The 57373-nt window shown below is 63.0% G+C and carries 54 protein-coding genes and 1 tRNA gene (2 of these 55 only partly in view); 32 read left to right on the top strand and 23 right to left on the bottom strand.

The window, feature by feature from the left end:
- The 3 genes in view from ctaD to PCS43_RS15205 are tightly spaced (at most 55 nt apart) and all read left to right on the top strand, a layout consistent with a single transcriptional unit that may run on beyond the window.
- Positions 1–701, top strand: partial view of an aa3-type cytochrome oxidase subunit I gene (gene ctaD, locus PCS43_RS15215; RefSeq protein WP_046379038.1) — the 3' portion only. 1054 nt of this gene lie to the left of the window's left edge; the window shows 701 of its 1755 coding nt (coding positions 1055–1755); its start codon lies beyond the left edge, outside the window; the stop codon is at positions 699–701.
- 45 nt (positions 702–746) lie between these two features.
- Complete coding sequence (locus PCS43_RS15210) at positions 747–1220, top strand: MarR family winged helix-turn-helix transcriptional regulator (RefSeq protein WP_003939892.1); 474 nt, start codon at positions 747–749, stop codon at positions 1218–1220.
- A gap of 55 nt (positions 1221–1275) precedes the next feature.
- On the top strand, positions 1276–1695 hold the full coding sequence (locus PCS43_RS15205) for a DUF5313 family protein (RefSeq protein WP_042451127.1): 420 nt from the start codon (positions 1276–1278) through the stop codon (positions 1693–1695).
- Positions 1696–1704: 9 nt separating this feature from the next.
- Here PCS43_RS15205 and PCS43_RS15200 read toward each other — a convergent pair whose 3' ends face one another.
- Positions 1705–2733, bottom strand: a complete 1029-nt coding sequence (locus tag PCS43_RS15200; RefSeq protein WP_080961285.1) for an NAD(P)/FAD-dependent oxidoreductase — start codon at positions 2731–2733, stop codon at positions 1705–1707.
- A 33-nt stretch (positions 2734–2766) separates the two neighbouring features.
- On the opposite strand from PCS43_RS15200, the gene PCS43_RS15195 reads away from it, so the two are divergent.
- Together PCS43_RS15195 and PCS43_RS15190 are read left to right on the top strand one after the other, a co-directional pair.
- Positions 2767–3393 (top strand): helix-turn-helix domain-containing protein, encoded by a 627-nt coding sequence (locus tag PCS43_RS15195; protein WP_007727793.1) that lies wholly within the window; start codon positions 2767–2769, stop codon positions 3391–3393.
- A 56-nt stretch (positions 3394–3449) separates the two neighbouring features.
- On the top strand, positions 3450–3908 hold the full coding sequence (locus PCS43_RS15190; protein WP_042451126.1) for a GNAT family N-acetyltransferase: 459 nt from the start codon (positions 3450–3452) through the stop codon (positions 3906–3908).
- Between the two features lie 12 nt (positions 3909–3920).
- Here the strand turns inward: PCS43_RS15190 and PCS43_RS15185 are convergent, their stop codons facing one another.
- From PCS43_RS15185 to PCS43_RS15160, 6 genes are all read right to left on the bottom strand, one after another.
- Complete coding sequence (locus PCS43_RS15185) at positions 3921–4457, bottom strand: AAA family ATPase (RefSeq protein WP_042451125.1); 537 nt, start codon at positions 4455–4457, stop codon at positions 3921–3923.
- A gap of 63 nt (positions 4458–4520) precedes the next feature.
- Entirely contained in the window at positions 4521–5315 is a 795-nt protein-coding gene (locus tag PCS43_RS15180; protein ID WP_003939865.1) for an MHYT domain-containing protein, read from the bottom strand.
- Between the two features lie 40 nt (positions 5316–5355).
- Entirely contained in the window at positions 5356–5943 is a 588-nt protein-coding gene (locus PCS43_RS15175) for a GTP-binding protein (RefSeq protein WP_003940118.1), read from the bottom strand.
- Positions 5924–6298 (bottom strand): DUF742 domain-containing protein, encoded by a 375-nt coding sequence (locus PCS43_RS15170; protein ID WP_007727785.1) that lies wholly within the window; start codon positions 6296–6298, stop codon positions 5924–5926. Before PCS43_RS15170 ends, PCS43_RS15175 begins: the two co-directional genes overlap by 20 nt.
- A 5-nt stretch (positions 6299–6303) precedes the next feature.
- Positions 6304–6720: a roadblock/LC7 domain-containing protein gene (locus PCS43_RS15165; protein WP_003940329.1), complete on the bottom strand. Its 417-nt coding sequence runs from the start codon at positions 6718–6720 to the stop codon at positions 6304–6306.
- The gene (locus PCS43_RS15160) at positions 6717–9563 is read right to left on the bottom strand and encodes a sensor histidine kinase (protein WP_230793095.1); all 2847 of its coding nucleotides are present in this window, start codon (positions 9561–9563) and stop codon (positions 6717–6719) included. Before PCS43_RS15160 ends, PCS43_RS15165 begins: the two co-directional genes overlap by 4 nt.
- A gap of 378 nt (positions 9564–9941) precedes the next feature.
- Here PCS43_RS15160 and PCS43_RS15155 point away from each other — a divergent pair, with 378 nt between their 5' ends.
- The gene (locus PCS43_RS15155; RefSeq protein WP_042451123.1) at positions 9942–10451 is read left to right on the top strand and encodes a DUF6630 family protein; all 510 of its coding nucleotides are present in this window, start codon (positions 9942–9944) and stop codon (positions 10449–10451) included.
- A 4-nt stretch (positions 10452–10455) separates the two neighbouring features.
- Here PCS43_RS15155 and PCS43_RS15150 read toward each other — a convergent pair whose 3' ends face one another.
- Positions 10456–11898, bottom strand: a complete 1443-nt coding sequence (locus PCS43_RS15150) for a phospholipase D-like domain-containing protein (RefSeq protein ID WP_042451121.1) — start codon at positions 11896–11898, stop codon at positions 10456–10458.
- Positions 11895–12998, bottom strand: coding sequence for an NAD(P)-binding domain-containing protein (locus PCS43_RS15145; protein ID WP_042451119.1), 1104 nt, complete (start codon positions 12996–12998; stop codon positions 11895–11897). Before PCS43_RS15145 ends, PCS43_RS15150 begins: the two co-directional genes overlap by 4 nt.
- 112 nt (positions 12999–13110) lie before the next feature.
- Between PCS43_RS15145 and PCS43_RS15140 the strand changes: the two genes are divergently transcribed.
- From PCS43_RS15140 to PCS43_RS15130, 3 genes are all read left to right on the top strand, one after another.
- Positions 13111–13842, top strand: a complete 732-nt coding sequence (locus PCS43_RS15140; protein WP_003940192.1) for an enoyl-CoA hydratase — start codon at positions 13111–13113, stop codon at positions 13840–13842.
- Positions 13843–13904: 62 nt separating this feature from the next.
- Complete coding sequence (locus PCS43_RS15135; protein WP_007727770.1) at positions 13905–15020, top strand: MBL fold metallo-hydrolase; 1116 nt, start codon at positions 13905–13907, stop codon at positions 15018–15020.
- 76 nt (positions 15021–15096) lie between these two features.
- Positions 15097–17601: a cation-translocating P-type ATPase gene (locus PCS43_RS15130; RefSeq protein ID WP_003940410.1), complete on the top strand. Its 2505-nt coding sequence runs from the start codon at positions 15097–15099 to the stop codon at positions 17599–17601.
- A gap of 6 nt (positions 17602–17607) precedes the next feature.
- Here PCS43_RS15130 and PCS43_RS15125 read toward each other — a convergent pair whose 3' ends face one another.
- Positions 17608–18750 carry a GGDEF domain-containing protein gene (locus PCS43_RS15125; RefSeq protein WP_073512682.1) on the bottom strand — a complete coding sequence of 381 codons (1143 nt, stop codon included), beginning with the start codon at positions 18748–18750 and terminating at the stop codon, positions 17608–17610.
- 180 nt (positions 18751–18930) lie between these two features.
- Here PCS43_RS15125 and PCS43_RS15120 point away from each other — a divergent pair, with 180 nt between their 5' ends.
- From PCS43_RS15120 to PCS43_RS15065, 12 genes are all read left to right on the top strand, one after another.
- The gene (locus PCS43_RS15120) at positions 18931–19122 is read left to right on the top strand and encodes an antitoxin (protein ID WP_003940164.1); all 192 of its coding nucleotides are present in this window, start codon (positions 18931–18933) and stop codon (positions 19120–19122) included.
- A 121-nt stretch (positions 19123–19243) separates the two neighbouring features.
- A complete protein-coding gene (locus PCS43_RS15115; RefSeq protein ID WP_073512683.1) occupies positions 19244–20887 on the top strand; it encodes a Na+/H+ antiporter in 1644 nt (547 codons plus the stop codon).
- Between the two features lie 15 nt (positions 20888–20902).
- Complete coding sequence (locus PCS43_RS15110; protein ID WP_073512684.1) at positions 20903–22120, top strand: lipase family protein; 1218 nt, start codon at positions 20903–20905, stop codon at positions 22118–22120.
- Positions 22121–22124: 4 nt separating this feature from the next.
- The gene (locus PCS43_RS15105; RefSeq protein WP_007727762.1) at positions 22125–22511 is read left to right on the top strand and encodes an MmcQ/YjbR family DNA-binding protein; all 387 of its coding nucleotides are present in this window, start codon (positions 22125–22127) and stop codon (positions 22509–22511) included.
- Positions 22508–23725 carry a sensor histidine kinase gene (locus PCS43_RS15100; protein WP_030534943.1) on the top strand — a complete coding sequence of 406 codons (1218 nt, stop codon included), beginning with the start codon at positions 22508–22510 and terminating at the stop codon, positions 23723–23725. Before PCS43_RS15105 ends, PCS43_RS15100 begins: the two co-directional genes overlap by 4 nt.
- A gap of 51 nt (positions 23726–23776) precedes the next feature.
- On the top strand, positions 23777–24568 hold the full coding sequence (locus tag PCS43_RS15095) for a LytR/AlgR family response regulator transcription factor (protein WP_209909627.1): 792 nt from the start codon (positions 23777–23779) through the stop codon (positions 24566–24568).
- Positions 24565–24936, top strand: coding sequence for a membrane protein (locus PCS43_RS15090; protein WP_003939880.1), 372 nt, complete (start codon positions 24565–24567; stop codon positions 24934–24936). Before PCS43_RS15095 ends, PCS43_RS15090 begins: the two co-directional genes overlap by 4 nt.
- Positions 24937–24946: 10 nt before the next feature.
- The gene (locus tag PCS43_RS15085) at positions 24947–26698 is read left to right on the top strand and encodes a sodium/solute symporter (RefSeq protein WP_037128497.1); all 1752 of its coding nucleotides are present in this window, start codon (positions 24947–24949) and stop codon (positions 26696–26698) included.
- A gap of 162 nt (positions 26699–26860) precedes the next feature.
- A complete protein-coding gene (locus PCS43_RS15080) occupies positions 26861–27223 on the top strand; it encodes a DUF485 domain-containing protein (RefSeq protein WP_003939976.1) in 363 nt (120 codons plus the stop codon).
- Positions 27220–28857, top strand: a complete 1638-nt coding sequence (locus PCS43_RS15075) for a solute symporter family protein (protein ID WP_007727752.1) — start codon at positions 27220–27222, stop codon at positions 28855–28857. The genes PCS43_RS15080 and PCS43_RS15075 overlap by 4 nt, the downstream gene beginning before the upstream one ends.
- Positions 28858–28931: 74 nt before the next feature.
- Positions 28932–29363, top strand: coding sequence for a type II toxin-antitoxin system Rv0910 family toxin (locus tag PCS43_RS15070; RefSeq protein WP_003939735.1), 432 nt, complete (start codon positions 28932–28934; stop codon positions 29361–29363).
- Between the two features lie 120 nt (positions 29364–29483).
- Entirely contained in the window at positions 29484–31139 is a 1656-nt protein-coding gene (locus PCS43_RS15065) for a substrate-binding domain-containing protein (RefSeq protein WP_209909623.1), read from the top strand.
- Position 31140: 1 nt separating this feature from the next.
- Here the strand turns inward: PCS43_RS15065 and PCS43_RS15060 are convergent, their stop codons facing one another.
- Positions 31141–32046, bottom strand: a complete 906-nt coding sequence (locus tag PCS43_RS15060; RefSeq protein WP_065455328.1) for an ABC transporter substrate-binding protein — start codon at positions 32044–32046, stop codon at positions 31141–31143.
- A gap of 65 nt (positions 32047–32111) precedes the next feature.
- On the bottom strand, positions 32112–32384 hold the full coding sequence (locus PCS43_RS15055; RefSeq protein WP_037128762.1) for a WhiB family transcriptional regulator: 273 nt from the start codon (positions 32382–32384) through the stop codon (positions 32112–32114).
- 115 nt (positions 32385–32499) lie between these two features.
- Here PCS43_RS15055 and PCS43_RS15050 point away from each other — a divergent pair, with 115 nt between their 5' ends.
- A complete protein-coding gene (locus tag PCS43_RS15050; protein ID WP_065455329.1) occupies positions 32500–34782 on the top strand; it encodes an ATP-dependent DNA ligase in 2283 nt (760 codons plus the stop codon).
- Here the strand turns inward: PCS43_RS15050 and PCS43_RS15045 are convergent.
- Positions 34682–36223: an MFS transporter gene (locus PCS43_RS15045; protein WP_209909620.1), complete on the bottom strand. Its 1542-nt coding sequence runs from the start codon at positions 36221–36223 to the stop codon at positions 34682–34684. The genes PCS43_RS15050 and PCS43_RS15045 overlap by 101 nt on opposite strands.
- A 77-nt stretch (positions 36224–36300) precedes the next feature.
- Here PCS43_RS15045 and PCS43_RS15040 point away from each other — a divergent pair, with 77 nt between their 5' ends.
- Positions 36301–36948: a TetR/AcrR family transcriptional regulator gene (locus PCS43_RS15040; RefSeq protein WP_003940096.1), complete on the top strand. Its 648-nt coding sequence runs from the start codon at positions 36301–36303 to the stop codon at positions 36946–36948.
- Between the two features lie 4 nt (positions 36949–36952).
- Here the strand turns inward: PCS43_RS15040 and PCS43_RS15035 are convergent, their stop codons facing one another.
- Positions 36953–37675 carry a TioE family transcriptional regulator gene (locus tag PCS43_RS15035; protein ID WP_007727731.1) on the bottom strand — a complete coding sequence of 241 codons (723 nt, stop codon included), beginning with the start codon at positions 37673–37675 and terminating at the stop codon, positions 36953–36955.
- 108 nt (positions 37676–37783) lie between these two features.
- Between PCS43_RS15035 and PCS43_RS15030 the strand changes: the two genes are divergently transcribed.
- Entirely contained in the window at positions 37784–39007 is a 1224-nt protein-coding gene (locus PCS43_RS15030; RefSeq protein ID WP_007727728.1) for an erythromycin esterase family protein, read from the top strand.
- A gap of 5 nt (positions 39008–39012) precedes the next feature.
- Here PCS43_RS15030 and PCS43_RS15025 read toward each other — a convergent pair whose 3' ends face one another.
- Positions 39013–40122 (bottom strand): serine hydrolase domain-containing protein, encoded by a 1110-nt coding sequence (locus PCS43_RS15025; protein WP_007727723.1) that lies wholly within the window; start codon positions 40120–40122, stop codon positions 39013–39015.
- Between the two features lie 250 nt (positions 40123–40372).
- Between PCS43_RS15025 and PCS43_RS15020 the strand changes: the two genes are divergently transcribed.
- From PCS43_RS15020 to PCS43_RS15005, 4 genes are all read left to right on the top strand, one after another.
- A complete protein-coding gene (locus PCS43_RS15020; protein ID WP_007727720.1) occupies positions 40373–40906 on the top strand; it encodes an NlpC/P60 family protein in 534 nt (177 codons plus the stop codon).
- Positions 40907–40971: 65 nt separating this feature from the next.
- Positions 40972–41658 carry a response regulator transcription factor gene (locus PCS43_RS15015; RefSeq protein WP_209909617.1) on the top strand — a complete coding sequence of 229 codons (687 nt, stop codon included), beginning with the start codon at positions 40972–40974 and terminating at the stop codon, positions 41656–41658.
- Positions 41655–42650 (top strand): HAMP domain-containing sensor histidine kinase, encoded by a 996-nt coding sequence (locus tag PCS43_RS15010; RefSeq protein WP_007727705.1) that lies wholly within the window; start codon positions 41655–41657, stop codon positions 42648–42650. Before PCS43_RS15015 ends, PCS43_RS15010 begins: the two co-directional genes overlap by 4 nt.
- Positions 42651–42757: 107 nt before the next feature.
- Positions 42758–44260: a DUF4153 domain-containing protein gene (locus tag PCS43_RS15005; RefSeq protein ID WP_042451095.1), complete on the top strand. Its 1503-nt coding sequence runs from the start codon at positions 42758–42760 to the stop codon at positions 44258–44260.
- Positions 44261–44333: 73 nt separating this feature from the next.
- Here the strand turns inward: PCS43_RS15005 and PCS43_RS15000 are convergent, their stop codons facing one another.
- Complete coding sequence (locus tag PCS43_RS15000) at positions 44334–46670, bottom strand: arylsulfatase (protein ID WP_209909614.1); 2337 nt, start codon at positions 46668–46670, stop codon at positions 44334–44336.
- A 205-nt stretch (positions 46671–46875) separates the two neighbouring features.
- Between PCS43_RS15000 and PCS43_RS14995 the strand changes: the two genes are divergently transcribed.
- The gene (locus tag PCS43_RS14995; RefSeq protein WP_030534932.1) at positions 46876–47544 is read left to right on the top strand and encodes a TetR family transcriptional regulator; all 669 of its coding nucleotides are present in this window, start codon (positions 46876–46878) and stop codon (positions 47542–47544) included.
- 35 nt (positions 47545–47579) lie between these two features.
- Entirely contained in the window at positions 47580–48497 is a 918-nt protein-coding gene (locus PCS43_RS14990; protein WP_030534931.1) for a TauD/TfdA dioxygenase family protein, read from the top strand.
- Between the two features lies 1 nt (position 48498).
- On the opposite strand, the gene PCS43_RS14985 is transcribed toward PCS43_RS14990, so the two are convergent.
- Entirely contained in the window at positions 48499–49461 is a 963-nt protein-coding gene (locus tag PCS43_RS14985; RefSeq protein ID WP_042451091.1) for a formylglycine-generating enzyme family protein, read from the bottom strand.
- 49 nt (positions 49462–49510) lie between these two features.
- Positions 49511–49586, bottom strand: a tRNA-Arg gene (locus PCS43_RS14980).
- Positions 49587–49828: 242 nt separating this feature from the next.
- On the opposite strand from PCS43_RS14980, the gene PCS43_RS14975 reads away from it, so the two are divergent.
- Positions 49829–51208 carry an LLM class flavin-dependent oxidoreductase gene (locus PCS43_RS14975; protein WP_042451462.1) on the top strand — a complete coding sequence of 460 codons (1380 nt, stop codon included), beginning with the start codon at positions 49829–49831 and terminating at the stop codon, positions 51206–51208.
- Between the two features lie 7 nt (positions 51209–51215).
- On the opposite strand, the gene PCS43_RS14970 is transcribed toward PCS43_RS14975, so the two are convergent.
- The 5 genes from PCS43_RS14970 to PCS43_RS14950 all read right to left on the bottom strand — a co-directional run bounded on the left by PCS43_RS14970 (position 51216) and on the right by PCS43_RS14950 (position 56111).
- On the bottom strand, positions 51216–52214 hold the full coding sequence (locus tag PCS43_RS14970; RefSeq protein ID WP_003940366.1) for a winged helix-turn-helix transcriptional regulator: 999 nt from the start codon (positions 52212–52214) through the stop codon (positions 51216–51218).
- 81 nt (positions 52215–52295) lie between these two features.
- Entirely contained in the window at positions 52296–53162 is an 867-nt protein-coding gene (locus tag PCS43_RS14965; RefSeq protein ID WP_042451089.1) for an acyl-CoA thioesterase, read from the bottom strand.
- Complete coding sequence (locus PCS43_RS14960) at positions 53159–53983, bottom strand: DUF1295 domain-containing protein (protein ID WP_042451087.1); 825 nt, start codon at positions 53981–53983, stop codon at positions 53159–53161. The genes PCS43_RS14965 and PCS43_RS14960 overlap by 4 nt, the downstream gene beginning before the upstream one ends.
- Entirely contained in the window at positions 53980–54903 is a 924-nt protein-coding gene (locus PCS43_RS14955; protein ID WP_042451086.1) for an SDR family NAD(P)-dependent oxidoreductase, read from the bottom strand. Before PCS43_RS14955 ends, PCS43_RS14960 begins: the two co-directional genes overlap by 4 nt.
- Positions 54900–56111, bottom strand: coding sequence for an acetyl-CoA C-acyltransferase (locus PCS43_RS14950; protein WP_042451085.1), 1212 nt, complete (start codon positions 56109–56111; stop codon positions 54900–54902). The genes PCS43_RS14955 and PCS43_RS14950 overlap by 4 nt, the downstream gene beginning before the upstream one ends.
- Positions 56112–56234: 123 nt before the next feature.
- Between PCS43_RS14950 and PCS43_RS14945 the strand changes: the two genes are divergently transcribed.
- On the top strand, positions 56235–57373 hold the 5' portion of the coding sequence (locus tag PCS43_RS14945) for an acetyl-CoA acetyltransferase (protein ID WP_042451084.1). Its footprint extends 94 nt past the window's final position; only the first 1139 of its 1233 coding nucleotides appear in the window; its start codon is at positions 56235–56237; the stop codon falls past the right edge of the window.

Below are 57373 nucleotides of genomic sequence, written 5' to 3'. Positions count from 1 at the left end.
TGTGGAAGGGGCAGTTGACCTTCGAATCGCCGATGCTGTTCTCGGTCGGCTTCTTGATCACCTTCCTGTTCGGTGGTCTGTCGGGTGTCATTCTCGCGAGCCCGCCGATCGACTTCCATGTCACCGACACGTATTTTGTCGTCGCCCACTTCCATTACGTGGTCTTCGGTACGGTCGTGTTCGCCACGTACGCCGGTATCTACTTCTGGTTCCCGAAGATGACCGGTCGCATGATGGACGAGCGTCTCGGCAAGTGGCACTTCTGGACCACGTTCGTCGGTTTCCACGGCACGTTCCTCGTTCAGCACTGGCTCGGCGGCGAGGGGATGCCGCGTCGCTATGCCGACTACCTGCCCTCGGACGGGTTCACGGTTCTGAACTCGGTGTCCACGATCTTTGCCTTCGTGCTCGGTGCCTCGACGCTTCCGTTCATCTGGAACGTCTTCAAGAGCTACCGCTACGGCGAAGTTGTCACCGTCGACGATCCGTGGGGTTACGGAAACTCGCTGGAGTGGGCAACCACCTGCCCGCCGCCGCGTCACAACTTCACCGAGTTGCCGCGCATCCGCAGTGAGCGTCCGGCGTTCGAGCTGCACTACCCGCACATGGTGGAGCGAATGAGGGCGGAAGCGCACGTGGGTCTCACCGGGCAACCCACGTCGACGTTGGAGAAGAGTGACGATCGTCGCCAGATTGATTAGTGCAATAATAGTTGCTGCACTAATTAATCTGATAACATCGGAGTCATGACGACGAAGGCTCCGCAGACGCAGATGGATGATCCGCTGGCTCTCGACCGGCAGGTGTGCTTTGCACTTGCGGTCGCGAACCGGGCGGTGCTGTCCGTCTACCGGCCACTGCTCGAGCCGATGGGCCTCACGCATCCCCAGTACCTGGTGATGCTGGCACTGTGGGGAAAGTCGCCGATGGCGGTCAAGGAAATCGGGCAGGCACTGCAACTCGATTCGCCGACGCTGTCGCCGCTCCTCAAGCGACTCGAGGCGTCCGGGCTGATCACGCGAACCCGTAGCCGCGCCGACGAACGGCAACTGGACGTGGACCTCACCGAAGCCGGTGTGGCACTGCGCGCGGAGGCGGAGAAGATCCCGCCGGCGGTTGTCGCGAAGCTCGGCGTCAGCCTCGCCGAACTCGAAGAACTCCACAACGTTCTGACGCGGGTCAACGAGGCCGCGCTCCGCGCCGGAGCCTTGGACCAATGAGAGAAATGTGATGACTGCATCCGAAAAAAACGTGATGACTGCGTCAGTACCGTCGATGCGTACCGAACAGGTGACTTCCGTGACTTCCAAAAAGCAACGTACGAGCCCGAATCCTCTTCAGTGGTTGGGTTATTCAGTGGGGCGCAAGCTGCCCGATTCGATGCAGGACTGGGTACGAAACGACCTGATCGGTGACTGGGCCGTGCCGCGTCACCTGATCCGAAGCATGGTGCCGTTCATTCCAGTGTTCGCGGCCTTCATGCTCTTCCCTGGGCCGTGGGCCCTGCGGGCGTCGATGGTGCTGCTCGGAGTGCTTCTGGCGCTGTTCTATTCGGTCTCCTACATGGCTCAGAACAGGTCGCGTCGCCTCGAGCGTCACGGTTTGCCTTCCGACCTCGAGAACCCGAAGAAGATCTCGCGCCACGACGCCGAGAAGGCCGCCTACGAGAAGTTGCACGGCGGCCCCGCGACGTAGACACCTCGGTCACATGCCGTGGAGGGCGCTGCCGCCGTTCAACTCGCAGACGCGTTGCTCCACGGTCGCCGAGAAGCCCCCTTCCGGCTCGGTCGAACGAAGAGCCGATTCGACATCTTGCTCGACCAGATATCCGTTGATCGCGATTGCCGCGGTCGAACCTGCCGCCGCAGCATTGATTACCTGGGCGCGAGGGTCGACGACGTTGCCGGCGCCCCAGATACCAGGAACACTGGTGGCGCCGGAACGATCGACAGCCACGAATCCCGTGGGGCTGGTTTTGCAGCCGAGTCGCGTCAGATGTGCGTCGTTCGGAACGAAACGCGGCGCAACGAACAGTGCTGAGCGCGCAACAAGTTGGCCGTTGTCGAGTTCGACGGCTTTCAGTTTGCTTTTCTCGCAGACCAATCCAGATACCGATCCGTCGGCAACCGTCACTCCTCGGGCAGCCAGTCGCGCGCGTTCGTCGGGGGTGAGCGAGATCTTGTCGGGGAAGAACGTCACATCCGACGACCACTGTCGGAGTAGAAACGCCTGGTGAAGTGACATCTCGCGAGCGTCGCCGCCGAGAACGCCGATCGGTTGGTCGCTGATCTCGTACGCATGGCAGTACGGGCAATGGAGCACGCTTTGTCCCCAAAGCTCCTGGATGCCTGGTATTTCCGGGAGTGAATCCCGTAGACCGGTGGCAACCAGCACAGTACGAGTTTCGAGCGTCGTGCCTCCTGAAAGTTCGACGACAAAGCCGGGTTCGATACCGCGCCAGGAGATGTCGACTACGTCATCTTGTGTCAATTCCACTCCGTACGTCTGCAATTCGCTGCGTCCGACGGCGAGCAACTCACGTGGCGCCATGCCGTCGCGCGAGAGGAAGCCGTGCATGTGTGCTGCCGGTGCGTTGCGCGGTTTGCCGGAATCGATGACGGCGGCCGAGCGCCGAGCACGACCCAACACCAGGGCTGCGCTGAGTCCGGCGGCGCCACCGCCGACGATCACGGCGTCGAGGATCTCAGTTTCAGTGTGTGTTCGCATGAGCACAGATTGCTCGCGGAGGGGGTTCTTCAGCAACTAATGTTGCCATTTCTGGGAATCGTCGTCAGACTCGGCACCATGAATGTCAACGGTCCGCACATCGATGCCGCCATCTCGCAGATCGGCGCGCGCCTCAAACGCATTCGTACACAGAGGAACGTCACGCTCACAGCGCTGTCCGAGTCCACCGGTATTTCGAAGAGCACCCTGTCGAGGCTCGAAGCGGGGGAGCGTCGCCCGAGCTTGGAGTTGCTGCTTCCGATCGCGCTTGCCCACCAAGTGCCGTTGGACCAACTGGTGGCGGCACCGCAGGTCGCCGATCCACGCATCCAGAGTGCGCCTCGAAGCGTCAGTGGGCGAACGGTATTGCCGCTGACTCGGCAACCGGGTGGGTTGCAGGCATTCAAGATGACCATCCCGGCAAGCCAGACGGAACCGGATCCCCAAGTGCACGACGGCTACGAATGGCTGTACGTGCTGTCGGGGAGGTTGCGGTTGGTGTTGGCCGATCACGACATCGTGATGGGTACGGGTGAAGCTGCTGAATTCGACACCCGAAACCCGCATTGGTTCGGCAGTGACGGGCGCGGCCCGGTCGAGGTACTGAGTCTGTTCGGCCCCCAAGGAGAACGCATCCACGTTCGGGCCAGGCCTTCGGCGAAGTGAAGGACAGTCATACTTTCATTCGGTACTGCCGGAAGCGAAGAGGACAGTGAGGATCTGTGCGAATCGAAATTGACGACCTGAGTCGGGATGCGGTCCGTGCTCTACTCACCGAACATCTCGCCGACATGCACGCGACCTCGCCCGCGGACAGCGTTCACGCGCTGGACGTCACGGGGCTGATGGATAGCTCTGTGACCATGTGGACGCTGTGGAGCGAAGGTGACGAGTTACTCGGTTGCGTCGCACTCAAGGAACGGTCGTCGGCGGGCGGCGAGATCAAGTCGATGCGAACGTCATCGGCAGCAAGGGGGCGTGGCGTGGGAACGCGACTTCTTCAACACGTCGTGGACGAGTCGAGACAACGAGGTTACCGGCAACTCGAATTGGAGACCGGTACGCAAGAGTTCTTCGATCCAGCTCGCCGGTTGTACGCGAAATTCGGGTTCGTGCCTTGTCCACCGTTCGGGAACTACCGCGAAGACCCGAACAGCGCATTCTTCGTTCTCACCTTGTGAGCAGCTCGCACGCTACAGCATCTTGGCTGTGATGCGTCGTACTGCACTGTCGGGGTCCATGATTGCGGTGTCGAGCACCAGCCGTTCCGTAGTCCACGGCTCGTAGTCTCGATCCAGAATTTCCTGCCACGCCGGTAGTACGAGATCCGGGATGTCGACGACTCGCCGTTCAGCGCGTCTGCGATGCTCGTCGGGATCCGAACAGATGACCTCGACACCGAGCAGGCGCGCCGAATTATGTTGTGCGGTAGCGGACCAGGCGTTTCGTGTCGCCTCGACGGGGTTGACGCATTCGACCACGACCGAAAGTCCCAGTCGCAATTGTTCGGCGGCGAGCGCGTACCCGGTGATGTATCCGGCGGTCCCGGACGCGTCAGCGATACCGCTGCGTATCAGCGCCTGTTCGATGGTATCGATCCGCACGAAGGGGATTTGGTGACGCTGCGCAAGCGCCCGCGCGATCGTCGACTTGCCGGTGGCCGGCAAACCACCGATCACGACCAGCGTTGCGCGAGTCGATGGCTGGGGGTTGTGTCCGGCATCCACCATCCCCGAAATGTACGGGGCGTTGTCGATTTACGTGAACTCGCCCCGTACTCGCCCCGTACTCGCTCAGTTCGAGATCGCGAACTCTCGTGCTTCGAACGCCAGATCGTCGGCGGCGGATTCCATTCGTGCCGTCGCGCGGTTGGGTGCTGTCAGCACTGCGACAATCGGAACTGCCAACGCCAGCAGGCCGAGAACGAAGACAGGGAAGAGGAACGAGAACACTTCGAGTCCCTGTGGCGCCGGGGCTGCCGCGTCGTGAACAACCTCGACAGCGGCCATTCCGGTGTAGTGCATACCGACGACAGCGATGCCCATGATGATTCCGGCGACAAAACGCAGAATCGTGGACTCGAGCACCATGGTGAACCACAGTGCAGCGGTTCCGGCGACGACTGCGATGAGAACCGACAGTGCAACGAAGAGCAGGTCGTAGTGGATCTCGCCCTGAAAGCGCAAGGCGCGCATACCCGTGTAATGCATGATGTTCACGGCGAGACCGGTTACCACGCCCCCGATCAGAAGCCGCGTCCAGCGAAATTCGGTCCCGATGATCAGCAGGCCGACAAACACGGCCCCTACTGAGATGATCGCGGAGATCACGGTCCATCCGAGGTTGTATCGAATGGGACTGCCGGGGACCGCGAAGCCGAGCATGGCGATGAAATGCATGAGCCAGATGGCGACGCCACCGATCGACAAGGCAGCCATGGCGAGCCATCGCATGCGTGTGGCGGTTGTCGTCGCCGACGCTGAATGCCTGGTGCACGCCAGGCCGACTACCGACCCGACCACGGACACGACGTAGGCGAGTCCGAGCAGCCAGATTCCCATCGAGAAATGGTGCATTTCATCCGACATGCCAGTTCCTTTCGGCGACGATTCGCATCTGGTGATTCATCTAGACGACTGCTTCAGCTGCAAGTCGTTCGAGGGAGTATTCGGTGACGGCGATCAGCGCGCGTTTGGCTGATTCGCGGTTTCGGGCGTCGATCTCGATCATGGGAACCCGGTTGGGTAGAGCCAACGCCTGGCGGAGATCGCTCGCCGAATGGATTGGTGCGCCGTCGAAACGGTTGACCGCCACGATGAACGGGAGGCCTCGCGCCTCGAAGAAGTCGACTGCGGCGAAGCTGTCTTCCAGGCGACGCGTGTCGACCAGAATGACCGCACCGATCGCACCGGTGATCAGGTCGTCCCACATGAACCAGAAGCGGCGCTGTCCCGGGGTTCCGAACAGATAGAGGACCAGGTCGTCGGCGAGAGTGATGCGCCCGAAGTCCATCGCGACCGTCGTGGTGCTCTTGTCGGGAGTGGATCCGAGATTGTCGATACCGTCGCTGGCGTCGGTGACCATGGCCTCCGTGCGAAGGGGGACGATTTCGGAGACGGTCCCCACAAGTGTTGTCTTGCCAACACCGAAACCCCCGGCGATCACGATTTTTGTCGATTTCACGCGAGACGATGAGTCAGAGTGCCCGAAGTCCACTGAGGGTCCTTTCGATCAGTTCGCGTCGCTCGACTCGAGATGCGTCGCTTCGCAGAGTGGCATGTATTTCCAGTGATCCGGCTACTACGAGGTCGGCGACCAGTACCCGCACGACTCCGATCGGAACACCCAGGTGGGCAGCGATCTCGGCAACCGAGATCCGCTGCTCGCAGAGTGCGACGATCGATGCACGAATATCCTGCGGTGCAAGATTGTTCGAGACCGCGTCTTCGATCGTCGCGATGATCGCTTCGAGTGGGAGGTCGATGGACGGCAGGGTCCGACCTTCGGTGAGCGCGTACGGCCGGACCAAGCTCGGTTCGGCGTCGTCGTACTCGGATTGATGGTGAGGCATCGAACTCAAATGCCCTGCGATGTTCTCGGGGCAATGTCCATGGTGGTGCCGACGCGATCGACGAGAGTCGCCATTTCGTAACCGATCTGGCCGATGTCGCATCCGGCGACAGCGAGAGCGGCAAGGTAAGCGCCACTACCGACGCCCATGAGAAGCAGGTAGCCGTTCTCCATCTCGACGACGGACTGCATGACGGCTCCACCGTCGAAGAGGCGTGACGCCCCCGCGGACAGGCTGGCGAGTCCGGAAGTGACAGCGGCTAATTGATCGGCCCGATCGAGCGGAAGATGTGTGCTCGAGGCCGTCAACAACCCGTCGGCTGAGACGATGATCGCGTGACTCACACCCGGCACGTCTCGGGCAAAAGCCGATACCAGCCAGTCGAGTGCGCGGGGAGTCTCTTGGGCTCCGACAGTGTTCACTGTTCTCCTTCATCGTTGTGCAACATCGTGGACGATTCGAAAGACTGTCCGCCATCGGGCTGATGGTCGGCAGCGCGCCGACGCCCTCGTTGTACTCCGGATTGGTAACTGCTCCAACCACGTTGGACGTCCGCCGGATTGGATGCATGGCGCTGTGTCGTTCCACCTCTCCCGACTGCGCCGGGAACCAGGCGGGCTCCGCGGTCTCGAATGGGAAGTCCGGAATCGGCGATCTTGGTGACCGGCATCTCGAACGAGGTCCGAGCGGCCAGCCAGCCTTGATCCGCGTCGGTGGTCCACGCACTGCCGGTGGAAGCAGCTGACGTCTCCGCCGTCGGGTCCACGAGCCACTCGGACACCATCCGGGCGAAAATCGGCATCGTGGTCGGGGCAGCGAGTACGCCGTTCGAGTTGCCGTCTCCCGCGCCGTCAGCGCGCGTCGATGCGCGAGCAGAGAGCCCGTCACGGGTGCGCGAGGAGAAGAACGCCGCAGTGTTTGTCGGCGTCGGGGCTGAGAGCCGGTGCCGTGGCGGCGGGGTTGTCGACGGGTGTGGACCCACCGGGATCTCGGGACCCTGTGCCGGCGAGGTGAATTCCGGCGAAGGAGTACGCACGGGAAGGGACGTCGATGCGCTTGTGCCTTCGGGATCGGGCAGAGGAGCGAAGGACGACACGGAGGTGGCGGGTGCAGCAGTGGTCGGAGTCGAGGTACTGACCGCCGGTACTCCACTTGTGCCCGGAGTGCGACGTGGCAACCCCGAAGGCGCTGTTGTCGTGGGAATGGATTGCGGTGTGATCGGGGCGAACGTCTCAGTCCGGTCGGTGCTGTTGCTGGGCGTTCGACGCGGGAGATCTGCGAAACTTCTGGTCGCAGGCTGCGGGGGTGCCAATTCGGTCGGGACGGGCTGTGACCAGGACGGTTCAGACGGTGCGGGCGGCGGAGTCCGATCGAGCGTGGGCACGGGTCCGGTTCGCGGCGTGCGGATCTCGGGTCCCCGAGAAGAATCGAGTATCGACGTCGGTAGGAGCACCGTTGCGGTGATGCCGCTGTGCGTCGACGACGTTGCCGTCGGGCGCAGGCGCACAGAGATGTTGTAGCGACGACTGATTCGGCTCACGACGAACAAACCCATGCGACGCGCTGTATCCGCGCTCATCTCGCCGCCGGCGGCGAGGCGCTCGTTGGCATCGAGGATATCGGCAGGCGACATGCCGATACCGAGATCTGCGATCTCGACGATCATGGAGCCGTCGATGGTGCGGGCAGCGTTGATGGAGACGGTGGTCTCCGGCGGGGAGTACCGCAGAGAATTGTCGAGCAGTTCAGCGATGAGGTGAACGACGTCCGGGGCAGCATGACCGGTGACGACTCCGGGCGGTATCTGCCCGAGTTCGACGCGTCGATATTCCTCGACGCCTGATACCGCCGCACGAAGGATATCGCCGAGAGCGACGGGGGCGGTTCTGGCGCGGCGTACATCGGTTCCGGCGAGAACCAACAAGTTGTCGCCGTTTCTACGCATTCTCGCGGCGATGTGGTCGAGCCGGAACAGATTCTCGAGGCGACGAGGGTCGTCTTCGTCCTGCTCCAACTGTTCGATCAAACCGAGTTGCTGGTCGACGAGGGACTTGTTACGCCTCGACAGCGTTTCGAACATGTCGTTGACCTGGCGCCGCAGGGTGGCCTGCTCGCCGGCCAGCGTGATGGCCTGACCGTGCATGTCGTCCACCGCGCGTGCAAGCTCGCCGATTTCCTCGTGGGTGCGGATCGGTACACGGGCGAAGTCGACGTCGTCGATACTGGCACCTGCGCGAATTCGTTCGATCGCGTCGGGGAGTCCGCGTCGTGCTGCTTGCAATGCGGCAAATCGCAGCCGACGGATCGGATCGATGAGCGATCGGCTGATGACGAGGGCGATGGCCAGTGCCAGCAGGACCGCGCCGAGCACGATTGCAGTGTCACGAAGTGCTGCGGTTCGTGCTGCATTGGATTCAGCGGTGACGGTATCGCCGAACTCGGTGACGGTGGTGTCGGTCAGGCTGTTGTACTGGTCGTTTCCGGATTTCAGATCGGTACCGACGCGGCTCCCCAGAGGAGAGGTCGACGGGGTTGATCCGAGTGCGTTGATCCGGTTCTGAGCGGAGTTGCTGAGGGTCCGGACGGTGTCGTTGCTCCCGTCGATGGCGAGAATGTTGTTCAGAGCGACCAGTTCGGCACCGGCGGCACTGACCATCGAGGTACGAGCCTGCTGGTCCGGATCACCTGAGCCGAAGAGGATTCGTTGTTCGGCCAGTGCTCGTCGCGCATCCCAGAGTGCTGAGAGTCGGCCACCCTCTTCGCGCAGCGCCGGACGCTGAGAATGCTCGACGACGCTGGTGAAGGTGCTCGAGAGTGCGCGAGAGACTTCGCCGACCCGCGAAACCAAGCGTGCGGGAGCCACCGCGCCGGCGGCGACCTCTTCCATGATGGAACGGCTCTCTGCGAGCGCCGAAGTCACTTGGTCGTTGAGGTCGTCGTCGGACTGGAACGCGCGCGCGGCGTCGACCAGTTGATCCATTGCGTCCGAAACCGCTTGTGTGGCGGGGCCGGTGTCAGTGCGTGCCGATGCGGCTTCGGCGAGCTCGTACAGCGCGGATTCGAGATTGATCGCGGCGGGCACAGCGAGGGCGCGCTCGGACGAGGAACTCAGCTGTGCGGCTTCTTCGAGTTCCGTCTGAACGCGAAGGGCTCCGAGGACGACGGCGACGATCATCGGCAATGCGAGAACGGCGATGACCTTCCATCCCAGGCGCCATTCGCCGATCGACCACCAAGAGGTTGTCGTGTGTGAATCGTGTTTCATGCGGAACATGGCCCCTTCACGTCAACCCCCCGTGGGTCATTGCCCGAACCCCTTCGATCCGGTTTGACCAGAAGGGGTAGTTAGCTGAACGGTAACAGACTGTTCGCTGGCTCGCTACATCCCAGTTGGCTTCTTGGATCGCCGATGACTATATCCGGATTGTAAGGCCAGGTGAAAGGGTAAACGGACAAGTGCGGCGAATGGGATAGCCGGAAAGTCCAATTTGGTAGCTCGGCGAGCGGTGTTGCCCGGGAATTCGTGGAACTCACGGCAAGCATCTGGCTCGTGTCCCGACATCGAGGACACGTCCGAACGAGGCGCACACGCATGTCAGAATGTGGAAACCGCACCGATGACCGAATTGAACTTGGAGCCATAGTGAGTGGAACTGCTCGCGACGCGTTGCGCGCGATCGCCGAACTGCTCGCCCCTGACAGCGCTGTTGTCATCGATCGTGTGACTCTCGCGATCGACCAGCCGGAACGGTATGTCGAAGTACAGAACGAGTTGTACTCACAGACGCTCGAGAAGCCGCACCCGGAAATGGCGTGGTTTGCTCTCGTCGACGCATTGCACGAACAAGAACGCCTGGTCTGGGTGGATTGGAACGAGGGCGCTGCCGAGGTTCTGGGTCAGCTGCGAGTGCTCACGTCGGCGCCGGCAGGATCGTGGGAGTGGGCGGACAGTCTTGCCATGGGCTTCGATCGAGCTGCCGGACTCGAATCGCTTCTCGCCCGTATCGTCGACAACATCACCGATACGGGCGTTTCACTTGCCTGGCTCGACAGCGACAGCGATACGTTTCTCCTCGCGCTCGTCCCGAGTGTTCACGGTGCAACGCTCGTCGAACTCGCGCTGGCAACCGGGCACTGCGTGCGCGTGTTCTAGAGTCTCAGCGTTTGCCGAGCAGGCGGCGCAATCCTTCGATTCGATCGCTCAGTCTGGGTGGCGTGCGCTCGGGATCCATCAGTGCATTTTCAGCGAGCACGTGGTCTTCGCCGTCGACTGTGTTCCGGTCGAATTCGCGCAGACTGCGAGCGTCGGAGGTCGCGAGAGCGCGAACCGTCGACAACAGTGACTGCTCGCCCAACGCGTCGTCGACTTCTTCCTCGGTGACGTCGAGGTGCTCGCTGAGTAGGCGGCGCCTCAATCCGATGATCGAGGCGCGCAACTCGACATCTGCGTCGTCGTCGGATTCGACGGCGATGTCGCACTCGGTGTCGAAGCCCATCGAACGGTTGTTGAGATTCGACGACCCGATTCGCAGGAGGCGATCGTCCATCACGAGAACCTTGGCGTGGACGTAAATAGGTGCGCCAGAAGAGGTCACGGGATAAAACGCCCCGAACCGGTCGTGGATATCGGCGGACCACAGCAGATGCAACAGGTCGTGGCGCGCCCCGTCCATCGCCTTTTGTTCCAGCCAACCGTCGGCGTTGCGCGGAATGACCAGAACGATCTCCGGTCCGTCGTCCTCACGCAGGCGCGCGGCAATCGCCTCGGCCAGAGTGCGTGAGGCGAGGTACTGGCTTTCGATGTACAGCGTGTGCTCGGCCCCGGCGATGGCCGCGAGATACAGCGCCTCGATCTCACGCACCTCCGTGCGTTCGCCGAGCTCCGGCAATGTTCTGGCGACGGCTACGTCGACAACCCGCAAGGTGGGCGCCAGATTGACGGGCCACGGAGTCGCGGTGCTCTCGACCGGTGTGAGATCCTCGCCGGTTGCGGATTTCCAACGTGCCCGCGCCAATTCGCCGATGGCCGCCGCCGCATTGCCGTCGACCGCCGTGGTCGCGTCATGCCAAGGGCCGTAACGCCTTCCACTCGGAGTGATTCGGTAATCGTTTCGGTCGACGTGATCCGAGGTGTCCCAGCGGTCCACAGTCATGTCGATGCCGCCGCAGAACGCCAGGGCGTCGTCGATGACGATGATCTTCTGATGGTGCGCCGCGCCCACCGGATGGGCGCCGTCGATCTCGAACCGAAGGCGCTCGTCGGTCAACCAGTTGGACACGAAGACGGGAGTCATACCGCGGCCGATTGCGGTGAACGCGCCGATGTTCCATTTGAGTACGAGGATTTCGAGGTCGGGTTTCTCGCGGACGAGCCAGCGGAGGAACATTCCCAACCGGTTGGGGCCGTCGAGAGTCTGCTTGCCTGGTTCGAGTTTGATGCGCGTGTCGAAGTCCCAGCCGATCAACATGATTCGCTTCTCAGCTTGCAGCATTGCGGACTTCGCATGATGAAAGTAGTCAGCGGCGTCGACGATGCAGGCAAGATTGTCCGCCGGTTCGATGCGCCAGCAGGTTTCGCCCGGAACAAGGATTCTGTTCATTCGCCGATTCCCAGGTACGCGGTCAGTTCGCGCGCTGCCGCTTGGCCGGCGCGGTTGGCTCCGATCGTCGACGACGACGGTCCGTATCCCACCAGGTGCACGCGAGGGTCGGCTTCGACCTGCGTGGCGAGGCGCCCGGTCATCGGGATTCCGCCACCCGGTCCGCGCAGGTGCAACGGCGCCAGGTGATCGAGTGAGCTACGAAAACCGGTGCACCACAAGATGACATCGGCGTCGGCGACGGTACCGTCGGCCCACTTCACGCCGTTCGGAAGAATTTCGGAGAACATCGGCAGTCGATTCATCACACCACGCTCTCGCGCTGCCCGGATGGCAGGCGTTACCGGGAGGCCGGTCACCGAGACAACGGATCCCGGTGGCAGGCCGCGTCGTACACGATCTTCGACCATGGCAACCGCAGCGCGGCCGATGTCCGGCGTGAACGGCTCGTCGCGGAACTCGGGTTCGCGCCGCGTCACCCAGGTAGTGGTCGTGACGCGTGAGATCTCGTCGAGCAGTTGGACGGCCGAGATCCCGCCGCCGACCACGACGACATGTTTGCCTTCGAACTCGGCAGCGGTTCGATAGTCCTTCGTGTGCAGTTGTCGGCCACGGAACGACTCGGCCCCGCGATAGTGGGGGATGAAGGGCCGCTCCCAGGTCCCCGTCGCGTTGATCAAGCCTCGCGCCGCGAATACTCCCTGGTCGGTCTCGATCCGCAGGCGCTCTTCCCTCGGACACACCACTCGCGTGTGTACCGGGCGGTGGACGGGAAGTTCGAATTGCTTTTCGTACAGTTCGAAGTAGTGGGGGACCGCCACCGATGCAGGCACCTGTTCGGCGTCTGTACCGGTGGTTTCCGCGAAGGACATTCCCGGGAGGTCATGGACGCCGTTGACGGTGCTCAGTGTCAGGCTCGGCCAACGGAACTGCCACGCTCCGCCCGGCCCCGACGCATGATCGAGCACCACGAACCCCGATTCGGGCTCGATTCCGAACTTGCGCAGGTAGTAGGCGGCGGAGAGTCCGGCCTGTCCGGCGCCGATCACCACCACGTCAACCGGGTGTGGTTGCTGTGCGGCAAGGTCGTCTGTACTCATCGGTAATCTAACCTCCTGATGTACAGAACTTAGCTGCAGAGAAGTATGCGGACGGTATCGGCGCCTCGGAACATCCCTGTGTCGAGCCTTCCAGAAACGAAAGTGAGCGGACATGATCGGGTTCTCCCGTGACGGCAACGTCGTGACCATCGAGTTGCAGCGTCACGAGCGTCGTAATGCGCTCAGCGCGGAACTCTGCATCGCAATACGGGACGCGATGAACGCGGCGGTAGCCGAGCACGCGCATGTCGTCGTCATCACCGGTGAGGGATCGGCGTTCTGTGCAGGCGCGGACCTTTCCGGCGACGTCTACATGGAGGGCTTCACCGATCGCCTGTTCGAGATGCTTCGCTCTATCGACACGGCGCCCATCCCCGTCATCGCTGCCGTCAACGGTCCGGCCATCGGCGCGGGCACGCAACTGGCCATCGCGTCGGATCTTCGCGTCGTAGCGCCGAGCGCTCGCTTCGGAATCCCGGCCGCCACCCTCGGTGTCTCGGTGGACAAGTGGACGATGCGTCGGCTCGCGTCGCTGGTCGGCGGCGGTCCCGCGCGCACCATTTTGCTCGGCATCGAACAGATCGGCGCCGAAGAAGCCTTCACTCGCGGCCTCGCCAACAAAATCGGAACCCTCGACGACGCTCAGGAATGGGCACACCGCATCGCGAATCTCGCACCGCTGTCGTTGCGGCACATGAAGATGGTTCTGAACGACGACGGCACCATGGAGGAGCAGTCTCCCGAGCAGCTCGACGCGCTTCACGCCGCCTGGCTCAGCGAGGACGTCCAGGAAGCCCGCGCTGCCCGCATCGAGAACCGCCCTCCCGTATTCAAGGGTAAGTAAAGCTGGTTGCAGGGAAAACAGGCGCCGGGCACGCAGGGCAGATAGTGGCTACGCTCGTCTGAATGAAGAAGACGACGGTTCTCGGAGTTGCTGCTGTTGCCGCGGCGACGGGGTGGGTGGCGCGAGCCGCATGGGGCATCCCGACGCAGATCGGGGCCTCGCGAAACACGGTGCAACCGTATGCGGCGATGTCCCCGCGATACCGGGACCGCCAGTTCCACAACTCGGAGCCCAGCAGCACACTGGTTCCGGGCACCGATGTCGGAATGTTCAAGTCGATGGCCACGCGAGGGTCGACGGGTCGGCCGCGTCGGCCGATTCCGTTGGCCACTCCGCTGGCACCGGCGGCAGCCGGCGACGCGGCGGTGACGTGGTACGGCCATTCGAGTGTTCTCGTCGAGGTCGACGGCTACCGCGTTCTCGCCGATCCGGTGTGGAGTGAACGCGTATCACCCTCGGCCACAGTAGGTCCCGCGCGCATGCACCCCACTCCGGTGGCTTTGACCGAACTGCCTGCAGTGGATGCGATAGTCATCTCTCACGATCACTACGACCATCTCGACATGGCTACGGTCAAGACCCTGACTCGTACACAGACCGCTCCGTTCGTCGTGCCGATCGGTATCGGGGCTCACCTGCGGCACTGGAAGGTGCCCGAGAACCGGATCGTGGAATTGGACTGGGACGAGTCGACAAAAATCGACGACCTGGTCCTCACGTGCACGGAGGCTCGTCACTTCTCCGGTCGTGGCCTCGTCCGGAACACGACGCAGTGGGCGTCGTGGGTATTCGCCGGGCCGAAGCACCGGGTCTTCTTCGGTGGTGACAGCGGATACACATCGCGTTTCGAACAGCTGGGTGAAACCTATGGGCCTTTCGATCTGACGCTTCTCCCCGTCGGTGCGTACGACGTGCGCTGGCCGGACATCCACATGAATCCGGAAGAGGCAGTGCAGACGCACATCGACCTCAACAAGGGCGACGGGTCGCGCGGTGTCTTCGTCCCGATTCACTGGGCGACGTTCAACCTCGCGTTTCACTCGTGGTCGGAGCCGATCATTCGCCTCGACGAGTCGGCTGCAGATGCGGGCACAACAGTGTCGGTCCCGATGCCGGGCGGCAGGATCGACGCGTTGTCACCGACACCGCCATCGAAGTGGTGGATACCGCTGGGCTGAGCGGCGAAGTGTCGCGGACGTGGTTGCCTGTCGAGTCGCACCCTGATTAGTTGCTCCGGGTGCGTAATCTTTGACCATGGCTCACGAGCACACCAGTTCAGAAGAGACAGCAGTGGCGGTAGCGCCTGAGCGATTGCCGGACGACGTCGACGTCGCCCGCGGTCTGACCGCCGATCAGGTTGCAGCAAGGATCGCGTCGGGACAAACCAACGATGTACCGGACCGGGCGTCCCGCTCGGTCAAGGACATCATTCGCGGCAACGTCTTCACTCGCATCAACGCGATCCTGACCGTGTTGTTGGTGATCGTGCTCGCGACGGGTTCGATCATCGACGGCATGTTCGGACTGCTGATCATCGCGAACAGCGGTATCGGCATCATCCAGGAGATCCGCGCCAAGCGCACGCTCGACGCTCTGGCCATCGTGAGTCAGGCCAAGCCCATGGTCAGGCGTGACGGCGTCGCCGTGGCGATGGCGCCCAAAGATGTTGTGCTCGACGATATTATCGAACTCGGATCCGGTGACCAGATAGTCGTCGACGGTGAGGTGGTCAGTTCGGCTGCACTCGAGGTCGACGAATCGCTGCTCACCGGTGAGGCCGATCCGGTTCACAAGGCGAGTGGCCAGCAAGTGTTGTCGGGCAGTTTTGTTGCCGCGGGCAGCGGTGCATACCGCGCCACCAAGGTCGGCGGCGATGCATACGCGGCCAAGCTGGCCGAAGAGGCGAGCAAGTTCACCCTCGTGCATTCCGAACTGCGCAGCGGCATCGACAAGATCCTGAAGTTCATCACCTACCTGATGATTCCGGCGGGTGCGCTGATCATCTTCAATCAGCTCTTCACGATCGGCCTGCCGATCCGACCGGCACTCAACGGCATGGTGGCAGCTCTGGTTCCGATGGTTCCCGAAGGCCTTGTGCTCATGACGTCCATTGCATTTGCGGTCGGTGTGATCCGGTTGGGCAAGCGCCAGTGCCTCGTTCAGGAGTTGCCGGCGATCGAGGGTCTGGCTCGTGTCGACGTGGTGTGCGCGGACAAGACCGGAACGCTGACCGAGAACGGTATGCGGCTGTCCGAGGTCGACGTCGCACCGGGTGGATCGGGGGAGACTGCGGTCAAGTCCGCGTTGAGCGCGATGGCCGCGTCCGACCCTCGCCCCAACGCGAGTGTCCTGGCGATTCGCGAGTCTCTCTCCGACGACTCCGGGTGGGGCGAAGCGACAGCGGTGGCGCCGTTCTCCTCGGCGAAGAAGTGGAGCGGCCAGTCGTACGGCAGTCACGGCAACTGGGTACTCGGTGCCCCGGACGTGCTGCTCGATCCCGACTCGGAAATGGCCCGCAAGGCCGAGGAAGTGGGTTCGAGCGGACTTCGTGTCCTCATGCTCGGCAGCAGCGACCTCCCCGTCGACGACGCCGACGCCCCTGGCACCGTCACCCCCGAAGCTCTGGTCGTGCTCGAGCAGAAAGTGCGCCCGGACGCCCAGGAGACGTTGGAGTACTTCGCCAGCCAGAAGGTCGCGGTCAAGGTCATTTCCGGCGACAACGCGGTTTCCGTCGGCGCCGTTGCCGGATCCCTCGGACTCGAAGGCGGCGACCGTCCCATCGACGCGCGAGAGCTGCCGAGCGATCAGGAAAAGCTGGCGGACACTCTCGACGGAGCAACGACGTTCGGTCGAGTGCGACCGGATCAGAAGCGGGAAATGGTCGCGGCCTTGCAGTCTCGCGGACATACCGTCGCGATGACCGGTGACGGCGTCAACGACGTGCTCGCCCTCAAGGACGCCGACATCGGAGTCTCGATGGGTTCGGGCAGCCCGGCTACCCGAGCCGTGGCCCAGATCGTGCTGCTGGACAACAAGTTCGCGACGCTCCCGTACGTCGTCGCGGAAGGCCGCCGAGTGATCGGCAACATCGAGCGTGTGTCGAATCTGTTCCTGACCAAGACCGTCTACTCGGTGGTGCTTGCGTTCCTGATCGGCATCACCGGCGTCCTGTCCCAGGTCTTCGACTTCGAACCGCTGCCGTACCCGTTCCTGCCCCGCCACGTCACGATCGCAGCGTGGTTCACGATCGGTATCCCGGCCTTCATCTTGTCTCTGGCACCCAACAACGAGCGCGCGCGAACCGGTTTCGTCTCGCGCGTGATGCGTCTGGCGTTGCCGTCGGGCCTGATCATCGGCATCACCACGTTCATCTCCTACGTATTGGCTTACCAAGGCCCGGACCAGACGGAAACCCAGAAGATCCAGGCCGGAACCAGTGCGCTCATCACGTTGATCATGATCGCCGTGTGGGTTCTGGCCGTCGTGGCTCGGCCGTACGTCTGGTGGAAGCTCGTTCTGATCGGCGGGTCGGTGGCCGGATACCTCATCCTGTTCGCGCTGCCGTTCACCCGCGAGTTCTTCAAACTGGATCCGAGCAACGTCGCTGCGACGACGCTCGCGATCACCCTCGGCGCGATCGGCGTTGTACTCGTGGAACTCTCGTGGTGGATCAGCGCACGCCTGCACGGGGAGAAACGAAAGATGTTCGCGACACCCGACGACCTGCCCGGCGAGCATCACCATGCCCACAGTGAGTGAGTAGTTTCAGCGCCTGAACATCTGCACCCAGGCAATGCGATCGCCGCCGCGCTTCTTGGCTCGGTACATCGCATTGTCTGCGTGCTCGATCAGTTCGTTTACAGCTCGATCCGGTAAGCCCGTCTCGGGACTCAGATAGACGCTGACGCCGGTACTGGCGGACACAGGATAGGGATCGGAGTCGGACGAGACCGCCGAATGTATCTCGGTGGCGACCCGCTCGATATCTCCTCGATCGACTCCGCGCAGGACGACGAACTCGTCTCCACCGATTCGAGCCACCACCGCATCGGGTCCGGCGGCAGCGAGGAGGCGGTCGGCGACAGCGGTCAACGCGTCGTCGCCCGCGACGTGGCCGTGTGTGTCGTTGAGGTTTTTGAACGAGTCGACGTCGATGAGTAGTGCGATCAGAGCCTGCGTTCGATCACTGCGCAGCAGATGCTGTGCCTCGTCCTGGAGTCCGCGGCGATTGAGTGTCGCGGTGAGGTAGTCCCAGTGGGCGTTGCGTGCGTCGTCGGTCAGGCGCAGCCAGACGATCTGCAGAATCCATGCGGTGGAGAAAACCACACCGGCAACCATCAGATAGAGATTCACGACCACCCAGTCGTCGTTGACCGGCTCGGACATCGCCATGGCAGCGAGCGTCGTGCAGACAGCAAGAGCCCAACCGATGTGGCTGATGGCAACGCGAGGGCTGTGAACTATCGCCGCATAGAAGCCGATCATGATGAACAAGATGCAGCCGATGGTTCCGACGAAAGCGGTGCGCACGGCGAAGAAGAGAGTGACGGCGAGCCACAGGTCGGCCCAGACGACAAAGGCCACGGATTGTCGCCAAGTTGGCCACGATTCATTACGCGCCCAGCGGTAGCCCGCATAGGCGCCACTGATAGTTCCGAGGGCGAAGATCGACCGCGCCAGGGCGGTGTCGGAACCGAAGCGGCTCAACTGCATGGTCGCCGCGATCAGGGCGAAGAGAAAACACCACACCGCGACTAATTTGCGTCCGGGAACGGTCAGCCCGCGAGTGTCGAGGAATCGGGGGAGCCAGGTGTAATCGGTGCGATCCGACCACCACCGGGACAGCAGTTCACGCGTGGGGTAGGGGTCGCTCCCCGTCCCGCGCAGTCCTGCATTCAAACCGGGCACCTGTCGATGTCGATGGGTGGTCAATCAGCTATTGGCGGGTTAACGCTACCTCAAGTTGCGCACGGCTCGAACGCACGGACCTGCTTTCTGGCGCAGAGGCCGTCGACCTGTGAGAATCGAAGGGCGCGGAGGAACGATTCCGCCGAAGGATGTGCGTCAGCACCGGGAGAGGACACGGACATGGGTTTCTTGGACAACGTCAAGGGATTGGTCGAAAAGGGCCAGGAGCTCGCAGCGGAGAACTCCGACAAGGTTCACGACGCTATCGACAAGGTCGCCGACATCGCCGACGACAAGACCGGCAACAAGTACGGCGATCAGATCGACAAGGCAGCTGAGGCCGCCAAGAAGGCTGTTCCCGAAAAGCAGTAATACCGGATTCGGCATACCGTTTTTCGGTAGCACCGTTGCTCAGGGGCCCGTCACCGAAAAGGTTGCGGGCTTCTGTGCGTCCGCTGGGTGAACTCCCAGGGTCGGCGGGCAGAATGAACGCGTGAACTTCACCTGGATTCTGCTGGTCGTCATTGCCGCCATCGCAGTCACCGGGCTGTCCAATCGACGAAACCTGCAGGCTCCGCTGGTTTTGGTGACGGTAGGTTCGGTCGCATCCTTCATACCCGGTATGCCGCGGCCGGAACTCGATCCCCACGTCATTCTCGGTGTGGTCCTGCCGCCGCTTCTCTACTCGGCCGCTCTGAAATTCTCGGTGGCGACCTTCAAACGCAACTTGGCCCCGATCTTGCGCCTCGGCGTCGGAATGGTGTTGGTGACGGCGTTCGTGGTTGCCTTCTTCTCCGAATGGATGGTGCCCGAGTTCACGATCGGCGCCGCCCTGGTGCTCGGGGCCGTGATCGCGCCGACCGACGCCGTCAGCGCGGTGGCGGTCGGTCAGAAGCTCGGGCTCCCGAAACGGGTGATCGCCATCCTGACGGGCGAGGGGCTCGTCAACGACGCCACCGCGCTCACGCTCTTCACCGTCGCCGTCGCAGCAGTGACCGGAACGCGAATTGCCACCGATTCGCCCCTGTTGTTCTTCGCGTACGAAGTGATCGGCGGCGTTGTCGTCGGCTTGGTGCTCGCGTTTGTCGTCAAGTTCGTTCGTGCCCGCATGTACGACTCTCCACTGGAAACCGGCTTGGGGTTGGTGCTTCCGTTCGCTGCCTACCTGGCCGCCGAAGAACTACACGCGTCCGGTGTTCTGGCCGTTGTGGTCGCTGGTCTGGTGATCGGGCACTATTCGACGGACGCGTCGATCATGACGCGATTGCAGGAGCGCTCGGTGTGGTCGAGCCTGGACACTCTTCTCGAGATGTTCGTCTTCGCGTACATGGGGCTCCAGCTGAGCTTCGTGATCGACGATGTTGTCGCCGACGGACTTCCGGTGCTTCACGTGTTCGCGTACGGTCTCGCAGTCCTGGCCGTTGTCATCGTGATTCGGCCGGTGTGGCTGTTCCTGAGCTACTCGCGTGTGCGATTCGGTGTAACCCTGCGCCGTGATCGCGAGAATCAACTGACGTGGAAACAGAATCTGGTGGTCTCGTGGGCGGGAATGCGCGGCGTCGTCACTCTTGCTGCGGCCGGCGGTATCCCGTTTGCACTCTCGTCCGGCGAGCCGTTCCCCGGACGCGGCGTCATCCAGGCGATCGCGTTCATCGTCGCGGTCGGGACATTGCTCATCCAGGGATCTACCTTGCCGTTCATGATCCGTCGCCTCGACGTCGCGGATCCTTACGAGCAGTTGCGCACGCAGGAACAGATGGAGTTGGCCCGCAACATTTCTCGCAAGGCGGGAGAGAAGGCGTTGGCAGACGCGGCCGCGCACCCTCCGCCGGGGATCGACGGGAAGGAACTGCAGGCGAGCGTCGAACGCGTACGCCGCTCGATGCAGGCGAGGCTTCAACTCCAGGAGGTCGACGAGGACGCCGATCGCGAGGCCGCCTTGTGGAATGCGGGAGCGCTCTTCGACAAATTCCGGCATCAATCCCTTCGCTCGCAACGAGTCGCACTGATCGCCGCGCGCGACGACGGAGATCTCGACGACGAGGTATTGCGTACCGTATTGGAAGGACTCGACATCGAAGAGGCCGCAGCCGAGGAACGTGTCAGGCGTCGCCGAGCAGGCAGCGCGGGCAAATAGAGGGGAACACTGCGTATGACGGTTCGGAGTTCGAGGGTTCGCGCAGGCTGGGGAGTCGTGGTGGCGAGCGCACTTCTCGTGAGCGTCGGCTGCGGATCGGATGCCTCGCCAGATGTCTCTGTCACCGACAACGCAACCACGACGACCCCGCCGGCCGAGAGCAGCGCGCAACGCGGCGTCGTGTTCGACAGTGAACCCTTCACCAGCACAGCCGAAGTGGCGGCGTCCGGAGCGAGCGCGGTGAAAATCCTGTACGGCTCCACCTCCGGTATCGACGGCCGGGAGACCCAGGTATCGGGAACCGTGTTCACACCGCCTGGAACGCCGCCGGAGGGCGGTTGGCCGATCGTCTCCATCGGCCATGGCACGACGGGTATTTCGGACGACTGTGCGCCGTCGGCCTCGCCGACCCTCTTCGGCACGATCGGCCTGGTCGCGCCGTTCCTCGACTCGGGATACGTGGTCGCTGTATCCGACTTCGAGGGCCTCGGCACTCCGGACCCGCATCCTTACCTGCAACCGGACACCGCGGCGTTCAACGTCATCGACGCGGTTCGAGCGGCGCGCAACGTCGTTCCGGACACCTCGACTCGTTGGGCAACTCTGGGGCTGTCCCAAGGCGGGCAGGCATCCTGGGCGGCAGCCGAGGAAGCCGACACCTACGGCGACGGACTCGAATTCGTCGGTGCAGCAAACCTGTCCCCGGCAGCGGACATCTCGCCGATCATCTCGAGTGATTCCGAGGTGAATCTGTCACTGCCTCAGCAACTGCTGCTGCCCTATGTACTCGAAGGGCTGTCCCTCACCCATCCGGACCTCGAACGAACCGACTACGTGCGCGGCGCATTCGAGCAGAACTACGACCTGCTCACCTCGTGCCTGACCTCTCGGGCGACGGAGAAGTTGGGTCTGGTCGGAAAGGTGACGCCCGCCGACACGCGGCCGGCTACCGCCGAGGATGCGGACCGAATTCACGCGTGGCTCAGCGACGTTGCTCTTCCCCGTCAACGCGCGAGCGGTCCGATGTACGTAGTCGTCGGTACCAATGACAACCTGATCCGTCCGGAATGGACCGAGGCGGCAGTCGAACGCGCCTGCGCCGACGGTGACGTCATCGAATTCCAGGCGCGACCGGGTGAAGGTCATGCGGACGGCGCCGCTGTGCCGGGAGCTGTCGCGTGGGTGAAGGATCGATTTGCAGGTGTTCCGGCACCGAATACCTGCGGGTCGTGAATCGATGACGCCGTTGGAGCGAATCCGCGCTCTTGCACTGGCATTGCCGGAGGCGACCGAGCGGGTCAGCCACGGTGAAGCGTCGTGGTTCGTGCGCAAGGCGCCGCAGTTCGTCACCATGGCAGATCACCACCACGACGATCGCGTCGCGATCTGGGCCGCGGCCCCACCTGGGGCGCAGGCAGATTGGGTCAGTCGTGACCCGTCGAGGTTCTTCGTCCCTCCGTACGTGGGTGGCCGGGGATGGATCGGCGTGTACCTCGACGTTCCGAGTGCCGACGAGACCGAGGACGAGAAATTCTGGAACGACGTAGCCGACGTCGTCGAAGATGCGTACCGCACGGTGGCTCCGAAAACACTGATACGGAAACTGGACGAGGACTCGCCTTGAGTCCGGCCGTGGTCGCGCTTCTCAGCGTGCTGATTCTCGCAGTGGCCGGGGCGCTGACGGCTGTGTGGATGCGCACCAGACGTGAGGTGACCACCCCCACCGAACGTGCAGTCCATGCCGCTCTCCACACGGCTTCGCTTGCCGCGCGGCCACTTCGGCGTGGACTCGACGAGAATTCGGCCGCCGAGGCGGCGCCTCACCTACGCGAGCTGACCGGCGGCTCCGGTCTGGGCCTGGCAGACGCGTCGGGAAACCTGTTGGCGTGGGACGGCCGTCACGAAGCGTTGTCCGAACAATTTCATGACGCCGCCATTCGTGCGATCGAAGGCGAACGCCGGGTACTCGTCACGCACTCGGACCTGGTGCGCGGACCGAGCGATCACCATGTGCGAGCGCTGATCGCTCAGCCCCTGCTGATCGAGGACATCGGCGTGGTCGGCGTACTGGGAATCGTCACCAGCGAGGACCCGTGGCCGGGAATGCTCGGAGCGGTCACCGAGGTGGCACGATATGCCTGCAGTCAGATCGAACTCGCCGACCTCGACGCGTCCAGAGCCCTGTTGGATCGAGCCGAAGTGCGTGCCCTGCGCGCACAGATCAGTCCTCATTTCATCTACAACGCGCTCAACACGGTCGCATCGTTTGTTCGAACCGATCCGGCGCGGGCCAGAGAACTGATCCTCGAGTTCGCGGACTTCACGCGGTACTCGTTCCGATCTGCGGGTGAGTTCACCCTGCTTGCCGACGAGCTGCGCAACATCGATCGTTACCTGACCCTCGAACGCGCGCGATTCGGGGAGGCTCTGAACGTCCGCCTTCAGATAGCACCCGAAGTGCTCAACGTGGTTCTTCCTTTCCTTGCCCTCCAGCCGCTGGTCGAGAACGCGGTTCGTCACGGCATTTCGAGTAAGCCGGAGGGCGGGACCGTGAGCATCGTGGCTGCGGACGAGGGACCGGACTGCATCATCAGCGTCGAGGACGACGGTGTGGGGATGGACCCCGAACTACTGCGCTCCGGTTCGCTCGACGCCATCGAGTCGGGATCGGGGCGACCCAGCGCACGAGAAGCTGCTCACGTCGGTTTGGCCAACGTCGACGACAGACTTCGTGCCGCGTTCGGCAACGACTACGGACTCGTGGTGGAGACAGCGCCGGGTGCCGGTACGAAGGTCAGCATGCGTGTTCCCAAGTTCAAGCAGGGTATTCACGTCTGATTCTCGCCTTCGATGATCAGGCTGAAACCGTCGTGGGAACATGGACCTGTTGTGAACGAGACTGACACTGATGCCCAGCTGACCGTCCTTGCCGTCGACGACGAGAAACCAGCCCTCGACGAGCTGGCCTTCTTGCTGCGCGCCGAGGACTCGGTGGCGCACGTTCACACGGCATCGGATGCGACGACAGCGTTGCGGATACTGCGCGGTAAAAGCATCGACGCGGTGTTTCTCGACATCAACATGCCCGGACTCGACGGTCTCGAACTGGCCGGCATCCTCTCCAATTTCGCGACGCCACCGCCCGTGGTGTTCGTGACAGCGCACGACGATCGAGCGGTTGACGCATTCGATCTCGGCGCCGTCGACTACCTACTCAAACCGCTCCGGGAGGAGCGTCTCGCTCAGGCCGTTCAGCGGATCGTGGGGCTGGCCGGGCGCACCAAGAGTGAGAGCAAACTCGAAGCTGCGCCCACGGACGAGGTGATCCCGGTGGAACTGGGCGGTGTCACGACGCTCGTTCAGCGTTCCTCGGTGGAGTGGGTGGAAGCCGACGGGGACTACGCGCGTTTGCACACCGCTGGAAAGTCGCACCTGGTGCGCATCCCGATCTCGACGCTCGAATCACGCTGGGCCGACGCGGGCTTCTTGCGTGTGCACCGCTCCTACCTGGTGTCGCTGGCGCTGGTCACCGGCATCCGAACAGTAGGCAGTGGATTGGTGGTCTGTTTGCGCCCGCACGGTGACAAACCTCCCGTCGAGCTTCCGGTCAGTCGCAGACACACCCGTGAACTCAAGGATCGACTGGTTCGTGCGCCCAAGCAGAGTTGGTTGTCGCGGTGACGTCGCAGTCCGATCCTCCGCAGCGTGAGCGCGTTGTGTTGGCGCAACGTAGTGGCGCACGGATCGTGCGAACACGGGTGGAGGTGCAGGAACAGACCGAAGTCGGTGACGCCATGATCCGCGGTCTCGTTCGCGCGCAGTTGGGACTGGCGATTCGCCTTGCCGTCGTGGCAGCCGGGCTCCTGTGTGCGGTGCCGCTGCTGACGCATCTCTTCCCGACGCTGTCGGAGGTCGCGGTCCTTGGCATCCGGTTGCCCTGGCTCGTGATGGGCGGCGCCGTGTATCCCTTGCTGTTGACGACCGGTTGGGTGTTCGTGCGTCGTGCGGAGCGAAACGAGCAGGACTTCAACGACATCGTGGACGACTGAGCGCGGCACTGTGGGAGGACAACCTATCCCGGTGTTGACGGTGCTCGGCATCGTGGCAGCAGCTGTCGCGACGGTGGCTATCGGAATCTACGGCGTTCGGCTCGCTCGTACCACCTCGGACTTTCTCGTCGCGTCCAGAACCGTCAGTGCGCGGTGGAATGCGACGGCCATCTCCGGCGAGTACCTCTCTGCTGCTTCGTTTCTCGGTGTTGCGGGGCTGGTCGCCAAGTACGGCGCCGACGCACTCTGGTATCCCATCGGCTTCACCGCCGGATACCTCGCCCTGCTGCTGTTCGTCGCAGCGCCGCTTCGGCGTTCCGGTGCGTATACCGTCCCCGATTTCGCCGAGTTCCGTCTCGGCTCACCGCGATTGCGCAAGCTCGCGATGCTCGTGGTCGCGATGGTGTGCATCCTGTACCTGATCCCGCAGTTCCAAGGCGCGGGACTGACGCTCAATATCTTGCTCGGGGTTCCCAGTTGGATCGGCGGCGTAGCGGTCGGGGTCATCGTCATCGCCAACGTCGTCGGCGGCGGGATGCGCTCGATCACCTTCGTTCAGGCCTTCCAGTACTGGCTGAAACTGACTGCCGTCGCGATTCCCGCTGTGGCACTGACCTTCTACTTCTTCGGCGATCACCACGACGTCGGCGCGTCGATGCCGCCGACGGTCACCACTGCGACGACCGTCGACATCACCACCGACGTCGTCGTCCAGGTGTCCGAGCCGGTGACGGTCAGCGGCGGCACAGTCGACGGGCGAGCGGTCGAAGGCACGATGACCCTGGGGCCGGGGGAGCACACTCTCGGTGAAGGCATGTCCATGGTCCTCGACGCGGGAGCCGCCGTCCCTGTCGTCGCCGGAGCGCCCGCGCAGAACTCTGACTGGATCACCCCGGGTTGGGGTTTCGGTGGGCCGCACCCGATGTACCAGGTGTACTCGCTGATGCTCGCGACCTTCCTCGGAACGCTCGGCCTTCCTCATGTTCTCGTCCGGTTTTACACCAACCCCGACGGCCGGGCAGCCCGTCTGACGTCGCTCGCCGTTGTCGGTCTGGTCAGCGTGTTCTACCTGTTTCCGACACTCCTCGGCGTCTTCGCTCGCCTGTACGTTCCGCAACTTCTGATCACCGGCACCTCCGACGCGGCGGTGCTGCTGCTGCCGGGCTCGGTGTTCTCGGGGTGGGGCGGACAACTGCTGGCAGCCCTCGTCGCGTCCGGTGCCATTGCCGCCTTCTTGTCGACGTCATCCGGATTGCTCGTCAGCATCGCGGGCGTCGTCAGTACCGACGTTCTCCGTGGGCGAGTTCGAGACTTCCGTATTGCAGCGCTACTGGCCGGGGTCGTTCCTCTCGTGCTTTCGCTGGCGGTGGTGTCGGTCGACCTCTCGAGAACCGTCGGTTTGGTGTTCGCAGTCGCTGCGTCGACGCTCTGCCCACTGCTCGTATTGGGTATCTGGTGGCGCGGTCTGACTGCCGTCGGCGCGGGGGCGGGGATGGTTGTCGGTGGATGTGTTGCGGGCACTGCCGCTACTGTCGCCGTCCTGGGTGGTTTGTCGGAGGACGTCCTCGGTGGCTGGCCGGCAGCCATTTTCGCGTTCCCGGCCGCGGTGAGCGTGCCGCTGGCGTTCCTCACGATGATCGTCGTGAGCAAGGTGTCGTCGAAGCAGATACCGGCAGATATTGCGCGAATCTTCACGCGGATGCACGCCCCGGAACGTCTCGGAATGGGCTCCGATCGCGAAGACGATCTCCGCCGACCCTGACTTTCACCGCCCGAACCCTCTGCCGTTGGTCGCGCCTGCCTGACCGTTCGGCGCAGCGCGCGACTGCTCACCGTGTGACTGGCGCCACAGCGTCTTCATGTGACTCCGATCTCACTAACGTCTGTGCGTAGTTCACTTCACACGCGAGGCGAGGAGCCGGCAGTGTCCACAGCAGAAATCAGTGAGGGGTCGCCGCAAGAGCGACGCACCCCGGATGCCCAGGCATTCATAGACATGCAAGCGAGTCCCGAATTCCAGGAACTCCGAACGCGTCTGCGCAAGTTCGTTTTCCCCATCACTGCATTCTTCCTGCTCTGGTATGCGGTGTACGTCGTCCTGGCTACCTATGCCCACGACTTCATGGCCACCAAGGTCCTCGGCAACATCAATCTCGGCATCATCCTCGGCCTCGGGCAATTCGTCACGACCTTCGCCATCACCGCGTGGTACGTGAAGTTCGCCGGTCGTGAGCTCGATCCCCGCTCCGCCGCCATCCGTGAAGAACTGGAAGGTCCCGCACAGTGATCACCACACTCGCCGCGTCCGGAACGGACGTAGGAAACCCAGCCTTCAACATCGCGATCTTCCTCGCTTTCGTCGTCGTGACCATGACGCTGGTGATCCGCGCCAGCCGGACCACCAAGAAGGCGTCCGACTTCTACACCGGTGGTGGGCAGTTCACCGGCCCGCAGAACGGGTTCGCCATCGCCGGTGACTACCTCTCGGCGGCATCGTTCCTCGGTATCGCAGGTGCGATCGCCGTGTACGGCTACGACGGCTTCCTGTACTCCATCGGCTTCCTTGTCGCCTGGTTGGTTGCACTGCTCCTGGTCGCCGAATTGCTCAGGAACACGGGCAGATTCACGATGGCCGACGTGCTGAGCTTCCGACTCAAGCAGCGTCCGGTGCGCATGGCGGCGGCCCTGTCCACTCTGGCCGTTTCCCTCTTCTATCTTCTTGCCCAGATGGCCGGCGCCGGTGGACTTGTCGCGCTGCTGCTCAACATCGACGGCAAGGTGGGACAGTCGATCGTCGTCGCGATCGTGGGTGTGCTGATGATCGTGTACGTCTTGGTCGGCGGCATGAAGGGCACCACCTACGTACAGATGGTCAAGGCAGTTCTGCTGGTTGCCGGAGCCGGAATCATGTTCGTACTCGTTCTGTGGGCAGTGCGCGGCAACTTCTCTCAGTTGCTCGCCAATGCGCAGGACATGGTCAACAGTTCCACCACCAAGGGTGTGCAGGGACGCGACATCCTCGGGCCCGGTGCCAAGTACGGTCTTTCCGGAATGACGAAGCTCGACTTCATCTCTCTCGGAATCGCTTTGGTGCTCGGCACGGCGGGCCTGCCGCACGTGCTGATGCGCTTCTACACGGTGCCCACTGCCAAGGAAGCTCGCCGCTCGGTGACCTGGGCGATCGCGCTCATCGGTGCCTTCTACCTGTTCACACTGGTTCTCGGCTACGGCGCGGCCAGCATGGTCGGACCGGACAAGATCTTGGCAGCGCCTGGTAAGGAGAACGCGGCCGCTCCGCTACTCGCCTTCGAGCTCGGTGGCACCATCTTCCTCGGCATCATCTCCGCGGTGGCGTTCGCGACCATCCTCGCCGTCGTTGCCGGTCTCGCGATCACTGCTTCGGCGTCGTTCGCTCACGACATCTACGCCAGTGTCATCAAGCGCGGCAACGCAACCGAGGAGCAGCAGGTTCGAGTTTCTCGAATCACCGTCGTGGTCATCGGACTCGTCTCCATCGTTCTCGGCATCATGGCGATGGGGCAGAACATCGCCTTCCTGGTGGCTCTCGCCTTCGCAGTGGCGGCCTCGGCGAACCTGCCCACCCTGCTCTACTCGTTGTTCTGGAAGAAGTTCAACACCACCGGTGCGCTCTTCAGCATCTACGGCGGTTTGATCAGCTGCTTGACGCTGATCGTGTTCTCCCCGGCGGTGTCGGGTAAGCCGTCGTCGATGTTCCCGAACTCCGACTTCGCCTGGTTCCCGCTCTCGAACCCCGGCATCGTCTCGATTCCGCTGGCATTCGTCCTCGGCATCGTCGGTACGTACATCGGACGTAACAAGATCGAAGATCCGGCAAAGCAGGCGGAGATGGAAGTTCGCTCCCTCACCGGCGTCGGCGTCGAAAAGGCTGTCAGCCACTAAGAGGGGCAAAGCCCCCGTGCGTCTTTCTGGTACCTCTGGTTACGGAAAAGGCGCACGGGGCTTATTGTTCTGCCATGGCAAAGCTCACAGTGAAAATCGACGTTCCGCTTCCTCCTCAGGAAGTGTGGGACAAGGCGTCCGATCTCAGTGGATACGAAAACTGGCTCGTGGTTCACGACGGATGGCGCAGTGAACTTCCCGAACAACTGGGTGTCGGCACCGAGATCAGCTCGGTCGTGACTGTGAAGGGCCTGCGCAACCGCGTTCGGTGGACCATCAAGAAGTACGACGTCCCGAAGGCGATCTCGCTCAAGGGAGACGGCAAGGGCGGGGTCAAGCTCGGTCTCGAACTCGACGTCAAGGCAAAGGGCGACGGGTCGGAACTCGCGCTGACAGTCGAGTTGGGCGGCGCGCCGTTGTTCGGCCCGATCGGTTCGAGTGTGGCGCGGGCGCTCAAAGGCGATGTGGAGAAGTCGCTGGCCCAGTTTGTCCAGATCTACACCTAAGTTGTGGAGATTTCCACATCGAGCTACTTCACCGCTAACATGAGTTAGGATTCTTTTCGGCGGGATAAACCGGGCATCGGTTGGTTATTGATGCGGGTCCCGCCGGAAAGGATTCGATCAATGTCGTCTCGTCATGGGTACGGCGCACCACCTGCGTCCATGCCTCGATCCGTGCGGGTTCTGATCGGACTCTTGGCAGTAGTCGCAGTCGGTGGAACCGCAGCATTCGCCGTGACGTTCAAAAGCGTCAGCGACAAGGGAGAACTCGGTGCGAGTGCTGTCACAGCTGCGACGGCAACCAGCTGTGAGAACCCGGAAACCGTGACCGTGGCCGCCGATCCGTCGATCGCCTCGGGACTCGAAGCTGTCGCCGCTGCCATCCCCGCTACGGAACTCGGGTGCAGCTCGCTCAGTGTGACGCCGCAAGATCCCGTGCTCACCGTCGCGGCGATCGCCGACGGTTCGGCACCCGCACTGTGGATCCCTGATTCGAGCGAATGGTTGGACAAGGTTTCGGCGAGCGGGCAGGAGATTCGCCGGATCAGCAACTCGGTCGCGTCCACCCCTGTTGTCACTGTCTCGGCGCCGGGTAGCGAGGCACCCGCCGCTTGGACGGATGTCCTCGGCGCTCCAGCACTGCACATCGGCGATCCCCTCACCAGTGCCGTCTCCAGCGCACCGATCGTGGCAGCCTTTGCCGAGGCCCAGTCGCGGGGCGGGGACCTCACGTCCATTTCGGCAGCCCTGGTCCCGGTGGCGCAAGCGCAGTACGGAAATCTGAAGGAAACCGGTTCGACCGGACGCATCCAAACCGTGGACGCGGACGGCGGGACCGCGGTGACGACCGAGCAGACCTTCGAGGCTTATCTCGCCGCACATGCGGACAGTCGACTCACCGCGTCGGTACCGTCGTCCGGTTCGGTCTTCATGGACTACCCGATGGCAAGTGTGGGTGCAGACTCGTCGGCGGCGGTCGACGCCGGCAAACTGCTGGCGGCAGCGCTGACATCGGACACCGGGCGCTCCGTACTTGCCGGCCTCGGGTTCCGCGGCGCGGATCAGGCCCCGCCGGTCGCCGGTGGAGTGGGAAAAGTTGGCTCGCTGGTGCCGTCCGATCCGACTGTGGTCACCAAAGCGCTTGCGCGGTACGAGATTCTGTCCAGGCCTTCCCGTGCACTGGCAGTTGTCGACGTCTCGGGGTCCATGGACTACATGCAGGACGGGGTCACTCGAATGGCCGCGACTGCACAGGCCGGTGACATTGCGATCCGAATGTTTCCCGCCAACGCACAATTGGGTCTCTGGGCATTCTCCGTAGACCTCGGCGAGGGCACGGACTACCGCGAACTCGAACCTGTCGCCCGTATGGATGCAACTGAAGGCGACACGGATCATCGGAGCAAACTGCTGTCTCGGATCGACAGCCTCTCTTCGATCGTCGGCGGCGGAACAGGTTTGTACGACAGCGTTCTCGCCGCGTATCGGTCCATGCAACAGACCTACGATCCGGCCTCGATCAATTCGGTGATTCTACTGACCGACGGTGCGAACGATGATCCGTCGAGTATCTCGCTGCAGGAACTTCTCGACACCCTGACTCGCGAGCAGGACCCGACGCGGCCGGTACCGATCATCACCATCGGTGTCACCGATGACGCCGATACCGATGTGCTCGAGCAGATTTCGGCTCTCACCGGCGGCAACAGCCACTTCGCTCCGACACCGGCAGACATCCCGAAGGTCTTCGTCGGCGCGATCAGTGGGCGCGCCGGCTGAACTACTCGAGGACTGGCGCGTCGGCGCTGTCCGTGATCCATTCGGTTGCGAGTCTCTCGAGGGTGCCGTCGGCGTAGAGGCCATCCACGGCGGCAGAGACGCACGCCGTCAGAGGACTGTTCTTCTCGAGCACGAACCCGAAGAATTCGGTGACCGCGTTGGGCCGCGGAAACTGACCCACGATGACCGACCCGGGCAGTTCGTTCTCGGTGATGTGGAATCCGGTCGGGATGTCGACGACCAATGCGTCGATCTCGCCCGCGGCCAGCGCAGCTTTCGCGTCGTCCGTGGTCGCGAACTCGCGTGGCGCAGTGGTCGGAACAATCGTGTCGGTGATCGCCGCGAGGCTGGTGGAACCGGTCTGAGCGCCCAAACGGTAGCCGGCCAGATCCGCAAGATTCTTTGCCTCAGCGGCTGTGCTCCCGCGCGAGGCGATCACCGACTGCGCCACTGCGTAATACGGCGAGCTGAAGTCGACGTTCTCGCGGCGATCCCCGGAAACCGTGAACTGATTGACGTCGAAGTCGAAATCCTTGGGGCCTGGTTTCAGTGCGTCGTTGAAGGCGACCGTGGTGAAGCGAACCTGATCGGCGTTGTACCCGAGCTTGTCGACGACGGCCCGGGCCACCGCTCCCTCGAAGCCCTTGCCGTTGGACGGAGTGTTGTCGACGAACCACGGCGCGTACGCCGGCGAATCGGTGGCGATGGTCAAGACACCGTCTTCGAGGGTGGTCCCGCTCTGGGGTCCGCACTTGTCCACGGCGGTGGTCGAGGGCAGTTTGGTGAATGCCTCGGGAACCGTGGTCGTGGTGTCCGCTGCCGCAGGTGCCTCCGGCTGCGACGAACACGAGCCCAACAAGATCGAGCAAGCGAAGATCGCGGTCACGGCAACAGCGCGTCGTGTCATAGGCACAAGGCCATCTTGCCTGTTTGTCCGGTACGGACGTGACGGGGGTCTCGTGTGAGCGGAGTTCACGCAGCTGAGCGTCGTAGTGCAAGGCGCTCCGACGGTGTCGTCCCACCCCATACTCCGTGTGGTTCAGCGGTGTCGAGTGCAAACGTCAGGCAGTCCCGAATGACCGGGCAGCGGAAGCACACCTGCTTTGCGGAATTTTCCCGTGCAGCCCGATTGCGTCCGCGTTCTTCACCCGGCGAATAGAACACCGCGGGGTCCACCGTCTTACAGGTGGCGAACATCCGCCAGTTGTTGTCCACCAACGGCTCCACGGAACTGCGAACTGTCATCGTGGTCTCCTCTCCCATCGAGAATCCAGTCTTGCCCGTGGACTGGCGCAGCGGCAGGTTTCCGATCCACCAGATTTCTACTGCCAGATGCAGCACTATCCAGCACAATGAGGAAATGGCAACGACGGATCGGGGTCAGATCACGCTCGACGGCACAACGGTGTCCGTGACCAATCTGGGCAAGATCCTCTACCCCGAGAGCGGCACCACGAAGGCCGAAGTCATCGACTACTACACCCGTATCGCCGCAGTCATGCTTCCGCATGTCGTCGGTAGACCGGGCACTCGTAAGCGTTGGCCCAATGGCGTGGACGGTCAGTCCTTCTTCGAGAAGAACCTTGCGTCGTCTGCCCCGCAGTGGCTCACGCGTGCGTCGCTGCAACATTCTGATCGTGTCGTCACTTACCCGGTCTTCGATTCCGTTGCATCCCTGGCGTGGCTGGGGCAGCAGGCCGCACTCGAATTGCACGTTCCCCAATGGCGATTCGACGGTTCCGAGCGTGGTCCGGCGACACGACTGGTATTCGATCTCGACCCGGGCGAAGGCGTCGGATTGACCGAGTGCGCCGAGGTGGCGAGGTCGATTCGAGATCTGGTCGCAACTCTGGGGTGGACTGCCTATCCGGTAACCAGTGGTAGCAAGGGAATTCACCTCTACGTTCCACTGGATCGAGCCTTGGACGGCAGCGGTGCGTCGACTGTCGCCAAGCAGATCGCCACCGGACTCGAGAAGCTTCACCCGGATCTCGTCACCGCGACGATGGCTCGAAATGTGCGGGCAGGCAAGATTTTCGTGGACTGGAGTCAGAACAACGCAGCCAAGACAACCATTGCGCCGTACTCGATGCGCGGTCGCGATCAACCCTATGTTGCCGCGCCGCGCAGTTGGGACGAACTCGACGATCCGAAACTACGACATCTGTTGTTCGACGAGGTTCTGGAGCGCGTCGAATCCGATGGTGATCTGCTGGGCGATCTGGATCCGCCGGTCTCGGCGGCTGTAGCCGACACGTTGACGCACTATCGCAACAAGCGGTCGGCCGACCGGACGCCGGAGCCGATCCCTGCTGCGGTGACCAAGGAGACAGCGGGCAATACCTTTGTGATTCAGGAACATCACGCCAGACGATTGCATTACGACGTTCGGCTGGAGCGGGATGGTGTGCTCGTGTCCTGGGCTGTTCCGAAGGGCGTGCCGACCAGTGCCGGAGAGAATCGGTTGGCCGTGCACACCGAGGATCACCCGCTCGAGTACGCCACGTTCTCGGGCACGATTCCGAAGGGGGAGTACGGCGGCGGTTCGATGACGATTTGGGATTCCGGGACGTACGAGACCGAGAAGTGGCGTGAAGACGAGGTGATCGTGCGCCTCAGTGGGAAACGGGTGCAGGGACGCTTCGCGCTGATCCGGACGAAGGGTGACCAGTGGTTGATGCATCTGATGAAGGATCAGAACGCGAGTTTCGGAACGGAGTTTCCCAAGAATCTCGAGCCGATGCTTGCCACCGCTGGAACGCTCGAAGGTCTCGACTCGCAGGAGTGGGCTTTCGAAGGAAAGTGGGACGGGATCCGAGTGATTCTCGAATATCATTCGGGCACAATGTCACTTCGCAGTCGCGCGGGTAACGACAAGACCGGGGACTTTCCCGCCCTTGCCGGGTTGGCCGAGGTGCTGGACGGTCATGACGTGGTTCTCGACGGTGAAGTGGTGGCGTACAACGACGCGGGGGTCACCGATTTCGGTCTTCTCCAGCGAGGTGGGGAGCCGGTGTTCCTGGCCTTCGATCTTCTGTACCTCGACGGAGTGTCTTTGCTGCGGAAGTCCTATTCGGACCGGCGCACCGTGTTGAATGCGTTGGCGGGCAAGGTCGGTGAGCTCGAGGTACCTCCACAGATCGAGGGCACGGCGGAGAACGCGTTGGAGGTGAGTACCGATGCCGGATGGGAAGGGATTGTCGCCAAACGTCGTGCATCGGTCTACCTTCCGGGGCGGCGTGGGTCGAGTTGGATCAAGGTGAAGAACTGGCGCACTCAAGAGGTGGTGATCGGAGGGTGGCGCACCGGGCAGGGCAATCGAGCACAGGGGATCGGGGCGCTGCTCATGGGAATTCCGGGTGAGGATGGATTGACCTACGTTGGGCGCGTCGGTACCGGCTTCAGTGATCGCGACTTGGAGTCTTTACTTGCGACACTGGAACCGCTGCGTCAGAAGGAAAGTCCGTTCGGGGAGGAACTTCCAGCAGATGACCGCAAGGGTGCGGTGTGGGTGAGGCCGGAACTCGTCGGTGAGGTGCGGTTCATGGATTGGACGAAGACCGAGCGTCTGCGTCATCCGAGTTGGCGAGGTCTGCGGGAGGACAAGAAACCGGGCGACGTGGTGCGGGAAACAGTGCAATGACGGCCAACGCACCGACGAACGCGACTGCGGCACAGATTTGGATTCCGGTACTCATCGCCGAGGTGTAAGCCTGGTTCGCTGCGTCGGTCAAGGCACTCGCGGGGGGAGCGCCGGCATGGATCTGCGCCGGATCGGCTGTGGAAGTGTCGACTCCGGGTTCGAAGCGGGACCGGAAAACGGTGGCTACGACCGTCCCGATGACGGCGACGCCCAGAACTCCACCCAACTCTCGCACGACGCTGTTGATCGAACTGGCCATCGAAGCCTGCTGGGGCGCAACCGAAGACATCGACGTGGTTGTGGCCGGAGCCATGACCAACCCCATCCCCGCGCCGACCAGTGCCATGATCGCAGCCAGGATTCCGAACGGTGCGTACCTATCTGCTGCGATCGACAGGACCAACAGTCCCGCGGACATGACTGCGAGACCGGTCGCGATCGAACTGCGCACGCCGAATCGGCCGACCATACGATCGCTGCTGGAGGCGACAGTCGCCATCACTATCGCAAACGGAACTGCACCGACGCCGGCGACCAATGGACCGTAACCACGAACTAATTGGAGGTATTGCGTGTACGTGAAGAGAACTCCGAAAAGGGCGAAGAATGTTACGGCCAAGATGGCATTGGAGGTGCTGAACACTCGACTGGTGAAGATGCGCACGTCGGTCATCGGCGCCGAGGCCCGCAGCTCCCACCAGACGAATCCGGCGAGAAGTGCTGTTGCGCTGACGATCTCCAGCACCGTGACGGGCGACGACCATCCGCGAAGGCTTGCCTGGGTGAGGGCATCCACGATCAAAGCCAGTCCGCCGGCGGATAACAGGAGCCCGGGGATGTCGAACGAACCCTTCGTGATTCCTCTTGCCGGGGGCACAAGAGAAACCGTCGCGGCGATCACACCGGCGACCAGTGGGACGTTTATCCAGAAGACGCTTCCCCAACTGAAATGTTCGAGTAGTACGCCACCGGCTACGGGGCCGATCGCGATTCCCAGTCCGGCGGTTGCAGACCAGATTCCTATCGCCCGGCCTCTCTCGTGCGGGGCGAACAGCGAGACGACAAGTGACAGCGTCGCCGGCATGACCAGTGCGGCGGCTGCCCCCATCACTGTTCTCCAGCCGATCAGCTGCAACGACGTGTGAGAGAGGGCAGCGAAGGCTGACCCGAGAGCGAACAAGGTGAGGCCGGTCAGAAGTATCCGACGGTGACCGAATCTCGCGCCGAGTCCACCTGCCGTGATGAGCAAGGCGGCGAACGCCAATGTGTATGCGTTGGTGATCCATTGCAGGTCGACGGTGGTCGCCCGCAGTTCGCGGGCAAGGGTCGGGATAGCGGTGTTGAGGATGGTGTTGTCGATCGTGACTACGACGAGGGATGTGCAGAGGGCGCCCAGTGCTGCCCATCGTCGCCGGTCAGTGGGTTTGAGGGAATTCATCATGTCCTTACGAATGTAACCTTACGAATGTTTAGTGATGAGAACGTACCCCTTCGCCTTACATGTGTAAAGTTTGTCGGGTGAGTGATGTTTCCGAAGATGCCGATGAAACTGGGACGAGTGGTTCTCGGAGTACTCGCGCCCGAAATCCGAGAGGAAGCGGCGCACGGCTCCGCGGAGAGATCGTCGCCGCAGCGGCGACGCTCATCGCCCGCACCGGATCGGATCAGGCGGTGACGCTCCGATCGGTCGCTCGCGAAGTCGGGATATCCGCACCATCTATCTACGGACACTTTTCCGATCGCGATGCCATTGTCGAAGCGGTGGTCTCCGAATCGCTGGAGCAGTTGCATCTCGCCGTGGCCGACGCCGTTTCCGCACACCCCGACCCGGTCGAGGGTCTGTATGCCGGGTGCTCGGCATACGTCGAGTTCGGCATTTCCGAGCCCGCTCGGTATCGGGTCTTGTTCGGGTGGTCCAGGCCGAAAGGTCAGTCACCACAATCGGATACGCGAGGACTGGCCGCCTTCAACACGCTGGTGACCAACCTCGACGCGTGCGTCGCCGCTGGGAGGTCGGCCAGCACAGACACTTTTGTCGATGCGGTATCGATCTGGACTTCGCTGCACGGACAGGTGATGTTGCGGGCCGATCTCCCGGAATTCCCGTGGCCGTCGACCGACACCGTCGGTGAGATGGTGAGGAGCCTTGCGCGGCTTGTGAACTGACGCCTCAACCGTTTGCTGATCGGCAACCAGGCGAGGTCTGATCCAGCATCGTGAGATAGGCATCGAGCTGAGCTGCGCCGGCGAGAAGGTTGCGACTGCGTGTGGCCAGCCGGTCTTGCCAGGATTCGAGGAACGCTGACAATGCGTCTGCTCCGCCGGCCTCGCGCAGCGAATCGAGAAACTGAGCGACTTGCGACAGCCGATAGCCACCGCGCCGCAGCTGCCGTGCGATCTCGGCGTCGCGCACACACTCCGGACCGTATTCGCGATAACCCGTTGCTCGTTCGCGCTCGGGGCGCAGGATGCCGTGCTCTTCCCATGTGCGCAGTGTCGCCGGGTGAACGCCGAGACGGCGCGCCAGCTCACCCACCGTCAGCGCTGGACCGTGCACCAGTGCCGGTGCCATGGTGGACAGAGTCCCCAGCGCTGTGGCTACCTCGGTGCGAGTTTTTCGCTCGGCGAGCAGCGTCACGTGCGCACTGTCGATCAGGCGGTAGGCGGACTCGGTGTCGCCCTGGTTGGTCGCCCGCATGATTTCCGTGGCCCGCTGGTGCCCGTGACCGCCGCGCAATGCGAGGAAAGTGCGCAGGGCTTGCGCGTGCACTGGGGTGTATCGCCGGTAGCCGTAAGTGCTGCGCTCGCTCGGAGGGAGGATGCCGGCATCGTCGTAGTTGCGGATCGCCTGTGCGGACAACCCGTGTTCACGGGCAAGGTCTATGGGCCGCACTGATCACCTCCGATTGAGGCTTTTCACGGTATACCCCAGGTAATTGCCAGTGAAAGTTTCAACCGAATCTTCAACGATACTGTCGAAGGCAGTCCACCTTCGAAAGGGATGATCATGTCCACTGCCCCAGCGCTGAGTGAGTTCGGCCGCCAACTCGAAGACGCGGCAAGTCTTGGTCGTGCGGTCGACGAACTGCTCGCAGCGCGAACCGAGGTGCCGGCTCTGCTCGCTCTCGGCGAGCCGACTCATGGGATCAAGGCTTTTCCGTTGCTGCGCAACGAACTTCTCGGCCAACTGGTCGAACGAGGATATCGGTCGATCGTGCTCGAAACAGATGTCTTTGCGGCTTTGCTCGTGAACGACTACGTGAACGGGGGAGAGGCGGACATCGAGAAGGTGCTCGCCACAGGCTTCAGCCACGGATTCGGTGCGGTACCGGGAAACCGCGAACTCGTCGAATGGCTACGCGAGTACAACCACGGCCGCGCTCCGGCCGACCGAGTTCGCTTCTACGGCTTCGACGCTCCGGTGGAGTACTCCGGCGCACCGAGCCCACGTGGCGCGCTGTCTGCAGCAGGTGACTTCCTGCCCGCTGCGATGCGGCCGCACTCGTTCGACGACATCGACCTTCTGCTCGGGCAGGACCCCGACTGGACCAACCCGGCGGCGATGTTCGAACCGGCTGCGTCCGTCGGCAACTCCGATCAGGCTCGTGCCCTGCGCATCATTGCGGACGACCTCGCCAGCGTCCTGCGGCGCGCCGCACCTGTGCTGCGGCCCGCCGACCCGGGCGGATACGACCTGGCCCTCGCACACGCACGCACCGCTGTAGGTCTTCTGCGCTACCACGCCGCGATGGCGAGTTCCGCTCCTGATCGTATCGGCACTCTGCTCAGTCTCCGTGCCGAGATGATGGCCGAGAACCTGCTGGCCGTCGTCGCCCAGGAGCAGCGACGCGGGCCGATCCTGCTCTTCGCACACAATGCCCATCTCCTGCGAGTGCCGTCCGACATGCCCGTCAACGGCGACGTGGTCAGCTGGGGGAGCGCCGGCTCACTTGTCGGACTTGTCCTCGGAGAGCGCTACGTATTCGTGGCAACCGACGCCAACCCCGACAGTGATCCGGGCACTCTGCAGGGAGCGTTGGCCGATGCGACCAGTCGGCGTGCCCTGTTTCCGACCCCCGCACTTCGCGCAGCACTTGACCTGTCCGTCACCGCGGGAGAGGCGATCCTGCCAGGGCATCTGCCGCTGAAACCTTCGGAGTTGGACGGCGCCGACGCGGTCATTTTCGTCGCGGACACTGATGGAAAACGTCATCAATACTGGTAACAGCGTCAAGGGCAGAGTGCGTGCGAGAGTATCGCGACGGTGTCCGGCTGGTCCTTCGGCGTCGACGTCAGCGTCACAGTGAACGCGCGGTCCGGCGTCGCACCGGACAGTGTGTAGTACCCGTAGATCCCACCACTGTGGCCGGTATAGGTGACGCCGCAGGGAAGTTCGGTGGCGCCGACGCCCATCCCGTACCCGAGTCCCTCGGCTTCGGTGGCGGCGACCTGAGGGGTGGTCATCTCGGCAAGCTGCTCGGCCGGCACCACCCGCCCGTCGAGTAGTGCACGCCAGAAGGTGTTCAGGTCTGTGCCCGTCGAGACCATCGCTCCGGCAGCCCAGGGGATCGACGGTTCCGTGCGGGAAACGTCGGTCAGGCCACCGTCGAGATCCTGATAGCCCGTCAGGTGATCGCCCCTGATGTCGAGCTCACCGGCCGGCGGGAGGTACGTGTCTTCCAAGTCCAGCGGATCGAGTATCCGAGACCGGAGTTCATCGGCGTAGCTGCGGCCGCTCACGGATTCGACGAGCATTCCGAGAACGATGTAGTTGGTGTTGGTGTAGACGAACGACGTTCCGGGGACGAATTGCGCCGGTTTGCCGAGGGCGATGGCGACCGCGGCGGACGGCGTCAGCGTTCGGTTCTCGTTAGCTGCAATCCATTCGTCGGCGCCGGGTTCTCCGGCGAACTCGGGAAGGCCGCTGCGATGTTGCAGCAGTTGCCGCACGGTGATCGCGCTACCGTCGATGCCACTGCCGTCCATGTCACTGCTGTGCAGTAGGCCCGGGAGATACCGCTCGATCGGTGCGTCGAGGTCGACCTTGCCCTCGGCGACCAACTGCAGAACGAGTGAAGCTGTGAATGTCTTTGTCACACTTCCGATCCGGACGCGATCATTCTTGCCGATCGAATCGCCGTTGGTCCGGTTGGGCACGCCGCTGGTCATGACAGCCGTCGTGGTGCCGTCGTCGAGTGTTGCGATCGACCCGACGACACCCGACCTGGTGAGTCCGTCGAGATCCGATTGAATCTCCACTGCGCGCTGGAGCGTCGAGCAACCGACGAGTGCCGTGGTGGCTCCGATGATGACCGCGGCGACGAGCAGGTATGGGCGCATGAGTCGAATCTATGGACCTTGTCGTGCCGCGGGATCCAGGAAATCCCCCATCATTCCCTGATCTTCTGCCAGCCCGGGACGTAAGGCCCGTTTGTTCAAAACCGACAAATCGGATCAATCATTCCTGTCCGAACACCACGTCCACGCAGTTAACATCCGAACGAAGTGTTTGTTTTCACGTGTCTTACCAGTTCACGGCTATCGAGGTGCGCTGCCGCGCGCCGAAACGACTCCCACGAAGGACGGATGCATGAAGAAGTCGACACTCCGCACGGGAACGGTCGCGGCTTTGCTGACCGGAAGTGCCCTGTTGCTTTCCGCTGCCCCTGCCTCAGCCGACCCGGGAAGCCTCGGTAGCGGTGGCAGTAGCGGGAGTTCCGGAAGCGTGGGAAGCACGGGCAGCATCAGCAGCGGATCAGCCGCCCTTCCGATTCCGAGTCCGGCAGGGCTGATCGCGCTGGCAGCGGCGAGCACTCAGACCGGAAAGCCCTACCAGTGGGGCGGCGTCGGGCCGAACTCGTGGGACTGCTCCGGGCTGGTGCAATGGGCGTTTCGGCAGGCCGGCGTGAATCTGCCACGGACCAGCCAACAGCAGGCCAACGTCGGACAGCCGGTTCCCCGGTGGGCCCTCGCCCCCGGCGACGTCATCACCTTCTACCCCGGTGCGACGCACGTCGGCATCTACGCTGGGTTCGGAATGGTGTTCAACGCCTACGGAGTTGGTGTTCCGACCGGACTGACGCCCCTGGCGGATCTGCCGATCAACAACATCCGCAGGTTCTAGAACCTGCACAGAACCTTCACAAGTCCTCCCAGGTTCATCCACGAGGGCCGAATACAGTCAGTTCCATGAGTCAGCGAAGAGTGCTCGTGGTCGACGACGAGGTCAGCATCTGCGAGTCCATCGCGGCGAGGCTGCGTGCCGAGGGCTACGACGTCGAGCTGACGTTCGACGGTCCCAGCGCGGTGGCCCGCTGCGAGCAGATGGACGCAGACCTGGTGGTACTCGACGTGATGATGCCGGGATTCGACGGACTCGAAGTCTGCCGCCGCATCCAGGCCGTGCGCCCGGTGCCTGTGCTGATGCTGACCGCTCGCGCCGATGAAACGGACATGCTGATCGGTCTCGGCGTCGGGGCCGACGATTATCTGAGCAAGCCGTTCAGCATGCGTGTGCTCGTCGCCCGGGTGCAGGCTCTGCTTCGGCGTGCGGATCGCGCGGAGCACGCTGCTCGCCCGGTGGCCGACCTCCTCGAGTTCGGTGACGTCGTGATCGACCTGACCGAACGTCGAGTACGCCGTGATGCGCAAGAAGTTCACCTGACTCGCACCGAATTCGATCTCATCGCCTATCTGGCGGAGCGGCCGCGAGCCGCGATCCCGCGGGAGTCGCTGCTCGAGGAGATCTGGGGCTGGGGTGAGGGAGCGGGCAGTCGGACCGTCGACAGCCACGTCAAGGCGCTGCGACGCAAGCTCGGACCTTCCGTGATCCGGACCGTTCACGGGGTCGGGTACGCCTGGGACGTGCCGCGATGAGCGTCGTCGACCGTCTTTTTGCACGGTGGCCGCGGCCGCTGGACCCGATGCGGTCCTTCAAGGTGAAGGTCGGCCTCCTGGTTGTCGCAGCACTGGTGTTCGCCGCGGGTGGTTTCTGGCTGACGTCGCAACAACCGTTTCGTTTTGCTCTACTGACGGCGTTGGTTGTCGCTCTCGGCGTTACGCAGGTGCTCGCACACGGGATGACGTCACCGCTTCGCGAGATGACGGCCGCGGCGAAGGCGATGGCGCGCGGCGACTATTCGCGGCGAGTACGAGCGACTTCCAGAGACGAAGTAGGCGAACTCGCCCATGCGTTCAATCGGATGGCCGAGGACCTCGGGGCCGACGACCGGTACCGCCGCGAGTTGATCGGCAACGTCTCCCATGAACTGCGCACGCCCATCACCGCTTTGCAAGCCATGCTCGAGAACGTCGTCGACGGTGTCGAAGAACCGGATCCGGCGATGATGAAATCGGCGCTGCGGCAAACGGAACGACTGGGCGCGCTGGTAGCCGACCTTCTCGATCTCTCGAAACTCGAGGGTGGCGCAATGCCGTTGAAACGCCGCCGTTTCGAGGTCGAGCCGTTCCTACGCGAGCTGTCGAGTGTGAGTGCGGGCGACATCGAGATAGACGTCAAGCCTCCACAATTGTCCGTGGTCGCCGATCCGGATCGCCTCCATCAGGTGGTGACCAACCTGGTGGACAACGCGGTTCAGCACGGGAACGTCGACACCAAAGTTGTGATCCGAGTACGTACCGGCAGCGCGGGGGAGTTGGTGCTCGACGTCCACGACGACGGCCCCGGCATCGAACCACAGGCCCGTGAGCGAGTGTTCGACCGCTTCATCCGCGGCGGCTCGACCGACGGGGGCACCGGACTCGGCCTCGCGATCGCGAAGTGGGCGGTCGAATTACATGACGGCAGGATTGCCGTCGTCGATGCCCCGTCGGGTTGTTGCATTCGAGTAGTGCTGCCGCAGAACTGAATCAAAGTCCCTGACGAGATCGAGAGATCTCGCGATGGCGCATGTCTTCATCGGCATTCGTCTGTACTTCCGACCCTGAAAATTGAACCAGACACATAGGAGATCACATGAGCGCTCCGATAGTAATTCCACCGAAACCGCCGATGCCGGCCGTAAAACCCAAGCGTCCCAGCCGGTTCTGGCGTCCCGATCGCACTTCGATGGCCACCCGCTCGATGCTCCTCGGCGCGGCCGCAGTAGGGGTGCTTGCGGCCCTGATCCTCGACCCAGGGTTCGCGAGTATCGCGTACGTGATCGTGGGTGCCGGTGTGGTGATCGTCTTCGGGATTCTGACGCCGCCGCGGATGACCGTGACGCAGTGGGTCGCCGCCATCGGGATGCTCGCACTGCTGGGTGTTGCCGCCGTTCGCGGTGCGGAGTGGTTGGTGTTCCTCTGCGTCGTAGCTGCGTGGGTTCTGTTCACGTGGACTCTGATCGGCGGGCGGACGTGGACCGGAATACTTCTGGGAACGGTCGCTCCCTGGCGGGCACCGCACCGGACGGTCAACTTCGTTCGTCGTCGAAAGCTCGCTACCCGCTCTGCTCCGCGGGTGCCGGCGGCGCGAGTTGTCGTCGTAAGCGCAGTATCGATTCTTCTCCTGCTGATTTTCGGATCTTTGTTCGTGAGTGCGGATCCGGAGTTCGCGAAGATCTTCGACGGCTTCGCTCCTGCCATCTCGGTGTCGAACCCGGGAGCACGGATCTTTGCCGGCGTCGTGATGGCGTTCGGCACGCTGGTTGCGGTGTATCTGCGCCGCAGAACGCCGACGGTGGACGCGTTTGCACCTGCGCAGGCGACGCCGTTGCCGATGTGGGAGTGGGCGGTCCCGCTCGGAGTACTCAACGTGCTGTTCCTCGGTTTTGTTGCAGTACAGACGAAGACGCTGTTCGGGGGAGACGAGCACGTACAGGTGACCGATGGACTGACCTATGCGGACTACGCGCGTGAGGGTTTCTGGCAGCTTATGGCGGTTACCGTGCTGACGCTGCTCGTCATCGCCGTCGCAGTGCGGTACATCGACCGCCGCGACGCTGGATCGAGGCGTCTTGCCCGCGGACTGCTGGGTGCCCTGTGTGTTTTCAGCCTGGTGATCGTGGCGTCCGCTGTGCACCGGATGTGGTTGTACGAGAATCAGTACGGTTTCACGGTGCTCCGGGTCAGCGTCTTCGCGACAGAGCTGCTTCTTGGCTTCGTGTTCGTGTTGTTGCTCGTCGCAGGTATTCGGATGTCCGGGAAGTGGCTGCCCACAGCTGTTCTCGCCACTTCGGCCGTCGCGCTGCTGGCCTTCGCGGTGTTCAACCCCGACGCGTACATCGCGCAAAAGAACGTGGAACGGTTCGAGGGCGGCAAGAGCATCGACGTTTCCTACTTACGCGGGCTCTCCGTCGACGCGGTACCTGCCTTGGATCGTCTACCGGAACCGCAGCGTTCATGTGCCTTGAGCAGATATCGATTCGGAGTGCCGGGCACCACTGCGCCCTGGGAGTTCAACGCAGCGCGTGAGAAGGCCCGCGACATCCTGGAAGCTCGCCCGGTGGGGCCGTGCCTGCAGATGTACACGGTCGGATAGACGCAGGGCGATTGTGCAGCCGCACGGCAGATATCGCGCGCGGCTGCACAATCGGCGAGCGTCGCCTGGTCGATCAGTGCACGGCGAGTGAGATTTTCTCCCGTTCCTCTGCGGACACCACATCTCGGGTGGATCGTAAGTCGACGGTCACGCTGTGGAGTTTGCCGCCGTAACGGAACGTGCCCTTCTCCGCAAACTCCTCCGCCACCGGGCTTCCCCGGTTGATGCCGACGTCGAGCTGTTCGTTCATGCTGAAGATCGCCCGAGTGGTCTTCTCGATCCGGCCTTCGGAGACCACCTCGCCGTCGACAATCAGGGTGGCGGTTCCGCCCTTGCCGATTCCGCCGCCGTCGTACTCGAAGTGGACGGACACCTCGCGCGTATCGGGTGCCAGCGGGTTGCGCCCACGCACGAAGGTCCGACCACCGCCGCTGAAGTTGTAGCAGTAGACGGGGACGGAATCGAGTATGTACAAAGCGAATCCGCCGAACCGGCCACCGAGGCTGACCAGCATGCCGTCGGCGACGCTACCCAGACTCGCGGTCAGCGTGTACGAGCGGTTGAAGAACGTCGGCGCGGCTTTCTCGACCAGACCGTTCATGTGTGGGTACAGAGTGAGGGTCTTGCGGCCCATCATCGGATGCGGGGGTCGTGATTCCGCGGTGGCGTGGCGACCGACCGTTCTGTCGTCCAGCGGCAGCACTTGATATTTGGCCGCCTCGACGAGGAACTTTTCCTTGAGCCGGGCCAGGATCTCGGGATGCTCGTCTGCGAGATCGCGGGCCTGCGACCAGTCGACCGAGGTGTCGTACAGCTCCCAACGGTCCTCGCTCATCGGTGTGAGCTCGAGGCCGTGAGTGGCCATCAGCCAGGGTGCGCGGTGGGCCGTGACTGCGGTCCAACCGTAATCGTAGATTCCGCGGTTGCCGAAGATCTCGAAATACTGTGTGGTGTGGCGCTCTTCGGCGTCGGGCTCGGCGAAGGTGTAGTTCATCGCCACGCCTTCCATCGGTTTCTGGGTCACCCCGTCGACGCTGGACGGTGCCGGAATACCGGCAGCTTCCAGGATCGTCGGCGTGATGTCGACGCAGTGATGCCATTGCTCCCTGATGCCTGGCTTGTCGATCCCCTTGGGCCAGTGGGCGATCAGGCCGTTCCGGGTACCGCCGTAATGGGACGCAACCTGCTTGGCCCACTGGTAGGGGGTGTCGAGAGCCAGAGCCCACGACGCCGGATAGTGCGGGTAGCTGGTTTCGGTCCCCAATTCGTCGTAGCGCGCCAGTACGTCGGATGTCGCACTCTTGTAACCGTTGAGGCCGGCGAGGTAGTTGAACGAGCCCTCCATTCCGCCTTCCGCGGAAGCGCCGTTGTCACCCATCATGTAGAGCACCAGAGTGTTGTCGAGTACACCCATGTCCTGCAACCGGTCGACGAGCCTGCCTACCTCGTCGTCGGTGTGCTCGAGAAATGCCGCGTACAACTCCATCAGACGGGCCGAGACCTTCTTCTGGTCGTCGTCGAGTTCGTCCCAGTGTGGGAGCCCCGGAGCCCACGGGGCCAATTCGGTGTCAGGAGCGACGACGCCCAGTTCCTTCTGCTTTTGGAGGGTGATCTGGCGTTGGCGATCCCACCCGTGATCGAATTCGCCGACGTACTTGTCCAGGTAGCGGTCCGGGACCTGGAGTGGAGCGTGGCACGCGCCGAAGGTGAGGTAGCAGAACCACGGCTTGTCGGGGTCCATCGTGTTGACGCCCTCGACCCATTCGATCGCGTGGTCGACGAGATCTTCGGACAGGTGGTAACCCTCCTGTGGTGTCTTGGGTAAGTCGACCATCGTGAAGTCCTCGTAGAGAACCGGGGTGAACTGGTCGGACTCGGCACCGAGGAAACCGTAGAACTTGTCGAAACCCTCACGGACCGGCCAACGGTCGAACGGCCCGGCAGCGGTGGTCTCCCACGTCGGGGTCTGGTGCATCTTGCCGAAAGCACCTGTCGCATAGCCGTTTCCCTGTAGGACGCGTGCGACCGTGGCGGCAGAGGCGGGGCGGGTCCCGTTGTATCCCGGTGCCGCGTTGGCCATTTCGGAGATGACACCCATACCGACACTGTGGTGGTTGCGCCCGGTCAGTGTGGCGGCACGCGTCGGCGAGCACAGAGCCGTGGTGTGGAATCGGCTGTATTTCACGCCGGTTTCGGCCAAACGCTCGGCGGTGGGGGTGCGGCACGGGCCACCGAACGCGGAGGGTGCGCCGAATCCGACGTCGTCGATCATGATCAGCAGCACGTTCGGGGCCCCGGCCGGCGGGCGAAGCGGTTCCGGGCGGGTGTACGGGGGATTCTGATCGGGGTAGTACACGGCGGCCGCGACGTTCGGCGTCTCGGGAATGATCGGAATGGAATGGCGATTCACCAGCAGGCTCCTTGGCGTGTGCAAAACCGGGCGGATTAAGCAGTCGTCTTAATCTGGAGCGTATCGATCGGAATTCAGTTGGCGGCGTATGTCTCGTTGACTGGGACAACTACCCCCGTGAGTGGTTAAGGAGTCCCTGCACTCCCTAACCGCGCACAGGGGATGGGGCTTGCGGAATTAAGACAGTGACTTATATGGTCGGTGTATGCCCGCCTCGTTGGATGCCAAGAACGCCATGATCGCCGTCGCCGAGCGGATGTTCGCCGAGCAAGGTATTCACGAAGTGTCCATGCGGGACGTGGCGACTGCGGCCGGGCAGCGCAACAACTCTGCAGTTCAGTATCACTTCGGTGGGCGAGACGGTCTGGTGCTGGCCGTATTCCGGCATCGGATGGATCAGATCAACGCAGCGCGACTGACGTATCTCGACGACATCGACGCCAGTGGGCGGACCGACTTGGTCCGTGCTTTGGTCGAAGCCTTTCTGTACCCGCTGGCAGATTTTCTGGCGACGGTCGACGGTTCCAACTATGCGAGGTTCATTGCCCGAATCTCACCGTCGGTGGATACGCAGAGTGCTGAGTTCCGCGAGGTCAGCGAGGGGATCAACGAAGTTGTCGTCAGGTTGACGCGGGCGTTGCCGCATCTATCTCGCCGCGTCGCGGTCGAACGGATCGATCTGACGTTCAACATGAGCGTCTCCGCTCTGGCCATCTTCGAGCAGCGCCGCGAAGACGAAAACCCGGTTGTGCAGGCAGATTTCGATACGACAGTGGATCATCTGGTCGATCTCGCGGTAGGAGCACTGACCGCGCCCCAAAGCGCACACAAACGCACACGAGCAAAGCGGGTGCACGCGTCGACTGACGTGTGACCCCGCGACACGACACGACAGGACGGAGTCATTCGATGGCTACCCTTACATCCTCACGAACAGTCCAAATCGGCAATCACACAATCGAATTCGGACCACGCGGAATGAGGCGAAACCCGGAAGGCGTTGAATCGAGGCCGTACGAGCGGTTCACTCTGACACCCGTCACACCGTTCATCGGTGCCGAGATCAGCGACATCGACCTGCATGATCCGTCGGAGGAGCAGATCGAGGACGTGCGCCGGGCCCTGCTCGAATGGAAGGTCGTGTTCTTTCGGGACCAGCCGATTTCGAGCGTGAATCATCGTGACTTCGCTGCCCATTGGGGCGAACTCGAGGTCCATCCACTTCTCCCACAGGGAGAGGTTCCGGCAGTCGTCAGATTCGAACGCGGAGAGGACAGTCCAGGAACCGAGAACATCTGGCACGTCGACGTCACCTGGACGAAGACGCCGCCGCTCGGTTCAGTACTTCGGGCGATCGACGTACCGCCTGCCGGTGGTGACACGCTCTGGGCTGATATGGGTAACGCCTTCGACTGCCTCCCCGACGAGATCAAGGACTTGATCGACGGCAAGGACGCCATCCACGATTTTGTGCCGTCCTTCGGACGCGGCATGAGCCCGGAGAAGTTGGAACAGATGAAGGAGCAGTACCCGCCGGTCCTGCACCCGATGGTGCGTAAGCATCCGGAGACCGGGCGTAAGACTCTGTTCGTCAACAGCCTTTTCACCACCCACATTCCGGACATGGATCCTGTCGAAGGCAACGATCTGCTCAACCTGCTGTTCGCGCAGGTCAAGGTCCCGGACTTTCAGTGCCGCTTCAAGTGGGCGCCGAATTCCATTGCCTTCTGGGACAACCGGGCTACCCAGCACTACGCAGCGAGTGATTACTTCCCTCATCGCCGCGTGATGGAGCGGGTGGCAATCCTCGGAGACGTGCCCTTCTGATTTACGTCTGCGGAATGCGGATGATGCACCGGAAGCCGACGTGGCAGGTCGAGGACTCCTCGGATTCGCCCTGCCGCGCGGCAGGGCGGTAGCGCAGGCAGTAGTTCGGTGCACACAGATGTGAGCCGCCCTTGATCACCCGTCGTGCGTAGGGTTCGCCCGCCAACGCCTCCGTGGCGAACTCCGCTCGGGGATTACGAGGAATGCAGCACGACGAGGCCGGCGCGACGTTCTTGGAACTGTGGGCGTGGTCGGACGTGTAGTGATCGGCCGTCCATTCCCACACGTTCCCGGCCATGTCGAACAGTCCGTAGCCGTTGGGCCGGAACTTTCCGACCGGAGCGGTGCGCTCGTAACCGTCCTCGAGCAGATTCTCCCAGGGGAACTGGCCCTGCCACACGTTGCCACCGGGCCGCCCGCCCGGAGAGTCGTGATCGCCCCACACGTACGCCTGGCGATCGAGTCCACCGCGGGCGGCAAACTCCCACTCGGCCTCGGTCGGGAGTTCCTTGCCGGCCCACGCGGCGTAGGCCTGGGCGTCGAAGTACGACACGTGGGTGACGGGGTGCCGTTCACGTCCCCCGATGTTGCTGTCGGCGCCCTCGGGATGGCGCCAATCGGCGCCGGGAGTGAACGACCACCACTGGGTGTAGTCGTCAAGTGAAACCGGGCCGGGTGGCGAATTGAAGACCAACGATCCCGGGACGAGGAGGGCTGGATCGGCGTCGGGATAGTCGGCGGCGTCCGGGGCGATTTCAGCAGTGGTGACGTGGCCGGTTGCCTTCACGAAGCGTCGGAACTCGGCGACCGTCACCGCCGTCGTGTCCATCCAGAATCCGTCGACTGTGACCTGGTGAACTGGGCGTTCTTCCGGATAGAAATCTTCGGAGCCCATCCAGTACGTCCCACCCGGGATCAAAGACATGTTCTTCGGGGGAGTAGCCGTGGAGTGAGGCATCGTCATGAAGTCAAGAATGGCACGTTGGTGGCGCCGATGTGGGGAGAGTCCCACCTGGTGCCCTCGGCAGGATTCGAACCTGCGACCCTTCCTTTAGGAGAGGAATGCTCTATCCCCTGAGCTACGAGGGCGGGGAGCGTACCGACAAGCGCTGAAAACCCTGTGCTGCCGGGGTTTTCGCTTCCCGATACTGCTGTTGCATCCGCTCGACCTGTCGGCACGAAGCCTCGGGCGTCACAGCTGCGCTAGTCAGTGTAGCGGCCCGCCGACGAGGTCGCGAAGTCGACGGTATCGCCGGGTGCAAGCAGGAGCCGTACCGATCGCACTGATCGCAATGGTGTTCACCGCGGAGCAGGCACGGCATCGTGCGGGAATGACCCGCAGAATCCGCTTCAACGCCTTTGCCATGAACTGCGTCGCCCACCAATCGCCAGGTCTGTGGCGCCACCCGGAGGACCAGTCGTCCAGGTACACGGATCTGACGTACTGGACGGAGTTGGCGAAGCTCCTCGAGCGTGGACGATTCGACGGGCTGTTCCTGGCCGACGTGTTGGGAACGTACGACGTGTACGGCGGCAATCACGACGCAGCGCTGCGGCAGGGCGCGCAGGTACCGGTCTCGGACCCGCTACTGCTGGCGTCGGCGATGGCTGCCGTGACCGAGCACTTGGGCTTCGGGATCACCGCAGGTACAGCTTTCGAGCATCCCTACCCGTTCGCTCGGCGCTTGAGCACCCTCGACCACCTGACGAACGGGCGAATCGGGTGGAACGTGGTCACCGGATACCTCCCCTCGGCCGCGCGGAACATGGGCGAGGACGACCAACTCCAGCACGACGATCGCTACGACCACGCGGACGAGTACCTCGAAGTTCTCTACAAGTTGTGGGAAACGTCGTGGGAAGACGACGCGGTGGTGCGTGACAGAACCACCGGGGTCTACACGGACCCCGCCAAGGTTCATCCGATCGAGCACGAAGGCAAGCACTTCACGGTTCCGGGCATCCACATCTCCGAACCTTCTCCGCAGCGGACGCCGGTCATCTTCCAGGCCGGCGCGTCGCCTCGTGGGGTGCGGTTCGCCGCCGAGAATGCCGAGGCGATCTTTGTGGGTGCACCGACAAAGGCGATTCTCAAAGACACCGTTGCTCGAATCCGAAACGAACTGACGAAGGTCGGGCGAGATCCGTTCTCGGCCCGCATCTACACACTGTTGACGATCATCACCGACCGAACCCCTGAGTTGGCCCAGGCGAAGCTCGAGGACTACCGCAGCTACGCGAGTAGTGAAGGCGCGCTCGTTTTCACCTCGGGGTGGATGGGAATCGACCTCTCCGGATACCGAGCGGACGAGCCGATCGGGAACGTCGAGAGCAATGCCATTCAATCCGCGGTCGCATCGTTTCGTCAGGCCGACGAGAAAGGCGGCGAATGGACGGTGGGGGACATCGCGGAGTGGGCGGGCATCGGCGGGCTCGGCCCGATCGTTGTCGGTTCCGGTGCGGAAGTCGCGGACGAGTTGCAGGAGTGGGTGTCCGAGACCGACGTCGACGGTTTCAATCTCGCGTACGCGGTGACTCCTGGAACCTTCGAAGACATTGTGGAGCATGTGATTCCGGAGCTGACCAAACGAGGTGCCTACCAGAGCGACTACGACGAGGGAACGCTGCGCAACAAACTGTTCGGGCGAGGGGACAGGCTGCCGCTCGAACACCGAGGCCGGAGTTTCGGCCGGATCCGCACTGCCGGCTGAGCGGACCTCAGGACCAGCCGGACCCGGGTACGTGGACCGAGGTGGTGAGGTCGACGGCCTCGATGTCCGAAGACCTCAACTCTTCACCGCACACACTGCAACCCAAGCGTGCTTCGAACCGTTTACCGCAGGCCTTGTGATGGAGAACGATGTCCGGGCCGTCCGCGGATCTGAACCAACGCTGACCCCAGGAGATCATGCACATCACCACGGGGAAATACGCCGTGCCCTTGGCGGTGAGTCGATACTCCGACCACTGTGGGCGATCCGGAAGCGGACGCGTTTCCATCACACCGATCTCGGTGAGGTGCTTCAAGCGATCCGCGACTATCGCCGGTGGTGCACCGGTGATCTCGGCGAACTCTCCGTAGCGGCGAGCGCCTCGGAAAGCTGCACCGATGATCGCCGCTGACCAGCGATTGCCGACAAGTTCCATCGTGTGAGCCAGAATCTCCGGACGGCGTTCGGACTTGGTGGAGCGTCGCCGCGATGTTGCTTCCGGGACACTGCGTGAGAAGTCCCCACTCGGACCCATTTGGGAGTCCAGGGATCGTACGTCCACGTCCTCGCCGCACTCCTTGCAGCGCAGGATCGGGGTGAAGTCGTTTCCGCAGGTGCTGTGCCGCAGTGGTGGAAGCGGCTGGGTTTCATTGGGCGCCCACTGCTTCTCCCACGACCACATGGTGATGAGGACGGGCCAGATCGACTGCCCTTTGCGGGTGACCGAGTATTCGTGCCTGGGCGGGTTCTGCTGATACTCACGACGCTCGAGCATTCCGCCGGCCGTCAGGACCGCCAACCGTGAGGACAATACGGAGTTGGAGATTCCCCCGAGGGCGAGCCAGTCGTTGTATCGCCGCGACCCCAACAGGGCGAATCGCAGAATCCAGAGGTTCCACTCGTCCCCCAACAACCCGAGCGTGACGGCCAGTGCGTTCGGACCGCCGGCAGGCAACTCGGTGACGCCCGCCGACGCGGTGGGTGTCGAAGATCCGGCTGCATTCACTCGTACCACCCCGAAATCATAGGCCGCGAACCCTGCGGCACCGCGAGACCGTACCGAATGGTCTGCAGAAAGAGTCGGGAATCACTCGGTGCGGGCAATGAGTAACGCTTCCTGAGTGATCTGGCAGATCTGGAGTCCGGATCGATCGAAGGCCGCCGCATTCACGACTGCTCTGCCGGCGTGAGCTGTGGGGGTCGCGTGCTCGAAGAGCAGCCACTCGTCCGCTCGCACAGGGCGTTGAAACCACATCGTGTGATCGAGGGACACACCAGTCCAGTCCGTGTCGAGCGAGTGCTCCTGCCCGATGTCGTAGCCGTGCGGAGTCAGTGCGGTTGCCATCAGCATCAGATCACTGGCATAAGCGAGAGCAGCCACGTGAATCAGTGGATCGTCGCTCAGCCGCTGAGCCGAACGCATCCAGATGTTGCGCGGAGGCGCCGCCGAATGCGCGGTGGGGGAGTGCGAATCAAGGGGGGAAACACGAATCTCGATGGCGGAGAACTCCTCCCACACCTCTCCCAACCCACCGTCTGCCTCGGCCAACTCTTGCAACGTCACGCACTCAGTGGGCGGGAGTGCGGTAGGTACTGCGCGACTGTGAGTGATGCCCTCGTCGATCGAGGAGGCAGAGACCGTGGAACGGCAGACGAGTCGTCCGTCCTGGTGGACGTCGACGCCTCTGGTGGACAGGCGTTTTCCGTCGCGAAGTCGATCTACCGAGAACTCGGTTGCATGCTCCGTCGATCCCGGGCGAAGGAAGTGGGTGTGGACGGAACTGATCGCTTTGCCGTCGGTAACCGTGCGCCCGGCTGCGAGAATCGACTGGGCTACCAGTTGGCCGCCGAACAATTGAGGTAGACGAACACCGTCGTTCGACCCTTGCCACCGGTCCGGGCCGGTCGATTCCAGATCGAAGACGTCGGCGAGACCACTCGTGGGGGCGCTCACGACGCGTGGTTTCGTGCCGGACGGGGTGGACGAGGTAAGAATCCGCTGGTCCGGGCGACGTAGTCGTCGTAGGCCTGCCCCTTGCTCTTGCGCATGCCGCGTTCGAGAAGGGCCTTACCGCTGTAGCTCACCAGCAGTTTGATCATGACGATCGGAGAGACGATCGTGATCAGCGCCAATGGATCACCAAGCGCGAGGATGAACAGTCCGACCCAGACGCATGCATCACCGAAGTAGTTGGGATGGCGGGTCCAGGCCCAGAGCCCACGGTCCATCACCTTCCCGGCATTGGCCGGATCAGCTTTGAAGCGGGAAAGTTGGTAGTCTCCAACCGATTCGAAGACGAAGCCGACGGTCCAGACCGCGATGCCGATCGCGCCGAGGACTCCGAGGGCGCGAAACTCGTACATCGCGAACTGGACGGGCAGCGACACCACGAGAATGAGAACGCCCTGGAGGCCGTAGATTTTGCGAATCAGGAACGGAACCAGCGGTCCCTGTTGATGTTTGAGCAGGGCAGTGTAGCGCTTGTCCTGCCCGTGCCCACGGTTTCGGAAGCCGATGTAGAGGCCGAGTCGCATTCCCCACACCACGGTCAGAGCCAGCACGACGAGGCGACGCAGATCGTTGCCGTCCGACCCGATGGACGTCAGGTACGAGACGACGGCGACGACGGCGAAGCCAGGCCCCCAGCAGATGTCGATGATCGAGTGATTGTTCATCCGGATGGCGACGGCCATCACGACTGCGATGAAGACGAGGACGGCGAGTGCGCTCACACCGAAGTTCAGTGCAAGATCGCCCAGTGGGATGTCGGTCATGCGCGCGCTTTCCGATTGTGGTGGTCGAGCAGTTCGGAAGCGAAGTCCGCGAAGGCTTCCTGTGCGCTCGGATAGGTGTGAGGAGCGCCGAGTCGGCTGGTCACGAGTAGCGCGTCGAGCGCTTTGGCATCGAGTTCTGTGGTGGTGGGCAAGAATTCGGTCGAGCCCTCGACGGCGTCTGCCGAACGCACCCCGTTGCCTGCCGTGACGATCACCTGCCCGTTGGTCGTGGACTCGGGATCGACGAGGGCGGTGACCACCGGGGCTACCAGGTCGGCACCCATGATGTCGATGAATCGTGGATCCATTCCGGATTCGGTCATCTGCGTAGTGGCATAGGGCAGTACGACATTGGTGAACACATTGCGACTCGCTCCTTCGCCGGCTGCGGTGCGTCCCAATGCGATGACGGCACCCTTGCTGGCGGCGTAGGCGGACACGGTGGGTTCTCCGTGCAGTCCTGCGGTCGAGGCAATCATCACGATGCGCCCGAATCCGGCTTCGCGCATCACTCGGGAGGCTTCGGCGGCGACCAGTGCGGTTCCGACGACGTTTGTCGTGATGACGGTGCTGAGGTTCTCGGCGGTGGTGCGATGAAGCATCTGTGGACCGCTGACCGCGGCGCTGGTGATGCAGAAGTCGAGTCGTCCGAACCGAGTGAGAGCGTCGTCCACCAACTTTCGGCCGACCTCGGGGTCGGTGACGTCGTCGTGGTTGGCGACGGCCTGTCCACCGGTTTCGAGGATTTCGTCGACGACCTGATCTGCAGGGCCTCGGCCGCTCGAATCGAGTGTGCGATTCCGATTGTTGACGATCACCGTGACCCCTCGGCTCGCGAGATGCAGTGCGACGGCACGGCCGAGGCCCTTACCCCCTCCCGTGACGACGGCAACGCGGCCGGAGAGTGAACTGACGGTCATGAGGCGATCCGTTCGACGAGCACCGCGACTCCGACACCGGCGGCGCCGCTGACCGCGGCCACACCGTAGCGTCCGTCGCTCCGTACCAGTTCGTCGACACATGCGCCGACGAGAATTGCTCCGGTGGCGCCGAATGCATGGCCCATCGCCATCGTGCCTCCGTTGGGGTTCATGCGGTCCGGCCCGGCGTCAAGATCGCGGCGGAACCGTAGGCAGAGTGCGGAGAACGCCTCTGCGAACTCGAACACGTCGATGTCCTGTGGACGAAGCCCGGCTCGCGCGATGACTGCCTCCACGGCGCTCTGGCCCGCAGTGAGCATGAGGACCGGATTCACCGAAGTCGAGGCGGATCCGATGATCCGTGCGCGAGGGGTCAAGCCGGTTCTGGCCGCGGCTTTCTCGGATCCGAGGAGTAGGAGCGCTGCGCCGTCGGCCATGGCGGGAGAGGATCCGACGGTGTGCAGGTGTTCGATCTTGCCGACCTCAGGGTAGGCGGCGAGCGCGAGTGCATCCTGACCGGCGGCGCCGAGCCCTTCGAAGGCCGGAGGCAGCGTGGCGAGTCCCTCTGCCGTCGTCTCTGCCCTGACCAGTTCGTCGTGCGCGATTCCGGCTTCACCATTTCTGCCGGGGACAGGCACAACGGACCGCTCGAATGCGCCGTTGCGCCAGGCCTCGGCAGCCTTGTGCTGGGTTTCGACGCCGTACGCATCCAACTCGTCGCGGGAGTACCCCTCGATCGTGGCATTCAAGTCGGCGGCAACACCCATATGGATGGAACCGATCTGCGCGATAGTTGCCGGATCGGTCCACAGCGGTCCGCGATCACTGAACATCGGAGTCCGGGAGACGCTTTCGACGCCACCGGCCACGACGAGGGACACGTCGTCGCCGCGAATGCGGGCCGCGCTCTGGCCAACTGCGTCGACGCCGGATGCGCAGAATCGGTTGAGGGTTGCGCCGGGGACGGAGTCGCCCCAACCGGCAAGGAGTGCGGCAGTTCTAGCGATGTTCGCGCCCTGCTCGTCCACCTGCGATGCGCAACCGAGAACGACGTCGTCGATCTGTTCTGCGCCTAGGTTCGTTCGACCCTGCAAAGCCTTGGCCAGGTGGACGACAAGATCGACGGGGCTGTGTTCGTGGAGGGCGCCTCGCGCCGATGCTCGACCGCGCGGTGTGCGCACGTAGTCGAGGACAAAAGCATCAGTCATTTTCAACCCTTCAATTAGTAGAGTTACTCTGCTAGTTGTAGTACGGTTGCGGTGAAATTACAACCGCCGTTGCGCGGGTATCTCGGTGACGTCACCGAGGCCGGATCGGCAAGGGGAGAGGTCATGACTGTTTCGAACATTTGGATTCTCGGCGGGTACCAATCCGACTTCGCACGGAACTTCACCCGTGAGGAACTCGATTTCGCGAACCTTGCCGAAGAGGTGGTGAACCACACCCTGGACGCGGCGAAGGTTCCTGCCACCGACATCGAGGTGATCCACGTCGGTAATGCCTTCGGTCAATTGTTTGCCGGCCAAGGTCAGCTGGGCGCGATGCCCGCCACCGTGCATCCAGACCTGTGGGGTGTGCCCTCGTCTCGGCACGAGGCGGCGTGCGCATCGGGCAGTATCGCTGTACTTGCAGCGATGGCAGACCTGCGCGCCGGCAACTACGACGTGGCTCTGGTGATGGGTATCGAACTGGAGAAGACGGTTCCGGGTGATGACGCGGCCGGCCATCTGGGCGCTGCAGCCTGGGTCGGACACGAAGGTCAGGAAGCAAAATTCATGTGGCCGTACATGTTCGACCGTGTGTCGAAGGAGTACGGGCGGCGTTACGGGATCGACGAATCTCACCTTCGCGCGATCTCGCAGATCAACTTCGCAAACGCGAAGAACAACCCCAACGCGCAGACACGCGGTTGGGCGGTGCCCGATCTACTCGGAAATGCGGGTGGTGACGACACGACCAATCCCGTTGTGGAAGGTGGTGTTCGGCGATTCGATTGCAGCCAGGTGACCGACGGTGGCGCCGGGGTGGTGCTGGTGACGAACAAGTACCTGCGTGAACACCCTGGCGCCGCGGCGACTCCGCGGGCCCAGATCGCGGGCTGGGGTCACCGGACAGTTGGTTTAGGTCTCGAGCAGAAGCTGGCCCGCGACGCCGATAATCCCTACGTGATGCCACACGTTCGGGATGCGGTGATGGGTGCCTTCTCCCGGGCCGGAGTCGACCTGGCCGGGATAGACGGGATCGAAACACATGATTGTTTCACGGCGAGTGAGTATCTCGCGATCGACCACATCGGTCTGACCGCGCCCGGCGAGTCGTGGAAAGCCATCGAGAGTGGTGACATCGCCATGGGCGGCAAGCTACCGATCAACCCCAGCGGCGGTCTGATCGGCGGTGGTCATCCGGTGGGTGCCAGTGGTGTTCGAATGCTTCTCGACGCGGCCCATCAGGTGACGGGAACGGCCGGCGG

The organism is Rhodococcus sp. C-2, assembly GCF_027854095.1.
GTDB lineage: Bacteria > Actinomycetota > Actinomycetes > Mycobacteriales > Mycobacteriaceae > Rhodococcus_F > Rhodococcus_F qingshengii.
This window is presented reverse-complemented; position numbering and strand designations above follow the sequence as displayed.

What these genes read in the sequence shown, in the direction of transcription:
- PCS43_RS15210 (WP_003939892.1), top strand. Translation starts at nt 747, where the DNA reads ATGACGACGAAGGCTCCGCAGACGCAGATGGATGATCCGCTGGCTCTC.
- PCS43_RS15205 (WP_042451127.1), top strand. Translation starts at nt 1,276, where the DNA reads ATGCGTACCGAACAGGTGACTTCCGTGACTTCCAAAAAGCAACGTACG.
- PCS43_RS15195 (WP_007727793.1), top strand. Translation starts at nt 2,767, where the DNA reads ATGTTGCCATTTCTGGGAATCGTCGTCAGACTCGGCACCATGAATGTC.
- PCS43_RS15185 (WP_042451125.1), bottom strand. Translation starts at nt 4,457, where the DNA reads ATGGTGGATGCCGGACACAACCCCCAGCCATCGACTCGCGCAACGCTG.
- PCS43_RS15180 (WP_003939865.1), bottom strand. Translation starts at nt 5,315, where the DNA reads ATGTCGGATGAAATGCACCATTTCTCGATGGGAATCTGGCTGCTCGGA.
- PCS43_RS15170 (WP_007727785.1), bottom strand. Translation starts at nt 6,298, where the DNA reads ATGCCTCACCATCAATCCGAGTACGACGACGCCGAACCGAGCTTGGTC.
- PCS43_RS15160 (WP_230793095.1), bottom strand. Translation starts at nt 9,563, where the DNA reads ATGAAACACGATTCACACACGACAACCTCTTGGTGGTCGATCGGCGAA.
- PCS43_RS15150 (WP_042451121.1), bottom strand. Translation starts at nt 11,898, where the DNA reads ATGAACAGAATCCTTGTTCCGGGCGAAACCTGCTGGCGCATCGAACCG.
- PCS43_RS15145 (WP_042451119.1), bottom strand. Translation starts at nt 12,998, where the DNA reads ATGAGTACAGACGACCTTGCCGCACAGCAACCACACCCGGTTGACGTG.
- PCS43_RS15140 (WP_003940192.1), top strand. Translation starts at nt 13,111, where the DNA reads ATGATCGGGTTCTCCCGTGACGGCAACGTCGTGACCATCGAGTTGCAG.
- PCS43_RS15135 (WP_007727770.1), top strand. Translation starts at nt 13,905, where the DNA reads ATGAAGAAGACGACGGTTCTCGGAGTTGCTGCTGTTGCCGCGGCGACG.
- PCS43_RS15130 (WP_003940410.1), top strand. Translation starts at nt 15,097, where the DNA reads ATGGCTCACGAGCACACCAGTTCAGAAGAGACAGCAGTGGCGGTAGCG.
- PCS43_RS15120 (WP_003940164.1), top strand. Translation starts at nt 18,931, where the DNA reads ATGGGTTTCTTGGACAACGTCAAGGGATTGGTCGAAAAGGGCCAGGAG.
- PCS43_RS15110 (WP_073512684.1), top strand. Translation starts at nt 20,903, where the DNA reads ATGACGGTTCGGAGTTCGAGGGTTCGCGCAGGCTGGGGAGTCGTGGTG.
- PCS43_RS15105 (WP_007727762.1), top strand. Translation starts at nt 22,125, where the DNA reads ATGACGCCGTTGGAGCGAATCCGCGCTCTTGCACTGGCATTGCCGGAG.
- PCS43_RS15070 (WP_003939735.1), top strand. Translation starts at nt 28,932, where the DNA reads ATGGCAAAGCTCACAGTGAAAATCGACGTTCCGCTTCCTCCTCAGGAA.
- PCS43_RS15065 (WP_209909623.1), top strand. Translation starts at nt 29,484, where the DNA reads ATGTCGTCTCGTCATGGGTACGGCGCACCACCTGCGTCCATGCCTCGA.
- PCS43_RS15060 (WP_065455328.1), bottom strand. Translation starts at nt 32,046, where the DNA reads ATGACACGACGCGCTGTTGCCGTGACCGCGATCTTCGCTTGCTCGATC.
- PCS43_RS15055 (WP_037128762.1), bottom strand. Translation starts at nt 32,384, where the DNA reads ATGACAGTTCGCAGTTCCGTGGAGCCGTTGGTGGACAACAACTGGCGG.
- PCS43_RS15050 (WP_065455329.1), top strand. Translation starts at nt 32,500, where the DNA reads ATGGCAACGACGGATCGGGGTCAGATCACGCTCGACGGCACAACGGTG.
- PCS43_RS15045 (WP_209909620.1), bottom strand. Translation starts at nt 36,223, where the DNA reads ATGATGAATTCCCTCAAACCCACTGACCGGCGACGATGGGCAGCACTG.
- PCS43_RS15030 (WP_007727728.1), top strand. Translation starts at nt 37,784, where the DNA reads ATGATCATGTCCACTGCCCCAGCGCTGAGTGAGTTCGGCCGCCAACTC.
- PCS43_RS15025 (WP_007727723.1), bottom strand. Translation starts at nt 40,122, where the DNA reads ATGCGCCCATACCTGCTCGTCGCCGCGGTCATCATCGGAGCCACCACG.
- PCS43_RS15020 (WP_007727720.1), top strand. Translation starts at nt 40,373, where the DNA reads ATGAAGAAGTCGACACTCCGCACGGGAACGGTCGCGGCTTTGCTGACC.
- PCS43_RS15015 (WP_209909617.1), top strand. Translation starts at nt 40,972, where the DNA reads ATGAGTCAGCGAAGAGTGCTCGTGGTCGACGACGAGGTCAGCATCTGC.
- PCS43_RS15010 (WP_007727705.1), top strand. Translation starts at nt 41,655, where the DNA reads ATGAGCGTCGTCGACCGTCTTTTTGCACGGTGGCCGCGGCCGCTGGAC.
- PCS43_RS15005 (WP_042451095.1), top strand. Translation starts at nt 42,758, where the DNA reads ATGAGCGCTCCGATAGTAATTCCACCGAAACCGCCGATGCCGGCCGTA.
- PCS43_RS14995 (WP_030534932.1), top strand. Translation starts at nt 46,876, where the DNA reads ATGCCCGCCTCGTTGGATGCCAAGAACGCCATGATCGCCGTCGCCGAG.
- PCS43_RS14990 (WP_030534931.1), top strand. Translation starts at nt 47,580, where the DNA reads ATGGCTACCCTTACATCCTCACGAACAGTCCAAATCGGCAATCACACA.
- PCS43_RS14985 (WP_042451091.1), bottom strand. Translation starts at nt 49,461, where the DNA reads ATGACGATGCCTCACTCCACGGCTACTCCCCCGAAGAACATGTCTTTG.
- PCS43_RS14975 (WP_042451462.1), top strand. Translation starts at nt 49,829, where the DNA reads ATGACCCGCAGAATCCGCTTCAACGCCTTTGCCATGAACTGCGTCGCC.
- PCS43_RS14960 (WP_042451087.1), bottom strand. Translation starts at nt 53,983, where the DNA reads ATGACCGACATCCCACTGGGCGATCTTGCACTGAACTTCGGTGTGAGC.
- PCS43_RS14955 (WP_042451086.1), bottom strand. Translation starts at nt 54,903, where the DNA reads ATGACCGTCAGTTCACTCTCCGGCCGCGTTGCCGTCGTCACGGGAGGG.
- PCS43_RS14950 (WP_042451085.1), bottom strand. Translation starts at nt 56,111, where the DNA reads ATGACTGATGCTTTTGTCCTCGACTACGTGCGCACACCGCGCGGTCGA.